Source organism: Candidatus Syntrophosphaera thermopropionivorans (assembly GCF_004353895.1).
Classification (GTDB): Bacteria; Cloacimonadota; Cloacimonadia; order Cloacimonadales; family Cloacimonadaceae; genus Syntrophosphaera; species Syntrophosphaera thermopropionivorans.
Map to the genome: position 1 here is coordinate 1 of NZ_SMOG01000006.1, position 57,671 is coordinate 57,671.

Here is a 57,671-nt window from a genome sequence, read left to right on the forward strand (position 1 = left end):
GGACTATAGTTCATAGATTATCTTGCTTTATTTAAATCTATTATATAATTATAACCAACTGTACTTATTTTTGAAGATTAATATTCTTCAAGCTCTCGATAGTTAGAAGAGATAAAAGTAACAACTTTATAATGTATATTGTTTAAATTTCTGCATAATTGTATAAACTCAGATAGTTCCCTATTATCCAATTTCCCCCTCTTCCTTAGCTCTCTCTTAGCTCTTCCCCATTACTGGAGCTAAGAAAAAGGTAAGAGATGGGCAATATAAAACAAAAGGGGGAATATAAATTAATTGCTAAAACGGGTAAATTGAAATATTTGATGAATGATTATTATATACTCAAGTGATAAAATTACAGAATATAAATTTATTTAAATATATGGTTGCACTGAATTAGTTCAATTAACCTCTTTCAATTGGAGTTCCCGCAGCCTTTTAATAATTCCCCTCTTAGATATGAATGTCTTAGAGAGGTAAAATATTACTTTCCAATAAATAGGACTAACCTGTCAGGATTTGTCTGACTCACTTTCAAAATAATGTTCCAATCATAAGATAAAGGATAGAGTAATATCAAACCCAGCAGGAAAGGTTAAAGATATGCTTCTGGGAGTAGGATTAAAACTGTATATTGCTTAAATTATAGTCATACCTTAATGCGAGAGCGAATCTTTTCCAGAGTTTTAGGTCCAATTCCTTTAACATTAAGGATATCCTCAACCGCATTAAATTTACCGTTCTGATTGCGATAATCAATTATAGCTTGAGCTTTAACTTCGCCAATACCGGGCAGGGTACAAAGTTCTTCTATTCCTGCAGTATTAATATTTACGATATTTGTTAGCTGATTTTTAGGAACTGAAGCAGAGGAGGTTTTCTTCTTGGCATCCGTTGCTTTCTGGTTAGTTGATGTTTTATCAGTATTTTTACCTTTATCAGATATGGCTATTTGAGAAGTATCCTGTCCAGAAGCAGGGATTTTTTCTGGAGTAAATTCTGGATTTCCAAAGATTAATAAAGAGGGCAACATTTTTGCTAAGGTCTTTTCACCAATACCCTTTATCTGAAGAAGGTCATCTGTGCTTTTAAAACCGTATTGGTTACGATAGTCAATTATATCCTGAGCACGTTTTTCACCTATTCCGGGCAAAAGCATCAATTCTTCTTTAGAAGCGGTTCGGATATCAATCTGTACTGGTTTATCTTCTTTGACAGCTTTCACCAGTTCTTCAGTTGTCTCAGGAGTTGCCGTTTTTTTAGCTAACAGATTATGAAAACCATCAAATTGTCCCAGGATAAAACCTAATAGAGCCAGACCACAAATAGCCAAAATTGCCTTTTGTTCCGTTCGGGTAAGAAATCTATCCACAAATTTCATATTTCCTTTCTCCCTATATAGTTAGCCTGATTTAAAGTTACTATTTAAGCAAGAGCATTTTTGCTAAAGATGCAGGTTGTTCCTTAAGTCTGTAAAAATAGATTCCATTAGGCAAATGGGACGGCACTTTCCAATCTATCTTATTCTCTCCCTGATAAATAGAGTGAGAATTAGTTTCTGCTACCAGCTCTCCTTTTAGATTAAAGATTTGAATAGTGGCATAACCTGCTTTATTTGCAGATATAGAAAAGGAAGTCATATTTTTAAAGGGATTAGGTGAGTTTGCTTTAAGAATCATCACAGCAGGAACCTGGATAATATCATCCTGTATAGGGTCACTGGTGTGACAGATAAAAGGAATGTTATAAGTGCCAAGATTAGGAGAAGTGAGTTCAAAATGGAAATGAGCAGTACCAGTAGAACCTACTATTAGATTGAGATGAAAACCTTTCACTTGTCCAGAACTCAGGTTTAAGGGCATAGAAATACCACCCGGATAGCAATTTCCTTCTTCATCGCAATAATTGAAATACCAGTTGGCTGGAGCATCATCCACCACTATTCTCATATTAAAAGTGTCCGCTGCCCCGAGATTGAATATCCATAACGGTTCCGAAAGAAAATTGGAATTGGGGTCAACAATGATATTATTTCCCTCCCAATCATAGGCACAACGCAGATAATACTCAGGCAATAAAAGAGTGGAAGTGCTTTGCAAAATAACCTGATTATCAACTTCTACCAAGGCTATTGCCCAGATATTATCAGGCTCTACAGAAGCATCATAGGAAAAATTATCGTTGATTGTTACTTCTTCGCCCGGTCCAGTTAAATTTATATTATGATAGAGATATTGCCTTGCCACATTATTATAGGTTCCCATAGAGTTCTGCGCTAAAATCAATATGAGCTTTTGATTAATTAAAGAAAGTTCAGGATCAAGCATTTTAACCGTAACTGAAATAGCACCCGTTTCAGTATTAAAGCTGGTAATATTCATTTTTAAGGGGGAAGCGGAGAATTTATAGTTATTAACTATATTATTGTAAATCCCAGTTCCTGGGACACCTGTGACAGAGCTTTCCCGATTAAAAAAGATAGTAGGCAGAATCTCAACTCCTAAATCGTTTATCCTCTCGTTCACACTCACATTGCCTAAATTATTATCATTTTGAAAAAGATGGGTAGCAATAAATTCTCCTCTATTGGTGTTATCCAGCACCTCATTTAATTGCATCATTGCTTCATTGCAATCAGAATTGTCTTGAATCAGACATAATTCTGCCAGAGAAGTGCGTGGAAAATAATTTGGATTAGCTGCAAGAAGTGCTACACTCATCAAGAGTATGAGAACAAGTGTCTTTTTCATAATAATCTCCTATTTAAAAACGGGTAGTCATTTCTAATTTTATGCCAGAAAATGGAGCTACATAACGACAGATTCCATTACGGCATACCTTCCCTCCAGCTTCTTTTCCCACCAATAACAGGATATCAGTTTCGGAAAAAAGAGGATATTTTACTTGCACAGAAGGCATATAACGACTTTGTGTCAGGTGCGAAAAATCTTTCCACCAACTCTGTAATGCCAGAGAACAGGAAAGTTTATTAAAACTGGTATCAAACTGGATTTTAGGTTCATAATGAGAAGTTTCCACATCATAAACCTGCTTTTCCACTACTTTAAACTCTCCAGATAGGGTAAAAGGATTTTTCTTTCCGGGAAATTGAAGATTGAAACCAGGATAGGATTCCTTTTGCCAGTGACTGAGAATTTCATCTATCTTCTCTACTTGACTGTAGGCAATAGATGCCATTTTTAAATCCTTATTCCAATCCAGACTAACAAAGAAATCATTCATTTTTACTTTATGATTGTGATTCCAGGCTTCCGCATAATCCAAATTGAAAGTCCAGTATTTTAAGAAGGCAAAGCTCATCCAGCCCTGCAAACCTTCTTCATCCAAGCCCGAGCTTTGATTATCTGCCAGAGTTTCATTATGATGATTAGCTAAAGGGATATCCTGCAGATGGTTAAAGTAATCAAAGCCATCATAGTATTTATAAGCACCACCAATCTGTAAAGGACCAAAATAAGTGCTGAGATTGCCATAAATAGCAGAGCCATTATCATTACTATATGCTTTTTGGCGTTGAGCCAGCTCTATGGAACCGTCTATCCAATCTTCTTGAAATGAAACTCTTCCTCCCAGAATATTATCTTCTTTATAGGAAGAGCCTATATATGATTGTAAAGAAAGGACGGTAACTCCAAGGGTCAAAGGTTTCAAAACAGGATATTGAAGGTCTGCTCCATAAGCTAAATCCAATTTTCCTCTATTTATAGGATTACTGTAAGCGGAATAAAGTGCCTTCACCCGCAGTTTATTATCATAGGAAAAGCGAAAACCATTCACTCTGTAGTCATCATCCATTTCCAAATCTTGGTAACTGCGAAAAATCAATCCACTGCCAAAGGTTTCTTCCATAATTCCAGCATAAACCTGATAGTTATTCCGGTTATAACTGGCATAAAGTTCCTTCCATCCAAGATTTAAACGGTCTGGATTAAGTTCTGCTAAAAGTTCACTTTGCTCAATGCTATATTTAGGCAATTCCGCAATAAACTTCATCCCGAAACTAAAATCCTTATAGCCCAGATTGAAGGCAAAGGAATCGTAAAAGTAGCAATTTAAAGAATCGGATGCAGCACGATAAACGAAACTGGCTTGATTTAAACCATTAACCGTCAAAGTAGTTTGAGCAGGGATAAAAGTTATTCCTGCCAGAAAAATAAGTAATAATAAAATTACTTTTCCTGGCAATCGGGACATTTTTCGGTGCAGGTGCATTCTTCTCCTTCTTCATTTGCCAGACCTAAAAGTTTACGAACCTTATGCTCATACTCTTTTTCTATTCCTGGTTCATAACCAAGATGAGAATAGACTATTTCTCCGGTCTTATCCAGAATAAAAGTATGAGGTGGATTTTCCACATTCAATTTTTTGGCTAAAGTCTTATCTGGATCAAATAGTGTAATAAAGCTATAGTTTTTACTTTTCAGATAAGCTTTTGCTTTGGGTTGAGCTTTGGGTGCATCCAGAGAAATTAAAACCACCGTCAAGCTATCATACTTATTAACCAGTTCTTGTAAAGCTGGCATAGCTTGTTTGCAGGGCTGACAATAATCTGCCCAAAAATCAATGATAATAGGTCCCTTTCCTAAAAGTTCACTTAAGCTCACATTCTTCCCACTTTCATCAGGCAAACGGAAATCTGGCATTTTTTCAGCCATTAATATGGCTACGAGAAGTAAGAGTAGAGTTAGAATTGTTAATTTTTTCATTTTTTTTGTTCCTCTTTTTATTTTTTAGATTTGATAATATGGTCAAGGGCAATCTCTATTCCACTATGAATCTTGGCATTGTTCTCAAACACAGGAGGTTTAGTTTGTGCAAAAATAACTATTGCCGCATCATTTGGAATAGTTATGGATGAGGTTAAAGAAAAACTTATTGGTCCCTCTAAATCAGAAGAAGTAAGAGTTTTACTTCCTTGAGCCAGCACCACATTCCGAACATAATCATAATTGGTGTTTTGAAAGGGAGAGACCTTATCAATTAACGCATAATTCAGGTAAAGATTGGTTAAATCCAGTTCAGGATTTAGCAGTTGTAAAGTGATAGAACCTGTAACCTGTTTGTTATTTATCCGGATAACCGGGTAAAGATACAGAATATCAGCATCTTTTTCCAGTAAACTCTGAATGGCAGTATCATATTCTGCAAGAATGGCTGGACTGTTTCCCATAAGAGCCATTTCTCCTTGAATTATAGAACTGGGAAAAGGAGGATAACCATAATATTGATAAACCTCATCTCCCGGAATTGCCAGTTGGTCGCTAATATGATGTTCCAGATAACTTATTCTTTGTGGATAAGCGTCCTGCCATTTATTTAACTTATTTTCTACCACGGGACAATTAGGACAAGTGAGGAAGGTGAAATATTCTATTATAATATGCTCTTTTGTAGAAGGATAAGAGCCAGAAAGTTGATTTCCTCTTAAGAGCCATTTTCCTTCACGCTGGGCAATATGTTCTGAATGAAAGAGGCTGTCCACCAACACAGTTGACTTTCTATCCGTCGTTATAAGCAATCTCCAATCAGCCAAAGCAGTAGTTTCAGAGAGCATTTCAGAACTTATAAGTGTGACCTGTGCTTGTGCTTCTGGTGCAACACTATAGATACTCTGTAACCAGTTTCGGATATCCTCTTTCTGCAATCCATAATATAGATAATCCTCAGCATAAAATTGCATCACATTATCTATCATATTTTCTGATTGAGAATTAAGAATATCTTCAAGAGGAGAAAACAATTCTGTTTCTAAATTCACTGTAACAGGTGGCTGAAAATTGTGAGTAAAACGGTCACAACTGGTAACAAATAATATGGTTACAAGACTTATAAGGAGAAATAGATTTCTTTTCATTGCTTCTCCTTTACTGGAATTTGCTCCAGAGCTTTCTTCAGGTCTGATTTACTAAATAATTCTGGCATTTTGATAGGTTCTTCCCCTGGAATAAAGAGCATATTAAAGGGCACTCCTATACTTCCATACTGCAACATAAAATCTTTTAAAACAGCATCTTCACGAGTGAAATCTCCTTTTAAACGAATGACTCCTCGTTTCTCAAATTCAGCTATAATATCTTCTTGATTGAGCACTTTCTTCTCATTGGTTTTGCAATTAGTGCACCAGGCAGCTCCGATTTCCACATAGACTGGCTTACCTTCTTCTTGCAACTTATAGAGAAGTTCAGGAGTGAATACATACCATCCCTCTTGTTCTGCTGGTTGCATTCCTTGCACTTGAACTTGTTCTTGTTTATTAGCTTCCTTTTCTGGTTCCCATTTAAGATAGTAAGAAGCACTCCAGATAATAATAGCAATTGCCACAAAGCCCAATAAAAATTGCACCCATTTCTTATATTGAGGACGGACAAATCTTCCATAAAGCCAAGCTGCAACACCCATCCAGAAAATAAAAAGCAGGGTATTTATCAAAAAAGGACCACTTTTAGTTAAACTCCAGATATTAGACACATATTTCCAGGTGAGCCACAAAAGCACAAAACCCATTGCTTCCTTAAAAATATTCATCCATTCACCAGGTTTAGGAAGCGCTTTAAGAGCTTTGGGGAAAAGACTTATAATTATAAAAGGCAAGGCAAAACCAAAACCAATCAAAAGGAAAAATAGCACCAGCATGGGAGAAGATAAACGAAATGCTACCTCCAATGCAGGTCCCATAAAGGGTCCCATACAGGAAAAACCCATTAAGAAAGCAAAAACTCCATTAAAGAAAGAACCGATATATCCCCCCTTGGAAGTAGCTTTTGCTGCCGCATTCATTCCGGGTAAAGTCATCTCCCAGACATTTAATAAAGATAAGCCAAAGAGGAAAAGAATACTCATCATTATAAGATTATAGGTTACACTTTGACTTAGAAATCCATAGGTAAGATTCACTCCCGAAGCCCTGGCAATCACAAAAACAGCTGCAATCGCACCAAAAGAGAGTAGCACTCCCAGTGTATAAAGCAGAGTATGTATCATCAGTTTAGTTATATCCTTTTGAGCTTGATTAATCATACTCATAGCTCTGATAGGTAAAATAGGAAGCACACAGGGAGTAAAGTTTAGAACTATACCTCCCAGAATGGCTAATAACATATAAATAAGGATATTTCCACTTTCTTCTTTTTGGACTGGAGCTGAAGGAATCTCTTCTTTGGTTGAAACAGAAGCGTTTGTAGCAAGGGTATCCTGCTCTTTTTCTATAAATTGTTCATTTTCTGATTCAGCTAAAGTTGCAGGAGGAAGGATTTCCAGTTGAACTGTTCCTTCCACAGTTTGAGGAGGATCACAAAATCCGCTACTTTTATGACAGAGTCCATACTGAAGTTCTACTTTAATGCTTAGCTTCCCTGGTTTGGCATCAGCTTTAACTACAAAAGGTTTCTTGAGTGTGAATTTGCCATAATATTCCCAGATACCATCAGTTATCTTATCGGGTTCAGGATATTTAGTTGATTCGAAATTCAATTGAGGATAGGAACCAATCACTTTCAGAGTTAGATAGCCATTTTCACCTTCCGAGGGGTCATAAGATTGCTTCTTATCACTATCTTGAATTATTAGAGTAGCTTGCAGAACACCTTTTTCCCCAGGTTGTAAATGAGCAGGACTGATATTAAATTGAACTTTCTGAGCAGAACATATTCCAGTTGCTACAATCAGCAGGACGATTAGCATTAAGATTCTATTTCTGTTTTGCATATTTTCTCTCGCTTTGATATTTCACTTTAGTTAAATATTAAAGCATTTTACCATCCAGCCTAAAACAAAATACCACTAAATTCCTTCTCATAAAGATAAATATTCCTTAAAGCAGGTTATCTTTATGCTTATGCTGAAGATATTCCACCACCTCTTTGACCTTCTCACTTTGCTCTTTAGAGGTGACCAATAGTGCATCATCTGTTTCTATAATACAAAGACCGTCCACTCCTATGAGGGCAACAAACTTATCGCTATAAACATAATCGTCTCTGGCATTAAGGGCAAAGCCATCCACTTTAAAGGTATTCTGATTTTCATCTTTAGGAGAGATATCCGCCAGAGCTTTCCAAGAACCGACATCACTCCAGCCAAAACTGACTGGGATGACTGCTCGGAATCTGGCTTTTTCCATTACGCCAATGTCTATAGGTATACGAGACATTTTGCGGTATACCGCAGCTATTGCTTCTTCTGAGGCAAAGGATTGTTTTAATTGCAAGACTTCCTCTGCCAAAGTAAGGGTTTCAGGAAGAAACTCTTTCAAAGCCTTATGAATAGAACTTAAGGTCCAGCAAAAGATTCCACTGTTCCAGAAAAAAGTTCCCTGCCTCAAAAATTCTTTGGCTGTATCCAGTTCTGGCTTTTCTTTAAATTGTTTCACAGAAAATATTCCTTCTTCCAGTTCTTCTCCTTTTTCAATATAGCCATAACCGGTAGCTGGATAATCAGGAACTATACCAAAAGTAATCAGCATTCCTTTTTGAGCAGCAGTTTCAGCTTTCTTTAAGGCAGCAATAAAGGCATCTGTATCTTTAATGATATGGTCTACCGGAAGCACTACCATAGTCTCCTTTTCATTATAAAGAGCACTTAAATATTCCACACTCAAGGCTATACAGGGAGCCGTATTCATCCCAAAAGGTTCTATGATTATATTTTCTGGTGGAAGCTCAGGAAGATGTTCTTTAACCAGAATAGCTTGAGAAGAAGAAGTCACCACATAGACCTTTTCTGGAGGAACTAAAGTTTCCATACGCTCAAAGGTTAGCTGCAACATTGATTTATCCCCAAGAATACGAAGATATTGTTTTGGTAAAGATGCACGACTAAGGGGCCAAAATCTGGTACCTGAACCTCCAGCCATAATCAATGCTATCATCTCATTCTCCTCAAGACTCTATTATTTGAACATTTTTAGGATAATCATATTTCCAAACAGAAGAAGATATACCTTGATTTAACTTTATAGAAGAAAAATTGTAAGTAACTGAATTTCCTGTTTTATCTTTATAACTTAGTTTATAGATTAAACCATTATTTTTATCCAAAGTGGCAGAAAGCGATTTAATAAAATCATCATTCTGGGGAACAAGCTCTATATTCACTCTATCCTTCGTTTCTGAGATTATGGATACCTTGGATTTATTCCAGTAGCTTTGCAGTATCTCAACTGGATTCAATTTCTCATATTCAGGTTGCATAAGGCTTCTAAACAGCGTGTTAGAAGAAGCATCATAAAGCTCTATTCTGCCATTCTCAATCTTCAATCTCTGAACGGTAGGTTCGTCAAAATGCATTAACATCCTTCCAGGAGTGAAATAAATGGTTCCTTTATAGGTGATAGTTTTTTTTAATTGAGTATAGTAATTAGTCTGTTGCACTTTAGCTTGAAAAGACCGGAGATTAGCATAGAATGAACTAACTTTGTTATAGACTTCACCAGTAGTGATACTTAGCAGCATCACACTCCAGATTAGCAAGAGAGAAACTACTATTGCTTTCTTCATTATAGCCTGGAAAACTCCTTATTAAAATGATATCTATAACTATAAACTTTATTACAAACTGACATAGGCTTAAAACTTATTCGTCGCGGATTATTCCTCTACGGATTAAATCTTCAGTTGTTGCCAGAACTTCTCTGGATTTAGAACCCATATGTGGTCCAATAATATGAGCTCGTTCCAGAAGGTCTATCAATCTTCCAGCTCTGGCATAACCTATTCTAAAGTGTCTTTGCAGCATTGAAACTGAAGCGGTATTCGCTCTAACCACCAATTTTGCCGCTTCAGGAAAGAGCTCATCATCATATTCAAAATTGCCCATCTCCTCACTGGATTGAATAGGTAAGACAAAATCATCTTCAGGTTTAGGCTGAGTTTTAAGAAACTCACAAACCCGAGCAATTTCTTTATCAGATACAAAAGCACCATGTATGCGTTCCGGTTGTGCTTTTCCTGGAGGTAAAAATAGCATATCTCCATTCCCTAAAAGTCGTTCTGCTCCAATTTGGTCTAAGATAACGCGAGAATCAACTTTGGAGGAAACCTGAAAAGCAATACGAGCAGAAAAATTAGCCTTAATAATTCCGGTTATAACCTTAATGGAAGGTCTTTGAGTAGCCAGAATCAAATGTATCCCTACGGCACGAGCCATTTGTGCTAATCTGGTGATAGGTAATTCAATATCTTTGCCACTGGTAAGAATCAAATCGGCAAATTCATCTATAATTATGACAATATAGGGTAGTTTCTTCAGTTCACCTTCTTGAGTTGCTTTTTCGTTGTAGGCATTGATATCACGCACACCTGCATCGTGAAGCAATTCATAACGTCTTTCCATTTCTTTAACTGCCCAATATAGATTCTCAAGAGCACTTTCTGAATCAGTAACCACGGAACCAAGAAGATGAGGCAAATCATTATATCCAGTAAGCTCTACTCTTTTGGGGTCAATCAGAATAAGCCTTAAATCTTCAGGAGTGGTGCGAAAGAGAAAACTCATAATAATGGTGTTTATACACACACTCTTACCACTTCCTGTTGCACCAGCAATCAAAAGATGCGGCATTTTCGCTAAGTCACTAACTACTGGTCTTCCAGCAATATCTTTCCCCAAGCCAAAAGCCAGCTTAGAATCAATTGCCTTCATTTCCTCAGAAAGAAGTAAATCCTTCAGATAAATCATATCGCGAGTCATATTAGGAATTTCAATTCCGATAAGCCCTCTTCCAGGAATAGGTGCTTGCACCCTAATAGATTTTGCCTTAATAGCTAAAGCAAGGTCATCTGCCAGAGAAGTGAAACGATTAACCTTCACACCCTTAGCAGGTTCTAATTCATACTGAGTGATTATAGGTCCAATATTAACATTACGAACCTCTGCTTCTATACCAAATTCTGCTAACTTATTTTTCAGTATTTGGCTGGTAGCTAAAATCTGATTTTCTATCTCCTTCCGATCTCTTTCTGATAGTTTAACTGGACTTTCCAAAAAATCTTCCACCGAAGGAATAACATAGGGTGGTTTATCCATACTGGAAGGGGGACCAAAAACTTCTATTATGGGTGAAATCAGTTCTGGTTCTGGAATTTCTTCCTTTTTAGGATAGGCTGTTTCTTCTTTAGGCATATTTGCTATATGATTCTGAATAACAGGTATAACCGGAGGATGAACTTCCTTTTCATTAATAGTCAGTTTATCTTTTTTCTTTTTTAAAGAGGCTTTCTTACGATTTTCCGAGATACTATCACGCACTTTGGAAAACCAGAGCTTTAATCGTTCGTATTCAAAAATAAGGATTAGGCATAAAACTATCCCCAAAATAATTAATAAAGAAGCACCAAAATTACTGAATATAGCGGATAAACCTGCCCAGATAGCACGAGGAAGAACACTATGAGAATAGTCTCTTAGACCTTTAACTAAAATCACCTGCAAAAGAAAGCTTGCAATAAGTATCAAATAAAACTTATGGTAGTTTCTTTTTTTGGCTGGTTCCAGAAAATTGAGTAAGGACATTATCGCGAGCAACACAAAGCCTATAAAAGAAAAATAATATCCCAGAAGATAGCTAAATGCATAGCCTACCGCAACTCCAAAGACACCAATGGGATTTTCCACCTGCACTTCTTTCTGAAAGGGCCAGGTAAAAACATTCCCGTGTAAGCTTAAGGCATCTACATCATTTAGAATGGAATCTAAGCCATAGATCAGACTGATAACTACTAAAACTGAAAAGATGAGCACCAGACCATCAATTAAACGTTTCTGCCAGGTTTTCATCTCCTTTTTATGATTGCGAGAGTTTTTCCTATTGTTATTCATAAAATAATCCCCCCTCTCTCAAACATTGAACCGGATGAAAAGAATATCTCCATCCTGAACAATATAATCCTTACCCTCCAGTCGGAAAAGCCCTTTTTCTCTCAAATGTTTTTCCGAACCATATTCCATCAGGTCATTATAGTTAAAGCATTCTGCTCTGATGAACCCTCGTGCTAAATCCGAATGTATCTTTCCTGCAGCAGTTACGGCATTGCTGCCTTTTTCTATAGTCCAAGCACGCACCTCATCTTCACCTACGGTAAAGAAACTGATATAACCTAACATAGAATAGCATAAACGGGTTAAACGGTCTTTTATACTTTCTTCAATACCTATATCTTCCATAAAAAGTTTTGCTTCTTCGTTATCCAGTTTACTCAATTCCTCTTCAAATCTTCCTGCAATAACTTCTGCCGTATATCCTTTAGCTTGGATTTCTGATTTTAAATTATCTAAATTATGATAATCTTCTTCGTTGCAATTTATAAGCACAATCATCGGTTTTTGCGTGAAGAATTTGAAACCTCGGATAACTTTTTCCTCTTCTGCATTGAGTTGCATTTCTCTTAAAGGTTTTCCTGCTTGAAGTTGAGCACAAACCTCTTCTAAAACTTTATCTTCAAATTGGAGAACGGGAGTTTTTACGCCTCTTTTATAGCCCAGTTCAATCTTTTCTCTCCTTTTTTCTGCTATCATCAAATCCATCAGGAGCATTTCTTCCTCAAAATTAGTCAATTGATGTAAGACCTCTCCCAGAGGATAGAGTTCTTCTAATTCTTCATCTACAAAAGCTCGCATTACCAGGACAAATCCATCGCAAGTTTTAATATCAGAAAACATCGCATTATCCGGATTTTCATTAGAAGCAGAAAAAATGCCAGGATAATCCCGGTACTCTATCTGAGCATAAATGGTCTTCTTAGGTTGATAAAGTTCACTTAATTTAGTTACTCTTTCATCCGGAACTTGAACTACAGCCACATTGGGTTCATTTGCTATTGGAGCATATTTATCAGTGGAAACAGAATTTCCTGTTAAGGCATTAAAGATGGTTGTTTTACCAGTTCTAGGTGGTCCAATAATAGCTATTTTCATCTTGAAGCTTTCTCCACAGAATCTTTTAAAGCTTTTATTTCGGCTCTGGTCAAGTATCTCCAGCGTCCTATAGGCAAATCTTTTAGCCTCAGATTGGCAAATTGAACTCTTCTCAGACTCAAAACTTTTGCACCTACAGCTTCCATCATCTGACGGATTTCCCGTTTTTTCCCTTCCGTTAATACTATTTTTAAAGTCATATCATTTTCGGAACTATTTTTTACAAAAACCCCGGCTGGCTGAGTCTTTCCGCCTTCAATAGGGACTCCCTGTCTTAGAATGTTCAGCTCTCTTTTAGTCAATTTTCTATTAATTCTAACCTTATAAACCTTTTCTGTCTTAGAAGAAGGATGTGTGAGTAAATTTAGCAGTTCTCCATCATTGGTTAATAACAGCAATCCTTCCGAATCCTTATCCAATCTTCCTGCATAACGAAGGTCTTGGGCATTATCTGGCAAGAGCTCATAGATGGTTTTTCTATTAAATTCATCAGAATGTGTAACCAGATAACCCTTCGGTTTATTGAGCATTACATAGACTTTATCTTTTTGTGGTTGAACTTTTTTACCTTTATAGATAATGATGTCTTTTATCGGGTCTATTTGACAGCCTAAATCAGTACAAATTTCTCCATTAACAGAGATTTGACCAGATTTTATTAGGTTGTCAGCTTCTCTCCGAGAACAGATGCCGGATTTTGCTAAAAAATGATTAAGACGAATAGTATCACCAGGTTTCAAGGCTGTTCTGGATGATGTTTCTGAAGAGCTTTGAGACGAGCTCATCTATTGCTTCCTCTTTACTTCTACATTTAGCCGTACTGGCAGGTGATACAGCATAGGGCTCTGTTATCACCAGACTTTTATTCTCATAGATAATCTGATTATTTATCAAATCTGTAAAGACTACACTACAAGTCAATCGTAACATATAGTCTTGAACATTATTCCAACTATCATAACTATAGACATCTTCTTCCAATTTTAAAATGGTTCCTTCTACCACACAATCTGGTTGTTGGGTAACCAGCTTCAATCTTCCATCTTTTTGAAATTCTTTAACTAATCCATTATAGACAATATCACCTAATTCAAATTCCGTAGATTTATTCTCAAAAGGACGAATAGCAACTTTTTTCAAATGCGGATAAGCATTTGAATATACGGAATATGAGCAGCCACAGAGGACTGCTGCAACCAGTCCCAAATAAATAAATTTCTTGACCATTATTCCTTTTTCAAAAATTGCTTTATACTTGTCAAGATAAACCTGGATTATATTATATAGTAAAAAATAAATACAATAAGGGAGGTTAGCCATGGCAAAACGATATATATCGCAAGCTGAAGCTGCCAAGAAATTGAAGGTCTCCGAAAAGGTAATACAGGAAATGATTAATAGTAAAACCTTTGAGACCAAGATGATAGGGAAAACCCTCAAGATTGATGAGGATTCTCTAAACGAATGGCTGGAAAATCTTAATGAATCAGAAGAAAAGATGCTGGCTCTAAAACGTGTTACCTGCCATTTTGAAGAGTATATGCGTCCTGAAAACATATTCCTGGATTTTGAAGCGGAAAACAAATATGACGCTATCCGAATCCTGAGTGAAAAAGCTAAGGAACTGAAACTCGTGCGTGATGCACGCTGGCTTTATGAGGTTGTAGTAGCAAGAGAAGAGCTGATTTCTACTGCTATTGGACATGGTGTCGCCTTACTTCATCCCCGTCATCTGCATCCTTCCAAGATTAAAACTCCCAGTATCCTGTTTGGCAGATCAAAGAATCCTGTAGATTTTGATGCTCCTGATAATCAACCTGTAAACCTATTCTTTATGTTACTTCTGCATAATGATAAACAGCATCTATTCAGCCTTTCCTATATCTCCAAATTAATAATGAATCCTGAAATCTTGGAAGCTTTATCCACTGCTACTACTCCTGAGGAAATACATCGCTGCTTAACTGTTTTACCAGAAGAAAAGAATAAATAATTATGCCACAAATTCGGATAATTCTGGGTAGTAAAAGCGATGTAGAACAATGCGAGGCTATGCAGCAAATTCTGAAGGATTTCGGTGTGGATTATGATTTTCACATTTCTTCCGCCCATAGAAATCCTGAAAAAACGGCTCAGCTGGCTAAAAATGCCGAAGCAGAAGGTGTGCAGGTCATTATTGCAGCAGCAGGAATGGCAGCTCATTTGCCCGGTGTAATTGCTTCACATACCATTCTTCCGGTGATAGGAGTCCCCTTAGTTAGTGGTAATTTGGGTGGTATAGATGCATTACTTTCCATTGTTCAAATGCCAACAGGTGTTCCTGTAGCGACAGTTGCGATTGGTGGAGTAAAAAATGCAGCCTTGCTGGCAATTCAGATTCTGGCATTAAACAATCCTGAACTTAAGGAAAAGCTGAGAATCTATAGAAATCAGCTTGCTCTGCAGTAAGATTAATCCCTTCATTTTTAATATTTAAGATAGAGTCAGAAAGTAAGTATTCTTCAAGAGGATTAATCTTTCTGAAAAAGCGGCATTGGATTACTTTATTACAGGATTATTGGCTATCTACTGAATAATATAGCAAAAAAAAACCTATCTTTATCTACATTAAATGACAGATAATAGGAGATTAAATTGAATCAGGAAGAGATACAATTTCATCCCTATTCACCTTTTATTCCTGAAACTACCAGAAGATTGATTCTGGGAAGTGCACCACCTTCTCGCTTTTGTTCTCCTAATAAAACCGAACTTAAAGATAAAGATATAGACTACTATTACGGAAGTTACAGTCGGGGATATAATCTGCTCTGGGATTTACTTTTTCATATTTTTGAACCTGAATCTCTATCTGAACTTAAAAACATCCGTAATCTGCAAATTCCGAGAGAAGAACGAACCTGCACTCAACAAAAATTCTTCCAGAACTTTTTACAGCGGTATTATTTAGGTATAGCCGACATTCTTTATCAATTTATCCGCCGTGACCAGAGTTCTGCAGACAGTAATATCCGTCCTTTGAAATTCCTAAATTTGACAGAATATCTATATCATTCAGCCGAACTTCAAACTATCTTTTGCACCAGTCATTATAAGGTTTTCATCTGGTTAAAACAATATCTTCACACCCAAGACATTAATCTCCTAAAAGATGCAGAAGATTTTTATTTTCTTCTACCTGCCAAAAATAATCAATCTCTACCCTCAAGAAAAATATCAGTTAAAATTCTTCCTTCTCCTTCACCTATTGGAAGACTTCGTTTTCCCGATCATAAGTCCTTTTTTGATAATCTGCTTAAACTATATACAGAGCTGTTTAAGGAGAATGTTTGACTTATTAGAATTCTACTAAATTGACAAAAAAAATGTTAGGTTACCAAAGTGATATGAACTCTTAAAAAGGGCACATATATTTACGCGGCTTTAGGTGTAATTTATTTAAAATCTTTATAATTATTCTAATTTCATAAGTTGATAAAAACATTAAATAATGATAAAATGATAAAAGATTAATGCCTATTTAAAGAATTAGCTTAAATGATATAAAAGCTATTCAGTATTTAATCTCTCAATTTCATTTCTAATTTCTTCAATTACTTCCGGATTCTGAATTATTTTCTTTTTACCTTCTGTAACGGATATTATGTAGAAAACTTTACCTCCATATTTTGCGGTAAATTTAGCATGAGTCCTTTTTTGGAATTCCATTTCATTTAATATTTGAGGAATATATGCATAGCCAGCCGGTTTTATTTGTAATCCTATATATTTATCTTTAACTTTAATAAAGAAATCTACATTATATCCTCTATCCCATTCATCAGGTGCAGGTTCTATTTTAACCCCCAGAGCGTTTTCTAACTGACCATAAATAGTCTGAATTTCAGATTGATATCCATCATAGGTCCTATTAATTACTAAATTGATTATAAAATTAATGCAATCTTGTTCTGTTATACTTTCAATTTCTGCAGCGCAAACTTCACTAATCTTAATATAAAGACGCTTACCCAGTTCTTCCAAATGTTGTTTTGGATATGCATTTTCATAATAATAGTTTTCCCATTCTTGCAATGATTTAGGAGAACATTTTCTTATCAATTCTGATACAGCTCCGACCTTATTTTTCCTAGTAAGACCCCATCTCATATTTGCTTGATTTAAAATCCATTCTTTAGGCATCAACCTTCCCCTTTATAAGATAAAAATCTTGTTTTATATTTATATTCATTTTCAGTATCAACATCAGCCAGACCATTTTTAATCAGATGAGCATTTATAAAAGTCTTATTCCATAAGTAAAGATAACAAAGTAAGTTATTATCGTCATCATATTTTAAATTATCAAAGGTTAAAAATACCTTTTGTCCAAGTGTTTTGTCTTTTAGATACTTAATTGCTTCTTGTTTCTTTTGGGGAAGTTCTTTAATCCCTAATAATCTAATTTTTATTTTATTATTCAGTATTAAAATCTCTGGAGAAATTATATCCTCAACGCTATAGTAGTTATCTTTTCTAAAATTAGAATTATCTATCTTTGAACCAAAATTCAGTTTTCTCGGATCTAGCTTCTTATCAAATTTTATCGGATCCTTGAAAATATAAGGTAATTTACTAATTTCTTGCTCTAAATTAAGATTAGCTTCATTCTGTCTGATAATTTCATAAGACTCATCTTGAAAAATAGTCTGTTCATTTAATCCGAGCTTTTCTTGGATTACCGAAAGATAATCTTCATTAATTTCATATCCTATAGAATTCCGGTTTAAATTTCTGGCTGCTAAAGAAGTAGTGCCACTTCCTAAAAATGGATCCAGAACAGTATCACCAACAAAACTAAACATTTTAATAAGACGTTTAGGCAATTCTTCTGGAAACATAGCCAAATGTTTATCTTGCTTTTCACCTGAAAAATTCCAGTGCCCAGCAAAATATTGATTCCATTCTTCCAGGGTTAGTTTTGATTGCTCCTTAATTTCACGGCTTACAGGAGGAGCTGTTCCATATTTTTTAAAAATTAAGATATACTCATAGTCCAGTTTGATAATTCCATTTCTTGGATAAGGAAAAGAGCCCATAATTGTTGCTCCACCCGTGGTGTGACAAGTTGTAACTTTTTGCCAGATGATAGCTCCCATATAATCAAAACCATCACTTTCGCAAAATTTTATTATTTCAGTTCTGATAGGTATTACTTTATACCGACCATAGTAAACTGAACGAGCAAATTGATCTCCAATATTAATACATAAACGGCACCCATTATGTAAAACCCTATTACATTCATGCCAGACCAGATTTAGATTATTAATATATTCTTCATAGGTATCGTTAAAACCAATCTGATTATGATTCCCATAATCTTTTAATTGCCAGTAAGGAGGTGAAGTTACAATTAGATGAACTGATTCATCATTTAATTCCTTCATCCTTCTGGAATCACCAATGATTATCTTATGTGATGTTTTCATATCGTCTTTATCTTTATGATATTCGAAAATAATTATTGTAATTTTATATTAAAGAGTAGGATACAATATTGTTTTTTTACACTTTTTGTGCAACCTAAAAACATTTCTTCATCAGATTTAAATAAATTATATACACTCACTCTCACTCCTTTTTTCCTGATTATTAATAAATTACCTTTTAACTTTCATCATAACAGATAAACTTAAAGTAATCCAACTGTCAAGAGAAGATTTTTAAATTTAATCTCTTCCCTCTTAGCAAAAAATAAATCTATGGATTTGCTTTTGTCATTTATAAATCACTTAATACCTGAATTTTAATTAATAAAAATAATTATTATACTAAATATAAATAATCTTTAACTATATTGAATTATACTCTATAACTCTCTGATAATCATATCATTATCCAGATAAATTGTTTCTTGTCTCCTATCTGTCTCTCTCTTAAGACTTTACGTAATAAAGAGCTAAGGGAGAGGCAGGATGTTTATTAATTTCAACCAGAGATATTAATAGATTTGAATGAAAGGACAATAATGTGATTTAGTAATATAAAATATATAGCATAATATAAATTCCTATCAATTCTATATATTTTAGCTGAATAAATAAATCAAAGTAAAGGCTCAGATTAATAAGGTGTATTATAAACAATAAATATAGAACAATATTATTTGTAGAAAGAATTGAATAATAAAAATTCTTTAATTATTCTTAATATTTTTTAAAAGAATTTAGAGCTTGACATCAAACAATATATAAAAGATAGTGTTTTTATGCATAATACAATGCAATAAGAATGAGAGGTTTACCATGAAAAAGTTAACATTATGGATTTTACCTGTAATGGCTTTATTGCTTATTACGGGTTGTGATTCCGGAGGTGCTTTTAGGGTAATAAATCAATCCTCCTATCCTCTTTATGTTAAAGTGGATGAACAAGATGAAGTGACCATTCCAGGTAATTCTAACTATACCTTTGAGATAGAAACCAAGAAAGAAAGTATTTTTAACCCGGATGTAGAAAAGAAGGTTCCTGTCTGGATGATAGGTGAGACCTATCAGATATATGATGATTATACACAATCTTATACTGATTCAACGACTGTAACCATCAAGGTTAATAAGACTATCAATGCTTACATTCAACCCAATCGTGCAAGCATTAAAGTAGTAAATAATAGTGACTTATGGATAGCTAAAATAGATATTTATAAGCACAACTTTATTGGTGTTGTAAATCACTATACTATTGACCCTATCGCACCACATAGTTTTAATTTCAAAAATGTAGATTATATAACTCCTAATAATAATTTCTACTACTTGGTTCTGATAGAACTTGAAGATGGAACGCGTTATCAATATGGTGGTGAGAATGCAATACTTCAGAAGGACCAGCAATTTTTGGTTACCGTAGAAAATCCCCAATAAATGATAAAGGAATACTATTCTAAATGAACTTGAAGAAATTAATCTTCATAAGTGTGCTATTTTGTGCACTTTTTACTATCCTCCCAGCACTACCTAATGAACTTTTAGAACAACCTCTACAACAGGATCCTGCAATTCTTTCAGGACAGTTGCCAAACGGTTTTACTTATTACATACAGCATAATCCCAATCCTTCTCATCTGGCAGAGCTCCGTCTTTATGTTGATGCAGGTTCAGTAGATGAAGATGATGACCAGCGTGGTTTAGCTCATTTTACTGAACATATGGTTTTTAATGGCACGAAAAATTTTGCTAAATCAGAACTGGTAAATTATCTTTCTTCCATCGGAATGGGATACGCTAATGGTCTAAATGCTATGACCAGTTATGATTATACGATATATACATTTAAAATCCCCACTGATGATAAAGAAAAATTGAATAAGGGATTGATGATACTATCGGATATGGCATATCAGGCTACTTTTGATCCGGAAGAAATTGAAAAGGAACGAGGAGTAATAATTGAAGAATGGCGTATGGGACAAGATGCTGAAAGTAGAATCAGGGATAAACAAAATTCAGTTATTCTTGCTGGTTCACGCTATGCAGAACGCTCACCAATTGGCACTTTTGAAGTTATTAGTAGTTTCACCCGAGATACTCTATTAAGATTTTATACAGATTGGTATCGTCCCGATTTACAAAAACTTGTTATAGTGGGAGATTTTGACCCGCAGGAAATTTTAGCTCTGGTAACTCAGTATTTTGGTGTCATTCCGAAACCGGTAAATCCACGACCTAAACAGGAGTTCAAAGTTCCTGAAAACCTCACACCTGTGGCAGTAGTGGCAACTGACCCAGAATATCCCTATAATATATTGAATGTAATGTGGAAAAAGGAACCCAGTCCAGTCCAAACTTACGGGAGCTATCTAAATTATTTAAAGAACAGTCTGTTTTACACGATGTTAAATTCCCGTTTAGATGAATTTAGCAAGAGTCCTAATCCACCTTATTCATTTGCCGCGGCTTATGAATATCCTATGCTAAGGACAATGTCTACCGCAGCAATTATGTCTATGTTTTTGCCTAACAAAGCAGAAACAGCATTAACCACAATGCTTACTGAAGCAGAAAGGGTACAAAGATATGGATTTTTAGACAGTGAATTTGAAAGAGCTAAATCTCAAATATTAAGAGAACTACAACAAGCTGTAGACCAAAAAGAAACTCGTGAATCCAGTCAGATTGCTTGGGAACTGGTTTTTGATTTATCTTATAATGATGTTACTTTAAGTGCTGAGCAAGATTTAGAACTTACGAAATCTTTCTTAACAGAGTTAACTTTACCAGAAATCAATGCTATAGTTACTCAACTGATTCAGGAAAAGAATATGTGCATCTCCATTGGTGCTCCAGAGAAAGAAGGTTTAACCTACCCTTCTGAGGAAAGATTACTGGAAATTGCTCAACATATAAGCACCCAGGAACTTGAAGCCTATGAGGATAAAGCTTTATCCGCTCCCCTTATGTCTCATCTACCCAAACCTGTGAAAATCAAAAAGGAAAGCTACGATCCTGAAACAGGTATCTATTACTGGCAGTTGAAAAATGGTATAAAAATCTATGCAAAAAAGACAGATTTTAAGAACGATGAAGTACTGCTTTCTGCCATCAGTCCTGGAGGTTATACTCGCTATAATAAAGAAGATATTCCTGCAGCAGAACTTGTTTCCAGCTATCTAAAAGAAAGTGGATTTGGTTCTTTTGATGCCGTATCACTTTCTAAGGCAACCGCTGATAAAGTAGTGCGTGTTTCTCTGGATGTGGGTCCCTACACCGAAACCCTGGATGCTTCCTGCTCACCAAAAGATATGGAACTGATGTTTCAAATGATATATCAATATACCACTAATCCCAGGTTTAATGCCCAGGATTTTCAATCTTTTATCCAGCGTACTAAGACCTATTATGAAAACAGGAACTTAGATCCGTTAAATGTCTTTATGGATAAAATTGATAAGGAACTTTATAATAACCATCCCTATCGGGTTAATCTTGCAGAAGTTGATCTGGATAAGATTGAAATGAGCACGGTAGAACGCATTTTCCGTGACCGCTTTGCCGATTTTTCGGATTTTTCCTTCATAATTGTAGGAAACTTTGATGAAATACTCATAAAACAATACTGCCAGATTTATCTGGGGAATTTACCCACTAAAAAAAGAAAAGAGCAGATTAAAGATGTAAATATCTATCCTATAAGCGGACAAAAAGAAGTGCGATTTTCAAAAGGTGCGACTGATCGTGCTTTTGTGTCTCATATCACCAACGGTTCATATAAACCTAACATTGAGAACGATGTGCTGATGGATGGTCTGCTATATGTTATGAATGAAAAGTTAAGAGAAAATATAAGAGAAGAAAGAAGTGGTGTCTATTTAATCCAAGCGTGGTCTGATATGACTCCCTATCCTAAACCTTACTATCTTTTGAATATTGTTATGGCATGTGCACCTGTGAGAGTAGATGAACTTAATAATGCTATTTTTGCCACTTTAGATAGTTTACAAAGCAATTTTATAGATGAGCGTTATATTATTTCTGCGCGAGAAACACTCAAACAGCAATTTAAACAAAATATAAGGTCTAATAGATACTGGATTAATCAATTAAGGACCAATATCTGGCTGGGGAAGCCATTAACAGAATTTACCAATAGACCCCAATATATAGACCGTTTAACCCCAGAAAGTATTGTCTCTGCTGCAAATAGCTATTTGAGATTCAATGATAATAAGCTAAGTGTGATAATGCTTCCGGAGAATGGAAAGAAAGATTCAAAGAACTAAGAATTACAATTAGATAGCTTTTAAATTAGTTCAAATCAATTGACAGTATAGTCCATTCAAGAACTAAGGTTAAAAAAACTTTGATTTTAATAGTAAAATAGATATATAAGGAGTTATCTTATGGCTGATGCAAAAAAAGCCACAATGGATGGCAATACTGCTGCGGCACATATCGCTTATGCTTTTGCTGAAGTAGCTGCTATCTATCCTATTACCCCTTCTTCTCCCATTGGAGAGCTTGTAGATGCCTGGGCAGCAAGTGGAAAAAAGAATCTCAACGGAACCACAGTAGATGTAATAGAAATGCAATCTGAAGCTGGAGCTGCAGGAGCAGTTCACGGTGCTCTCTCTGCTGGAGCAGTAACAACCACTTTCACAGCTTCTCAGGGTTTGATGTTGATGATTCCAAATATGCATAAGATTGCTGGAGAAATGCTTCCCACCGTATTTTATGTAACTGCTCGCTCTCTGGCTGCTCAATCCTTATCCATTTTCGGTGACCATTCTGATGTGATGAGCGCTCGCAATACTGGTTTTGCTTTCCTGGCATGTAATAGCGTTCAAGAAGTGATGGACCTGGGGTTAGTTGCACAACTTGCCACAATGAAAACATCTATACCTTTTGTAGTTTTCTTTGATGGATTCCGCACTTCACATGAACTTCAAAAGATAGAAGTGATAGATTATGATACGATAGCTGAATTGAATGATCCCAAATTGGTAGAAGCTTTTCGTCAACGTGCACTTAATCCAGACCATCCACGGATAAAAGTAGGTCAAGAAAACCCCGATGTCTATTTCCAGGGTAGAGAAACCGTGAATGGGCACTATTTAGCTGCTCCTGACATAGTGGCAGAAACAATGAAACAAGTGGGAGATAAAATAGGGCGCTATTATCAACCCTTTGAATATGTTGGACATCCAGAAGCTGAATATATTACTATCGCAATGGGTAGTGGCTGTGAAACCATAGAAGAAACCATCACCTTTCTGAATAAAGAACGAAATATGAAGCTGGGACTGATTAAAGTTCATCTTTATCGTCCTTTCAGTATTGACTATTTCCTGTCAGTTCTCCCTTCCACTGTAAAAGGGATAGCTGTTCTGGACCGCACTAAAGAACCAGGGTCCATTGGAGAGCCTCTTTATTTAGATGTGGTATCTGCATTAAAGAATCGCTCTGAACTTTATATTATTGGAGGTCGTTATGGTTTATCCAGTAAGGAATTTACTCCTCCGATGGTATTGGCTGTCTATAAGCACTTAATGGAAAAGGGATTTCATAGTTTCACTGTAGGTATAGAAGATGATTTGACCCATAAAAGTTTGCCTTTTGATGAACCTCTTGACCCCAGTCCAAAGGACACTATTAACTGTAAATTCTGGGGCTTAGGTTCAGATGGCACAGTTGGTGCTAATAAAAACAGTATAAAAATCATTGGAGACCACACAGACCTTTATGTTCAAGGTTATTTCCAGTATGATTCTAAAAAGAGTGGTGGTATCACACGAAGCCATCTTCGTTTTGGTAAATCTCCCATAAAGAGTCAATATCTTGTTTATCAGGAAGATTTTGTTGCCTGCCATAATCCTGCCTTTATTGGTCGTTTTGACCTTTTAGAAGGAATCAAAGAGAATGGAGTGTTCTTGCTAAATTCTCACTGGAATAGAGAAGAGGTCTTTGAAAACTTGACTCGTAAAATGCAGGAAGTTATCATCAATCGCAAGATTCAATTCTATAATATAAATGCTTTGCAAATTGCAGAAGATGTGGGATTAGGTGGAAGAATAAACACTGTGATGCAAACTGCTTTCTTCCTTATTTCTGGTATTCTGGAAAGAAATGAAGCCATTGCTCTCATCAAGGACTCTATTCGTAAGACCTATGGCAGAAAGGGTGAAGATGTAGTAAATATGAATCTTCTGGCAGTAGATAGAGTTAATGAAGCACTGGTTAAAATTGATATCCCCGATAGTCTTCCGGAGAAGTTTGCACCTGATAAAAAGCTTGTTCCTGATGATGCTTCTGACTTTGTAAAGAGAGTGATAGAACCCGTTATGAGAGAAAAAGGTGACCAGATAAAGGTTTCCGATATGCCATTGGATGGGGTTATTGAAACAGGAACTGCTAAACTGGAAAAAAGAAGAGTTGCACCTTTAGTTCCTCACTGGATTGCAGATAAGTGTATTCAGTGTAATCAGTGTTCCTTTGTATGTCCTCATGCCGCTATCCGTTCAAAACTTATCAAAGAGGATGATTTAAAAGATGCCCCTGCCTCCTTTAATACCCTTAAGGCTATTGGTGCTGAAGGTTATCAATACAAGATTCAAGTTTATATTGATGATTGTCAGAGCTGCAAAGTCTGTGTCAATGAATGCCCTAAGGCAGCTTTAGAGATGTCTCCCATTGAAGATGAAAGAGCTGCGGGAGAACAAGAAAACTATGAATTCTTTGAAAAACTTCCCTATGACTATACTGGTTCTTTTAAAGAAACCACCGTCAAGGGCTCACAGTTCAAGCAACCCTTACTGGAATTCTCTGGTGCCTGTGCAGGTTGTGGAGAGACACCTTATGTGAAATTACTCACTCAACTTTTTGGTGATAGAATGATTATCGCCAATGCTACAGGTTGTTCTTCCATCTGGGGTGGAACTTTCCCTACAATTCCTTATACCAAGAATCAATCAGGAAAAGGACCTGCATGGGCAAATTCGCTGTTTGAAGATAACGCAGAATATGGATTTGGTATGCGTCTGGCAGTAAATTCTAATCGTAAGTTATTGCAAATCTACTTAGAGAAACTTTTAGAAAAAGAGCTAAAACCAGAGCTGAAAGAAGCTATTAACTATGCTTTAGAACACTGGGAAGCAGTAGATAAGCAAGCGAAAGAAAATGCTGCCCTTATTAAGAAACTACTTCCCGAAGCTTTGAATAGTGCTGAGGGAGATAATAAAGCTCTCTTGCAAAAAGTGATAGAACTTCAGGATAATCTTATAGACCGCTCTATCTGGGCAATTGGAGGAGATGGTTGGGCTTATGATATTGGTTATGGCGGTTTAGACCATGTTATGGCATCAAATCGGAATGTAAATATCCTCGTGCTGGATACGGAAGTCTATTCTAATACCGGCGGACAAGCATCAAAATCTACTCCGTTAGGAGCTATTGCTCGCTTTGCAGAAGCTGGCAAGAATACCAATAAAAAAGACCTGGGTATGATGATGATGACCTATGGCTATGTGTATGTTGCCTCTATTGCTATGGGAGCAAATAAAGTGCAAGCAATAAACGCTATCTTGGAAGCCGAAGCCTATCCTGGTCCTTCCATAATCATAGCCTATGCTCCTTGCATCAATCATGGTATTGATATGTCTTATTCACAAAAAAGACAGAAAACCGCAGTAGATGCAGGTTATTGGTTACTGTATCGCTATAATCCACTTAATGCACTTCAGGGTAAAAATCCTTTAACTCTGGATAGCAGAGAACCAACTTTGAGTGTGAAAGAGTTTCTGAAAAGTGAAAGACGTTATGCTGCATTAAAAGATATTGCACCCGAACGTTCTGAAATGATACAAAATGAGGCAGAAGAATTCTTCAAAGAGCGATATCTTCAGTATAAGAAATTAGCTCAGAGTTAAAACCACATTCTGGAAATAAACTACAATAATAGATAAATAATTAGGGCTTGGCAAGAACAAAGTCAAGCCCTAATTTGATTATTTATAATAAGATAACATAACCTAAATAATATCTACTGAAGAATAAGGGAAAACAGGACAAGAATCGTATAAACGGGCTAAATTCTTTTAAATTGACAAGAAAATCAATCTACATTTTTCTTGAATTAAAAATATAATGGGAATACATTAACAAAAAATGAGACTATTTGAGACTCACGCTCATCTTGATTTACCCGACTTTGACTCAGACCGCGAGTCATTGATTCAGGAATGCTTCAATAGCGGTATTGAATATATCATCAATGTAGGTTTTAATAATGAAACCTCACTGAACGCTTTGGAATTAGCAAAGAAGCACCTTCATATCTTTTCAACGGTAGGATTTCATCCTCATGAGGCAACCGATTTTGATGCTGAAGTAGTAAAGTATCTTGCGAGAGAAAAGAAAGTTTTAGCTGTTGGAGAAATTGGACTGGATTTTTTTCGTAATCTTGCCCCTTATTCCGTTCAAAGAGAAGTCTTCTCCAATCAAGTTCTTTTAGCAGTGGATTACGATTTACCTATCATCGTTCACGACCGGGATGCTCATCAAGAATGCTTTAAAATTCTGAAACAAGCAAATGCGAAGGATGTGGTTTTTCATTGCTTTTCTGGTGACTTAATCTTTGCTCAACAGGTGCTTGATGAAGGCTGGATGATATCTTTTACTGGTTCTATAACCTATCCCAATTCCAGGTTAGACGATGTAATTAGAATGATGCCTTTAGACCAGTTTATGATTGAAACAGATTGTCCTTACCTTACTCCATATCCTCATAGAGGACAGCGAAATAGTCCTCTTTACCTGCATCTTGTAGCAGAAAAGATTGCTGATATTAGAGGAATCACACCTAATGAAGTGGCAGAACATTCCTATAACAATGCTTTTCGCTTTTTCAGAATTCCACCTGATCCTATAAAACCTCCAAGGGGAAAGAGCAGTCATAAAACGAGTGTTACAGCAAAAATCGCTAAGTCCCGTAAGAACTTTATGGCTCCTTCCACAGGAAAGACTTTAACTAAGATTAAAAAAGGACAAAATAAAAAGTGAAGAAAATCATCTTTCTTATATCAGCATTAGGCATTTTAACTTTTACCTTAAGTGCTGGTAATTCCATTTTCTCCTATGATGGATATCCTGTGCAATACTATGGCACCGATATTTATAGCCTGGGAATGGGTGATACAGGTGCCAGCGATATCTTCCGGGTAAACAATGGCTTTGCCAACCCGGCTATGAATAATCCGGATAATCGCTGCTTCTTTTCAACTGGAATTATACCAGGCTACAATTCTTATCGCTCTAAAGATGAACAAGGCAATACAAAAAGCTTCCTGGATAACTCGTTGGATTTCCCTCTTTTTAGCTTAAGTTTCCCCCTTAAACTTCATCGGTTTGGTTTCCAGTTTAATCCTTATGTTTCAGGATTGGTTTCCAATGAACATACTTTTTTATTGGAAGACGGCACTGAAGTAGTAGAAAAACAATCCATAGACCGTTATATCTATCGGGCAGACCTAATTTATAGTTATAGATGGAAGAATAATAGCTTTGGAGTAAGCGGAAATTACTTTTTTGGGCATGATATTAGAGATTTTAAGCAAGAAGGTAATTTCGGATTATTTAATACCCGAGAAAAGCTCAGTAGAGACTTTAAGAATCCCACTTTTACGCTCGGTTATCTCTGGCATAATGATAAACTTGCTCTTGGCGCTCATTATACTATGACTACAAAATTGAAAGGAGAAGAGGTTCGTTCCTCTATCCATCAAACTGAAGAACCTATATCTTATACCTTACAGATTCCTTCTCAATACTCTTTGAGTGTGACAGCACTTCCCTTGTCTCAGTTTAAAGTTGCCTGTGATTTACATTATGAGACTTGGGAAGCTATAGATGAAAACAAATATACCGATAGCTGGAAAGCTGGATTGGGTTTTGCTTATGAGCCCTCTGCTTCAGATGAACATAAAGGAATGTTGAAGTTTCCTATGCGAACAGGTGTCTCTTATCGTCATCTCCCATTTCAGGTTAATGAAGCAGATGTCAATGAACTTGCTCTATCTTTAGGAATATCTCTACCTCTACCAGTTAGTGTAAATCGCATTGACTTGGGATTTCAATATAACCAGCGAGGTAATCTGGAGAAAAATAGACTCCTGGACAATTCATTTCTTCTGATGATTGGCTTTACTGGTTTTGATATTTTCTCCAAACCTATAGACCGAACGATGCCAAGAGATATTCCTGAAAAGGAAGAAACGACTTTATGGTAGAAAATTTATCCGAGGGAAAAACCCCAAGTTTATTAGAGAAAATTATTCAAAAAAGAGGGCTATCTTTAGAAAGTTTGGAAGCTGGTTTAGAAGCTCTTCCTGATGAAGCACTGCTGGCTAACATAGAAAAGTGTGCCGCCCGAATCAAAAAAGCTATGTACGAGAACGAGCCTCTGGTTATCTTCGGACATGACGATCCCGATGGCATTACCAGCACTTATATACTCTACCAATTCTTCAATACTTGCGGTTTTCAGAATCATAGATATTTCATTCCCAATCGTAATGTTGAACCTTATGGGATTCAAGATAGTCTTGTAAATTTTGTAAAGGAAGGTAATTATCATCTGGTCATTACAGTTGATAATGGCATCGCCAGTTTTGAAGGAGTTGAAAAGCTAAACCAGATTGGTTGTGAAACACTTATTACTGACCATCATCTCATCCAACCGGATAAAATTCCCAATGCCTACAGCATCGTCAATCCACATTTGCCCTCAAGTACATATCCCTATAAAATGCTTGCTGGAGTAGGAGTAGTACTAATGCTGATTCGTTATTTAGGTAGAGAATTGGAATATGAAATAACTCCAGACTACTATTTTTGGACAGCTGTAGGTTCTATTGCAGATAGAGTGCCTATGACCGAAGTAAATCGTATAATTGTCCGCTATGCATTCCAACACTGGCAAGAGCTAAAGGACTCTACTTTTGAATTTCTAATACCCTATTATGGTCCCATGGAAACTTATACAGATATCTATGACCTGATTCAATATCTGGTAAGACTCCTTTCCAATGGTAGAGAGGAAAATGGTGAAAATGCTGCCTTACGCTTTTTGCTTGAAACCAATGGTGAGAAAGAAAAACTGTTCTACCATTTAGATTCCTTAAAGAATCAGTCGGAAACAGAACTGGCAAAAGTTTACAACTTTCTGGATACGCTCACCACTGGTTTTGAAGGTTCTGCTTTTATATATTTTGACGATGAAGGTATTATCCCTTATCATCTTCTCGGTGCTGCTGCTTCCTACATTACGGGAAAGTTTGGTGTTCCAACCCTTATTATGAAGTTACATAATTCAGAAATTGTATGCGAAGGTAGATGTAATGAAGGATTTAACCTGGTAGAAGCCTTTACTTTCTGTAAAGAACATTTGAAACAATATGGAGGACATGCTAAAGCAGCTGGCTTTTCTCTTGAACCTGAAAAATATGACTCTTTTTTGGAATGTTTCCACCAGTATTTAGATGAAAATTGCCCAGAACCAGTTACTAATCTAAAGATTGAACCTGATGCAGTGGTAAGTTTAGAGGAGCTAAATGAGCAAAATTGGTTATCCTTAGAATTATTACTCCCCTATGGGCAGGACCATCCTGAACCCTGTTTTTTCATTAAAGATACCACTTTAATGGAGTTGCAGAGTAAATTTCAAGTGGATATTAATGGTTTTAACTTCCCTGATAACATAAAGGGAGATGTTTTAGTTAGTTGGATTTCTCCAAGGGTCTTAAAGGTACTATCATTTACCGAAACATCTTCCATTGCTTAAGGATTCTATCGGATTAACGAACGATGAAATTCAAGGAATCATTACGCAAGACCATCCATCTCAGTTCACTTATTATTCCTTTGGGGTATCGTTATGTACTGAATTACAATCGCAATCTTATGTTTTCCATTATGCTGGTTGTATTCATTCTAATGCTGGTCATAGAGTTTTATCGTTTATGGCAAAAGAGTTTCCGAAAAACTTTCTGGCTGATTTTCGGTATGGTATTAAGACATAAAGAACTGTATGATTTCACTGGGGCAACTTATCTTTTCTTTTCTTCCGTAATTTGTATCGCTTTCTTTCCTCCAGAAGTCACTTTTTTTGCTCTATGTTTTCTTTCACTGGGTGATACTTCAGCTGCACTGGTAGGACTGAACTTTGGCAAGAGAAAATATAAAAATAGTAATAAAACCTTAGAAGGAAGCCTTGCTTGTTTTATTGTATGTTTTGTCTTTGCTCTTTGCTTTAAAGCAGACCCTGTAATTGCCCTTATTGGTGCTTTAGGTGCTACTCTGGCAGAGGCAAGTAGGATTCGTATTGATGACAATATAAAAATTCCCTTTTTATCAGCTATACTTATGACTTTAGCCGGTATTTTTATTTAAGAAGGACAAATATGCTTTTATCTTTCGTGATTCCAGTATACAATGAGCAAGATTCTTTAAAACAGTTAACCGATGAAATCATAGCTAATTGTGCTCCTCATAACTATGAAATAATCTTCATAGATGACGGAAGTCAAGACCATAGCTTTGCCATTATGGAAGAGCTGGCTTGTCAAGACCCGAACATTAAAGTAGTTAAGTTTCGTCGTAACTTCGGAAAAGCTGCCGCTTTACAGTATGGATTTAATCTGGCGCAAGGTGAGATAGTTTTTACTCTGGATGCGGACCTGCAGGACAACCCTAAAGAGATTCCAAAGTTTCTGGATAAAATAGCTGAGGGTTGGGACCTTGTTTCTGGCTGGAAACAAAAAAGAAATGATCCCTGGCATAAGGTGTTACCTTCACGATTTTTCAATTTTGTCACTGCTCGCGCTTTCCATCTTAAACTTAAGGACTTTAATTGTGGTTTTAAGGCTTACCGTAAAGAAGTAGTTAAAGAACTTAGCCTCTATGGAGAAATGCATCGCTATATTCCTGCTCTGGCACATTCTCTGGGTTACAAAATAACTGAGATCCCAGTTGAACATCGTAAACGAATTTATGGACACTCTAAATATGGAATGGAACGTTATTTACGTGGTTTTTTTGACCTTCTAACGGTTAAGATGGTAACTCAATATGCTAAAAGTCCGCTTTATTTATTCGGAAGAGTCGGTTTGATAGCAACCCTAATCGGTACAATTATAGCAATCTACCTGACTGTTCTGAAAATTTTCTATAATCAACCTCTAAGCAATAGACCCTTACTTTTCCTTGCTATCACCCTGATACTTGGAGGCTTACAATTTGTTTCTCTGGGACTAATCTCAGAACTTATCGTAAATCGAAGTGTCCCTTTGCGTCCTTTACCCGTATCGGTAGAAAAAACTGTCAATATCCAGAAGAAAGAGGAATTAGACCTTGAATCCAGCTGAAAAGTTATTCCTTGAACGCTATATTCAAGCTCCCAAAAAACATCTATGGCGTTTTAGCTTTCTGTTTATGGTGCTGGGTATAGTTATCTCTGTAGGAATTCTGTCTACTGCCTTGAACCTATTTGAAGGCTATGAACATGGTCTCAAATCTGTGCTTCTGGATTCATTTGCTCATATCCGAATTGAACACATAAATGGCAAATTATTACCTGATACCCTAATTTCATCTACCTTACAAGAACTAAATAGCAGACCAGAAATTGACTCGGCAACACCACTTTTAACTACAAATCTGATGGCAAGCAATGGCACAAAAGCAAGAGGAACTATATTTAATGCCTATGATGTAAATATTGGCAGTAAGGTTAATTATGCTAAATATGTGAAGGAAGGAACTGCGCAATTAGATAAAGGAAATATCATTGTAGGAACCTATCTGGCAAAAGAACTTGGACTTTCTCTGGGTGATACTCTCAAAGTTTTCTATCCTCGTCTGGATAAGATAACTCCTTTGGGAATGTATCCTGTGGAAACTCCTCTAATAATCACGGGCATTTACCATTCTGGCTTTTATGAATATGATAGGACACTCATTATTGGAACCTTGGAGGATGCAAGAATTCTTTCTGGAGCTAAGGATGGGTTCAGTTGTCTGGAAATCAGATTAAAAAATAATTATGCCGATGACATTAATCTCTATGCAGAAGAATATGATAAAATAATAGATAGTAATTTGGTAGCATTACCAACAACAAACACGACACTTTTACGTCTGGTCAAGATGCAAAAATGGCTAATCTTTATCGTCTTTTTCTTTCTGGTGATTATCGCAGGAATTAATATTATTAGCGGAATCTCCACCCAGATTTATGATAAAAAGAATGAAATTGCTGTTCTCAAAGCTCTGGGAGCTCCAAAATCTACTATCCGTCATATCTTAGGATATCAAGTTACTCTACTTTGTCTTATCTCAATTATATTGGGGCTAATTCTCGGATTTATTGCCTCCTGGCTAATAGTTCATCAAAATATCTATCAGCTTAAGGGTGAAGTTTATTTTATTGATAAATTAGCTCTATATATAGCTCCTTTAAATCAGATTTTAATCTTCATCTTAGCCTTTATTCTGGTATTTCTTTGTGTGCAAATACCTTTAAGAAAGATAGATAAGATGCAAGTTATAGACCTTTTACGTAATCCTTAAGGAGAATAACATTTGCTTTGCTTAGCTGGATATTCATTACACAAGACCTACACTGATATCGGAAATGATATTCGGGTGCTAAGGGGAACTAACCTGGAGGTAGAATGTGGAGATTTTGTGTGTATCACCGGTAAATCCGGTTGCGGAAAAAGCACCCTTTTGCACATTCTTGGTTTGTTAGATGAGCCGGATAGCGGAAAAGTATTCATCAAAGGTGTGGAAGTTTCCACTCATCATCCTCAGGCTAATCAAATCCGAAATCAGCAAATTGGATTTGTTTTTCAATTTCATTATCTGATTGATGACCTTAATGCCCGGGAAAATGTGGTCTTGCCTATGTTAATTGCTGGAGCTAATAAATCCGTAGCTTTTCAAAAAGCTGATGAACTGCTTCGTTTGCTGGAGTTATCAGACCGAGCTTGGCATTATCCCAATCAATTGAGTGGTGGAGAACAACAAAGATTAGCTCTCGCCCGAGCTTTAATCAATCAGCCGCATATAGTTTTGGCTGATGAACCAACAGGCAATCTGGATCCTCAACATAGCACCGAAATATGGAATCTATTTCAGAGATTAAACCGTGAATTGGGACAAACTTTCGTGATTGTCACCCATGACCCAGAATTGGCAAAATTGGCTCATAAGTCCTATGAATTAAGAGACGGTCAGCTTTTTTAGAACAATGAAACATTCCCGTGTATTTTTGACACTTATCCTGATTTTATTGTTAATCAATGTCCTGTTTTTTGTTTCCTGGTATCTTTTAGATGTGCAAGGAAAAGTAAAAAACCTCATTGAACATGAAGTAGGTAAGGCTCTTAAAGGTCAAATGCAGATAGGAAATCTCTCTATCGGTGAGCGACAAATCTTTGCTCAAAACATAAAATTTGCTTCCACTGATGGCACTTTTAAATTCACTGTAGATAATGCTCATTGTAGATATAATCTTCTTAAATTCATCTTTTCGGGATTTAAAATACGCAATATCCTGGACAAAGTTGAGGTAGATGGCGCAGAAGTTAGCTATTCTTATCCTCCATTAGTCAAGAAACCAAAAAAGAAACTGGTCATTCCAGACCTTTGCCTCTATTTTAATCAAGCAACCGTAAATAATGCCCGCTTCCTTCTCGCTTTAGATTATCCGCTTAAAATAGGAACTGATAGCACCTTAAGCATAAGAGAACAATTTGACCATATTAGCTTGAATATGGTAAACACTGATGTCTCTAACTTTAAACTTTCTGCTCAAAGCGCAAAAGATGGCACTATCCGTGCTAATGGCGTTCTGGATAAAGGTAGCTTAAGCTCTTTACAAACTGAATTGAGAAATTACCATCCCCAGTATATTAATCATCCTCAATTTACCAATCTTGATACTGAAATAGACCTCACTCTTAAAGCTTCGCAGAAGAACAAAGATGCAAAACTGGAATTTGAAACAAAAACTTTTTTGCACCAAACTGAAGTGTTGTTAGCTTCCAGGTATCCATTGTACATTCCATCACTTCATATTCTGGGAAACCAGGATAGATTAGTGGTAGAACTTTCACCCAGCACGGTTGGAACCAGCGCCATAGGTGGAAGAATAGTTGTTACAGGGATAACAGATAAAATTGGTCTGGAGCCCAGTGAATTAAAACTAAAATTAGACCTGGCGATGCTAACTCCCGAACTACAGGGGATTGTGGATGCATCTTTATCTGCAGATGGATATTTCACTGAACCTCAATTAACTTTGAATGCCGCATCGGAAAAAGTTTCTTATGCTAATCAGGACTTCCAAAACCTCCACCTCCAAGCATTCTATCTTGACCAGATAGCATCATTTACTCTAAATAATCTTATCTGGCAAAACCAAAATATCAATCTATATGGAGATTATTCTTTAGAAAACCGTCAATTAACTGGCTTTTTGAACACTACTCCCATAAATCATCATCCCCAAGAAATGAAAATAACTGCTGATGCGGATTTTGAACTCAATTTTGCAACTTCTGTGCCTGAAGTAAAAGCTCAAATAAATAATCTATCCTATGCTCAAAACGAAATAAAACTGGATGCAATAAATGGTTATGCCAATTTTCTTCCCCTATTCTCTGAATCTCAGAAAAACTATTATATTGATGTAGCTCTTATCAGTCCTCAAGGTTTTAACCTTTCTCTTATCGGTGATATTCAAGACAAAAATTTTCTTCTGGATGCCAAATGTAAGGATTTAGATATCTCCCGTCTTTATGCTAATAAAGCTATTACCGATATTGCACCTGAAATTACTGGCGATATTCAAGCTTTCCTTACAGGAAACAAACTTGTCCTTGCCTCCAAACTTGAACTTGAACTGAAATCCAATGTAGACCTTCAATCCAATATAGATTTGATTGCCTCCTACGACCTGAAAAATAATGAAGGAACAATAATTTTGGACGCACCTTCAGTACTGGACAATAATACAGTTAATCTGGAACTTAATGCTAATCTTAAAAACACAGTTATTGATATTCAACGCTTACTAATAAACGACCAGATTTATGCTCGGGGACAGGTAGATGTTAAAAATGTGAAAAATCCCTATCTGCAACTTGAAGTGCAGAATGTGGATTATCAAGATATTAAAAACTATTTCCCAGCACTTAATCTTCCTGAATTCCAGAATCTTAACCTATCGCTTGAATATGATTCAGATAAAGAAAAACCTCTTAATGCAAACTTGAAATTTAATGATTTAATTATACCAGGTCTCCAACCAGTATCAAGTAATTTAAACTTTCAAGGACCCTTACAGCAAGTTCAATTAAATGGCACTATTAATAATCCTTCCAAAGCTTTAGCTTCTCTTTCAGGTTCACTAAATATTGTTGATAATCTGGATATACGTCTTCAGGCTATAATTCCAGATTTGAATATGAGAGATTTGATGTATTCTCCTCCAGTGGAAGGGAATGTCTACGGAAATGTGGGTTTATTTATCATAGATACGCTATCACCCGACCGAGAAATCATTCTGGATGTTAATGTTAAATCCAATCAACTTGCAGTCCCTGATATTGCTCAATTGGATGATATACAGGTTATGCTATCTCAGACTAAAAATGTGCTGATTGTGGACACTTTATATGTGGCATGCAACGAGTTAGGAACCGTCTCTGGTTCAGGTGCTATAGATTACAATCTCCTCACTAATACCTATTTTGAAGGTAACCACACCTTACAGCTTAAAGTGGATGGCTTATTATTTGAATGGCTGGATAAAAATGTACCGCTGGTTAAAAATGCCCGCGGCAAAGCTCATTTAGATTGCAGTTTACAAACCTTTGAAGACCAACTTATGGTCAAAAATGGAAATTTCTCTATTAACGATGGCTCTATATTACTTCAAGACCAGGCAGAACCTATTCGTAATATAAACATATCAGCCAAAATTCAGGATAATCTGATTTTCCTGGAGAATTTTACCTGCTATATGGGTGAAGGTAAATTGACGGTAAAAAATAGCTTTGATTCCGATGAAAGTATTCATCTAAATGTCGGATTTCTGGACCTGGGAACTCTGGCTTTAAAAATAGATGAACCCGGAGCTCTTATTTATATCCCTGAAATAACTACACCTTTGAGTCTTAGTAAAGTTATTATTCGTGGACAAAATACTGAATATGCTACCATCTATGGACCCTTTGAAGATATGACCATTTCCGGCGAAATCCTGGTCTATAATGCAAATATTGTCTTTCCACCAAATACTAATAACCTGTTAAACCTTATCTACAATATCCGTAGCTCTATCATTAAAGATGAAGAAAAAACTAAGGAACCTGTTCCTTTACCTTTCACACTTGATCTTATGATTCGTCTGGGCGAAAATAATAAATATGCCACCTATCCAACTAACTTTTACCTCCAGCCAGGCAGCTTTCTGCATCTAATTTACGATGGACATAAATGGAAAGTAGCAGAAGCAAGTATTGCCTCTGAGCAGGGTACACTGGATTTCTTCGGCACTATCTTCCAAACTGAAACAATTACCCTGGAAATCCTGGAATCGCAAAATAAAATTGATATTAAAGGAAGATTTAATTATCGTTCTCCTGATGGAACTATCGTTACTCTGGATGTGGGAATGGACCCGGATGTTTCAAAACCAATCTTACAAAGACTAATCTTCGCTCTTAGCAGTGACAATGAAAATGACATTACTATCGCCAGCATTATCCAGAGAGAAACTATGCTAAGGGGAAAAACAAGCCAGAATACACCTGAAGAACAAAACATCTTGCGTCAAGAAGCAGTTAGTATGATTTCCGAAAACTTATATTATTCATTTATTTCGCCAGTTATCTATCCATTAGAAAATAATCTCCGAAGATGGCTTAAATTGGATAACTTTAGCATTAAAATCGGTTTTATCCAAAATCTCTTTAATGAATATACCACCAGCCCTTATCCCTTGGCAGAATACACTGATATGAACCAGTTTATGAATGATATCGTCCAGTTCAGCTCATCAATACTGCTCAATAACCTCTCTATATCTATGAGTAAATACCTCGGATTAAGAATGTTCTTGGACTATCAATTCACCCTGCAAGAAGCTACTGACCTCCAATCAACTAAGTTTTTAATTTATCATGATACCTCCTTACGTTGGATTCTTCCCAGGCAATATCGCCTAACTTATACTTTCAAATATGAACCTATTACGCCTAAAATGACGCATGAAATTATGGCTCATAAATCTTTACGCTTCTGGAGCATCTAAATAAATATCTACAGTTTATAGCTACACTTTCTGCTTCCCCACCTATTTTAGCAAAATTAACTCAATATACCTCATTACAAAATGATATTATTGACCGCTGAATAATCGTTATCTTTTTGTTCTCTATCAGCTATGAATTAACTTTTTTGACTATATCCTCTTATTTGATTATATGAAATTGTTTTATCTTATTAATAAATAAATAATTATCCTTTATTTTTGTCCCGTTTAATCATCTCTATCTTTTAACTACTATTTTTCCTTTAAATCCCCTGCCTCTCCCTTAGCTCTTTTATATGTAAATAGCTAAGAGACAGGCAATTAAGAGATAAGTGTATGAATAGTTTGCTAATACTTACTGTTTAAGTTAGTTACACGAAATAATTTTCATTACTTTTAATTTTTAATATTTGCCTTAATAATATTATATTAATTTACTATCATTATTATTTATGGGGCACTATATTTAGGTGAAATAAGATATAATAAATAATGTAATATACTGAGATTAAATATATTATAAATGGAGGCAAACGCTACAAATTATACTGGAATAAGACAAAAAAAGGATTAACTCTTTATAATAGGGTCAGATAAGAGTTTTAACTCATTTTATAAATTAATATTTAGAAGTTGACAAATAAAATCCCTTTATAATTTTGTACTCGGAGAATTAAAAATGGAGAAAGCAAAGAAACATAATAATATATTCATATTAGAGGAAATGCCTATATTTCAAGCCATACTTAGCTTAGCTCTACCCAGTATGTTAAGTATGCTGATAAATATATTATATAATCTAACAGACACCTTTTTTATAGGCCAATTAAAAGATCCTAATGCTATGGCAGGAGTTTCTATAGCTCTGCCTTTATTTACTATGCAAGCTGCTATTGCTGGTATATTTGGAGTCGGGGGTGCAAGTTATCTTTCCCGGCTTTTAGGCAAAAAAGATTATTATCAGGCAAAGGAAACTGCCACCATCTCAATATTTAGTACCTTCATTATATCTATTATAGTGACTATAGTTGGGATATTAACTATGCCTTATACCTTAAAGGCTGTAGGAGCCAGTGCTGCAACCATAGTTCCAGCCAGTAAATATATGTTTTGGATGTTTTTAGGTAGCCCTATAGTCTTTGTAAAATTTACTATGGTTCAGATGATACGAGGTGAAGGTGGAGCTAAATATTCTATGTATGGACTATTTATTGGGACCGGTGCTAATATTATTTTGGACCCTATATTTATCTTTGTATTAAATATGGGTGTATCAGGAGCAGCTATTGCCACGGTTATTGGACAGGGTCTGGCAATGTTGTATTATATCTGGTATTATCATTCCACCCATGCAGTTGCAATTCCTGGGAAAAAATATCTACACTTCAAATGGAATATATTTAAGGAAATACTCTATATTGGTATTCCTGCCTCTTTAAGTCAGATAATGATGAGTGTAGGAAATGCTATAACTTACAGACTTGCTTCCTCTTATGGAGATGCATCTGTAGCATCTCTTGGTGTCGCTTCCAGAGTGTTTTCAATCCCCCTATTTATCTTTATTGGGATGGCTATGGGTGTTCAATCACTGATTGGGTTTAACTATGGAGCAGGTAATTATTCCAGAATGAAAAAAGCATTACGCAGTGCTGTTATCATAAATCTGGGATTAAGTGCTATCTTTACTTTAATCTTTATTCTTTTTCCGCGTGGCTTAATTGGGATATTTATCCATAATGAGGAGATTATGGACATAGGTAAAAAGGTCTTAGAAGCATATGTCTGGGCTATTCCTTTTGCCAGTGTGGGTATGATTTTTATGAATAGCCTTCAAGCTATGGGAAAAGCACTTCCTGCTCTTATTGTTTCTCTGTCACGCCAGGGATTAATCTATATCCCTGCAGTGTTAATAATGAATAAATTCTTCGGATTTAATGGACTGGTCTATGCTATGCCTATGGGTGATGCTTTTACCACTATTCTATCCTTTATCTTTGTCTACCATATTATCCAAAAGCTGAAAACGGCACCTGCAGCGCCCATATCTCAAGAATATATACCTTTCCCCGCTGATGAAGCTTAATATTTGTTATCCATTAAATTGTTTACTGTAGCTATTATTATTTATTGATAATTAATAGTAACTTAAGAGTATCTCCTTTATATACCCTGTTCTTTATTATAGAAAGTTAAATAGCAAGGTCAGATAAAGCTTGACAGAACAAGTTTATCCAAAATATTATACATTCTTAAATTTTATAAAGGAGACACTCGTCAATGATTGAAGTTTCACTTGCCCCTGACGGAACAGGATATCCTTTACCCACAGAAGTAGATAATGCCAAGGAACGCGAAACCCTGTTAAAAATAACAGAAGAACAGCGGAAACTTGGTAGAAAAATAGTGGTAGTTCAGGGTTTAGGTTTTGTAGGTTGCGTTATGGCTGCAGTAGTAGCCGATGCCACAGATGAAGATGGGAATCCCTATTATTATGTGCATGGACATCAACGTCCCTCTAAACGCTCTTATTGGAAAGTTCCGATGATAAACTCAGGCGTTCCTCCGGTTAATTCTTCTGACCCGGAAATTCCTCAGATATTCAAAAGGACAGTGATTGAAAAGAAGAATTTCCGAGCTACGAGTGAAGAATTCGTTTATTCTTTAGCAGATATTGTAGTGGTAGATATTCAATTAGATGCCACTAAACCATCATTTGGTGAAGCAGAAAAAGGGTATTGTGACCTTTTAGCTTTTCGTGAAGGTATTCGCACTTTAGGGGAACGTATTCGTCCAAATTGTCTGGTTATGGTAGAAACCACAGTTCCCCCAGGAACCTGTGAAAAAGTGGTAAAACCTATTCTGGAAGAGGAATTTACTAAGCGCGGAATAGACATTGCTCTTCATCCACCCTTAATTGCTCATTCTTATGAAAGAGTTATGCCTGGTGCAAATTATGTGGCATCAATCCGTGATTTCTGGAGAGTTTATTCTGGGGTCAATCCTGAAAGTGCGGAACTCTGTCGTGAATTTCTCTCCAATGTCCTCAATGTTAAAGAATATCCTTTAACTCAACTGGACAACACTAATGCCTCAGAATTGGCAAAAACGATGGAGAATACTTATCGTGCAGTCAATATTGCTTTAACTCTGGAATGGGCACGCTATGCAGAACAGATTGGAGTAGATTTGTTCAAGGTTAGAGAAGCTATTCGCAAGCGTAAAGGTACGCACGATAATATGTGCCGTCCCAGTCTTGGTGTTGGTGGATACTGTTTAACTAAGGACCCAGTTCTGGCTAATTGGGCTATGCAAACTCTTTTTGAGATTAATGACTTTTTGGAAATGGCAATTAGAAGTGTCAATATTAACGATACTATGCCACTACATACCATAGACATTATTAAAAAAGAAATTCCCGCTCTCCGAGATGTGAAAGTAGCAGTGCTGGGTGTGTCCTATCTGGAAAATGTAGCTGATACTCGCCATTCACCCTCTAAAACACTGGTAGAATTTCTTCGGAAGGAGTTTGCTTTAGTTTACACTCATGATCCCTATGTGGAAGTTTGGCCCGAATTGGAAGATGCCAAGGTGGAAAAAGACCTGAACTCTGTCTTGCCTCAAGCTGATGTAGTAATTTTTGCTGTGGGACACAATCAGTATAAACATTTAGACCCGGCAGAAGTTGTTGCTATGTGTCAGGGAACCAAACCACTGATTGTTGATTGTTCTAATTTTCTAAACGATGAGGTTATTAATAAATATAAACAATTAGGTTGTAAAGTTCGTGGAGTTGGCAAAGGTCACATAATTTAAACTAATAGGAACATAATGAAAAAGGTGGGAGTATTTCCCACCTTTTTTGTTATCAGTTCAGATATTAGAATCAAAAATAAAAAAACGGGCATCAGATTTTATGCCCGTTTTTTTAAGGACTGCGCTATTAGTAACGCTGATTTATATTCAGGGTTACTGAACTTGCGGATTTGTTATAGGTTCTTGCATTCCTGTAGTGTCTGGCACTTGAACCTGAGTTGTATCTACACCAGTAGTATCAGGAAGTTGCTCCTGGGTTTCTTTGCTCTTGCATGCAGAGAAAACCAGCATGCCGATTAACATTGTAGCGATAAGAGCTATTACGACGATTTTTTTCATTTTGATTCCTCCATTTAGTGAAATCTTATTTTTAGGATTAAATTTTTTACTTAATTGGCAAATTAAAGCCTTGCCTGGCTCAATAAAATAGAAAGGCTCAAAGCCTAAAACTCTTTACTAACCTTTCTCACAGTCCTTAAGCACTTCTATATACTGACCTATTAATATCACACAATAAAATATAGTTTATTTTGTCAAGATTTTTCTAAAAACTTGTTTCTATGCCAGCATGAACCATTCCAGAAGCAAGTGAGGGAAATCCATCCTCTCTATAACCTAAACCATATTCCATCCTTAGAATTCCTAAACGAGTTCTAACCCTCAAACCCAATCCTGGAGCAAATAATTTTGCATTAATAGAAGTTTGGGTTCTTGCATATATCCCATAATCAAAAAAACAGTATAACATAGCATCTGGATTTATTAAATAATGTATTTCCAGATTGGACCAAGCTAAACGCCAGCTGATAAATTCATCTTCTTGATATCCTCTTAAAGAATTAAATCCACCCATAGGATACCATAGATATTCGGCAGAAGTGCTATCATCCAAACTGCATAGATGAAACCCCATAGAGGCATTAAAACGTCTGGATATATTTAAATATTGACTATAGTATGTTTCCAGTGAGTTTATCCATTGCCTTTCTGAAGTTAGGTATTTAAGTGTGTAATTTATACCTATCTCAATTCCCCGAGTTGGATTAAATATTTGATTTCTGGTATCTAACTGCCAAAAAGCTCCAATGCTATTCGCGGAAGATTTTTCTACTAAAATAGGTCTTCTGCTACCAGGAGATATCTCTTCCGAGGCTAATTCAATTCCATACTTTTGCTTAGCATGGTAGGAATAAATATCGGTCTGTACAGATGATTTTATCCAGGTGGAGTCTTGCACCATACGTGAAAGAGCAAGGTCTCCTGATAAAGGTATATTAATTGGTCCAGATTCATGATAAGCGAATTCTAAATTGCTGGAACTGGGATTTTGACCCCAGTTAAGAGCGATAGAACGGTCACTTCCCCAGAGATTCAGAAATTTCAAGTTTAGATAGCCCGTCAGTTCTGTTTTTTCGTTCCTATTATTTAAGCCCATTATCCCTTCCAGATAAGTCATCTTTCCTTCTTCCACTTTGATAAGTATGCTACCTGGATCAAGGGGTTCTATATGACAGGATTGGATATAACTTTTGGACAGGATATTTTTTTGGGCAGTTTCAATTGCTTCAGGAGTAATCACTTTTAGCTCATTTAATCCCGAGAGTTTTATTAAGGTTTTATCTTTAGTATATTTATTACCCTGAATAAAATAATTTTCAGGTTTAAACGGTTTTCCTTCTTGAATGCTGATGTATGCTTCTAAATGGTTATTTAACACTAAAGAATCCAACTGCACTACCGCAAAAAGGAAGCCACGCTGATGATATTCCCTTAAGATATTTTCCATCAATCGGGATAGCTCATTTACACTCACTTCCTTTTTATCTGAAATAAGCAATAAATCTCGTAATTTTGCTTCAGAAAAATACCTTAACCCAGAAAAGTGTAACAAGCAATGCTCCGCTGGAATAACTTCTTCTATGTGAAAGGATAATTCCATACCTGTATCAGAAAGTGGTATCAAATCTGGATAGGACACCTGGACAAATGGATGCCCTTGATTTTGCAGCCAGGTTTGCAAAGAGATTGTAGCACTATTGATTTCTTCGGGTACAAATTCCGAGCCAATCTTCAAACCTGAAGCCTGCAACAGCTTATCTTCATCAATGGAGAAGTTTGTATGAAAGCTTATCTTCTCTACCATAATAGCCCAATTAAAGCTAAATACACCTAAAGCGAGAAAGATAAGCAAGAACTTTTTCATAAACCAAAAACTAATCTCTGTCAGCTTTAAGAACTGCCAGGAATGCTTCTTGTGGAACCGAAACAGAGCCTATCTCTTTCATTTTCTTCTTCCCCTCTTTCTGTTTTTCCAGCAGTTTACGCTTCCTGGTCACATCTCCACCATAACATTTTGCTAATACATCCTTGCGCAAAGGATTAATAGTGCTCCGGGCAATAATTGTGCCACCAATTGCTGCTTGAAGTGCAATCTTGAAAAGATGACGCGGTATTACTTCCGCCAGAGTATCTGTTACACTCTTTCCCCAGCTATGTGCCTTATCTCTATGACAGATAAAGCTCATTGCATCTACCTTCTCTCCATTAATCAAGATATCCACTTTAACTACCTCAGAAGGACGATATTCCAGAAAAGTATAATCCAGAGATGCATAACCCCTACTAACCGTCTTAAGTTTATCATAAAAATCAAAGATTATCTCTATTAAAGGCATCTCATAATGCAGAGCAACTCTCTTTTCATCCAGATATTGGATATCTTTTTGAATACCTCGTCGTTCCTGAGCCAATTTCATAACATTCCCAATATATTCAGTAGGCACTATGATTTCAGTTTCCATATAGGGTTCTTTAATAGTTTCAATGAGAGTCGGATCAGGAAAATCAGCGGGATTATTAATCAAGACTTCTTGACCATTTTTTAGTTTAATTAGAAATCCAACACTTGGAGTAGTGGCAATAATAGGCACATTATACTCTCGTAATAGACGTTCTTTGACTATTTCCAGATGTAACATTCCTAAAAAACCACAGCGAAACCCATAACCAAGTGCGGCAGAATTTTCTTTTTCATAAACCAGGGAAGCATCATTTAATTTAAGCTTTGCCATTGCTTCTACCAGATTTTCATAATCTTCGCTATTGATAGGAAAAATGCTGGAGTAGACCATCGGTTTAGGTTCTTTAAAACCAGGTAATGGTTCTTCACAACCACCTTTAGCCAGAGTTAAAGTATCTCCCACCCGAGCATCTGCTACTTCTTTGATATTGGCAATAATATAACCCACTTCTCCTGCAGTTAACTCCTCTTGGGGAGACAATTTCAAACCCAGATATCCAATTTCTTCTATATCATATTCATGCTCTGTGGCAAAAAGCTTAATCCGTTCTCCTTTCCTAAGTCTTCCATCAAATAAACGAACTAAGACCACTACCCCCCGAAACATATCAAAGAAAGAATCAAATATCAGCGCTTTGGGTGGAGCATCAATATTTCCCTGGGGTGCAGGAAGTTTTGCACAGATAGCATCCAGTAAATCTTTGACCCCTTCTCCATTTTTTGCACTTACCTTCATAATCTCTTCTGGTAAACATCCTAACAGGTCAGACAAGTCTTGGATAGTGCCTTCTACATCAGCTTTGGGCAAATCTATCTTATTAACCACTGGTAAAATTTCTAAATCATTATCCAACGCCAAATAGAGATTGCTTAATGTCTGCGCTTCTATACCCTGAGAAGCATCCACCAGAAGTATGGCACCTTCACATGATGCCAGTGCCCGTGAAACTTCATAAGAAAAATCTACATGACCGGGTGTATCTATTAAATTTAACACATATTCCTGACTATTATAGCTGTGTATCATACGAACACAATGACTCTTGATAGTTATCCCTTTTTCTCTTTCCAAGTCCATACTATCCAGCACCTGGTCTACATCCACTTTATTCACTAAATGCGTGTATTCCAAAAAGCGGTCTGCCAGAGTAGATTTTCCATGGTCAATATGCGCAATTATGCAGAAATTGCGGATAAATTCTTGTTTCATTCTTTTCCTTTATAGTCTTAAAATTTATTTCCTTACCCAACTTTTTATGTTATCCCCACAAATCCTATCATCAGTTTTGTCAATGTTTTTACACAACCGTTAAATTCCAGCTATGTATATTCCTGCATTATTTAATGAAATCTCTCTTATTGATAGATTCCTTTTTTAGACTTATAAACCAAGTAAGACGATATAAGATAGCTATTATAAACTTTCACAACCTGATTATACTTAGAAATTGCTTTTTATGCTTGACATCTAAAAGCGGATTAAAATTAAGGAAAATAAGTAAAATTGTTTTATACATAAGGAGTTATATAAATGAAAAGGACTTATCAGCCCTCAAATCGCTCCAGAAAGAGCACTCATGGTTTTCGTAGCCGGATGGCAACTCGAAATGGTCGTAAAGTTCTTGCTCGTCGTCGTGCTAAAGGGAGAAAGACCCTTTGTGTGTAAATTATGCTTCGGTTAATAACGAAGCATAAGGAATATTTGGAGTTTCGCAATCCAGACCTCTTTCTGCGAACTTCTCATTTTAATGTTCCGGTTATTGTTTCGCCATTTGAATTTGCAGTTGGCATCACGATTGGGAAAAAGATAGGAAAAGCCCATATTCGGAATAAACTTAAACGGAGAATTAAAGCCTGGTTTCACCAGCACAAAAATGAACTACCATCAGGATTTAAACTTAATCTTATTGCTCTTCCAGGTGCAGGTGAATTGAATTGGACTCAATTATGCGAAGAACTGAACGAACTAACTCAACGACTTTCTTAGAAGTATTAATCCCTATTCTCCGTTTACCTAATCTGGTTATAATAGGTCTAATACACATCTATCAAAAGATGATATCACCCCTCTTGCCTAAGGTTTGCCGTTTTGAACCTTCCTGCAGTAGTTATAGTCTTCAAGCTTTCCATAAGTATAACTTTTTTAAAGCTTTAGGACTAACTATCTGGAGGTTAATACGCTGTAATCCCTTTTGCAAAGGAGGTTACGATCCCCTACCCTGAGGAGTATTAATGGATAAACGCACTCTCATATCTCTTTTAATTGTATTAATCCTGTTCACTATTTTACAGGTCTATGTTTTTAAACCTCCCACACCTCCTGCGGAAAGTGAACAAGTTCAAGATAGTCTGGCAAAAACTGTCCCCGATACCATAAACACTCCTGTGGCTGTTCCTGCCACTATTGCTAAATGGGATAGCCTTGCCTCTTATCCTGATAGCATAAAAACTCTCACTTTAGAAAATGACAATTTCACAGTAAAGTTTAGTAGTTTAGGTGCAAGCATAAGCTCTGTATCTTTAAAGAAATATCTCTGGGCAGATAAACCTGTTCCAGTAGATTTAGTTCCAGAACAAGGTAGATTAGCCGGAATTTCTCTTCTGGGATTAAATGTAGACCAGAATAAAGATTTAAAGCTCCTAAACTGGTATTATACCCAGCTTGATTCCAGTGTTGTGTTCTGGTTAGGAGATGAGGCTAATCCTCTGGTCAAAAAGGTTTACACCTTAGATGATAAATACGGTATTTTAATGGATGTAGCGGTTAGTAGTTCTTTCCCAGTATATGGCATAGAATATGATTATTCAGATGGAATAGCAGATACGGAAAAGATTAAATCCAATCTCAAAGATACCGATTACAAATTGCTTCTTTTTTATGAGAACGAATTACAGAAATATAGTCTTTCCAAAGTACGTAAGAAACAACCTCAAGGTCCAGTAAGTGCATTTAAATGGGCAGCTTTAAGGACCAAATATTTTACCATAGCTATAAATGAGACAGGAAATCCCTTAACCTCCAATTATTTTGCCCAGGTTTCACCGACTACGGGTAATCCAGCTATAGTTCTCAATTCTTTTGACCGTAGTCCCTCACAGAATTGGGAACAGCATTTTCTCATCTATGCTGGTCCCGCAGACTATAATCTTATGAAAAGCTATACAGATACCAAGATGGAATTGATTCCTGAAAGAGGTCCAGGATGGCTGCGCTGGCTTTCCAATCCTATTGCCTGGTTGCTCCAATTTCTTCATAGCTTTATTCCTAATTATGGTATAGTAATCATAATCTTTAGTATCCTGCTCAAGATTATACTTCAACCTTTGACCAATAAGAGCACTAAGGCAAATCTGAAGATGCAAAGCATTCAACCTCAAGTGCAGGAATTACAAAAGAAATATAAAAATGACCCCCAGAGAATGCAGCAGGAACTTTCCAAACTGTATAAAGAAGCAGGTGCTAATCCTTTCTCTGGCTGTTTTCCCTTACTACTGCAAATGCCCATCTTTATTGCTCTTTACAATGTGCTTCGCTATACTATAGATATGCGTAATGCCAGATTTTTCGGATGGTTGAACGATCTTTCTGAACCTGATCCCTACCTGATTCTTCCGCTTATTATGGCAGGGTTTATGGTTCTACAAAGTCTAATGTCTCAACCTTCCAAGGAAACTTTAGACAAAATGGATGACCAACAAAAGGCTATGCAACGAAGCACTAAAATGATGACCTGGTTAATGCCCATTATTATGTTCTTCATATTTAGGAGTCTACCTTCTGGTTTGGTGCTCTATTACACAGTCTTCAATATCCTCAGTGTGATTCAAATGTATTATATGAAGAAAAATATGAAAAAGAAGGAATTACTTAAATGATTACCATTGAGAAAAGTGGTGCAAAAGTAGAAGAACTCATTGCTGAATTTCGTAAAGAATATGGACTGAAAGATTGGGAATTTAAATATGAAATCATAAAAAATCCTTCTTCTGGTTTATTTGGACTCCTTCCCAGAAAAAATGCTATGGTGCGTTTTTACTTGCCTGATATAGAAGAAAGAGTTGCTTCTTTTTTAAAAGAATTACTCATCAAAATGGATATTTCTTATAAGGAAATTAAGACCCATAAGGAAGGAAAATCCATCTATCTGGAAATCATTAGCGAAGAAGAATCAGGCAGACTTATCGGAAAAAACGGAAAGATGCTGGATGCAATGCAGTATCTACTGAATAAAGTATTTGAGGAAAATAGTGCAATTGACCACATTTATCTGGATGTTGATGGTTACAGACAAAGACAACAAGCCCAATTTCTAAGACCTTTTCTTTCTATCTTCCAGAAAGTGCGTTCCGAAGGAAAACCCTATACCTTAGAACCATTGAATGCATCAGAACGAAGGATAATTCACAAATATATAGAAAAACAAAAAGACTTGAGCACTCTAACTATCGGTGAAGGGACTAAAAAGAGGATGGTTATATTTCCTGCTCATCAATCTGCTTCGGAGGCTCTTATTCATAGTAGACAACAACGACAGCAAGGTCAGCATAACCCGAAAAAAAGTAATTTGAGATAAAAGCTTTATGGATATAATCGTCAATCGTATTGACGCTGGAAAATACTGGACAGATAGTGGAGCCAGCTTTGGTGTTCTACCGCGTGCTATATGGGGCAAAGAAGTCCAGACAGATGAACTACATAGAAGAATGCTGGCACTAAACCTATTACTTATTTGTTTACCAGAACGAGTCATTCTGGTGGATACTGGCTTAGGGAATCGTCTTTCGGAGAAGCAAATTTCTATCTATAATCCTTCTCCTTTTATGCTACCTGTTTCTCTCGCCGAATTAGGTGTGCGAGATATAGATGTTACTGATGTGATTCTAACTCATCTTCATTTTGACCATTGTGGTGGAGTTATCACTAACTTTGGAGATAAGGAAAGACTAACTTTCCCCCGAGCAAAATACTGGATTCAAAAATCTGAATGGGAAATGGCAAAACATCCGGATGACTTAAATAAAGCCTCCTATGATTTTGAACATCAATTATATCTACTGGAACAAAGCAACCAATATGAACTGATTGAAGGTAATCTGGATATAGCGGAAGGTGTAACTTTGATTAAAACTGGAGGTCATACTGTTGGCAGTCAGATTGTAGAAATTGATACTTCATCCGAATTTTATATATATCCAGCTGATATTATCCCTACTTTCTTTCATATTTCTCTTGCGGTAACCTCTGCTTACGACCTTTCTCGCACGGAAACTTATAAAGCAAAACTATATATTTACTCTCGCTTAAAAGAAAAGAAGGGAACCTTACTTTTAAATCATGACCCCCAACGCTGGGAAGTAAATTTCTCCGAAATAAAATATTGTAAATAGAAGAGATTTAAATTATACTCTCTCTCCTTGCTTTTGTTTAGTATTATTTGGAAGACAATCTATTCATATCTACAATAATAAGCAGTCTGCTCTGAAACCTTAACTTTATATTTTTTGTCTGCAGGAACTAAAAATGATTCGCCCTTACCATAAGTTTTCCAATCTTTTGAACCCGGTAAGAGTACCGTTAAAATACCGGATACTACCATCATATATTCAACTGTAGAAGTAACAAATTCAAATTCACCCTTATCCATTACTCCCACTGTAGCCATACCTTGTGAATTTTCAAAAGCAATAGACTTTACTTTACCTTCAAAATATTCAAATACTTTCAGCATCTAATTCTCCTTTTTATTTACTATTTAATCCTAAACTACCGTTTAAATTATTCTCTTATTCTGTAAAGCTATTTTTCAAACAATAATCAAACAAAGAAAGTCCCATTTACTTTGATTGAGAGATAGTTAAATAAATATTCTTCTTTTATGCTATAACCTGATTAGCCTGCAAAAGATGAAACTATAGCAAGTTTTATGGGTATTGAATATACCTAACAATCTGTATCCAGCATTCATAAGAAGAATATCTATATATAAGCAATATGACTTCAACTCTTTATCCTGACTGGTAGACTCATACAATTTTCTTGACGCATCTACACTTTGCAAAGGAAGGTTATTATTAAAGAAAAAATAATAGGAATGAGGCAAATGCGACAGTTAATCATTGCAGGAAATTGGAAAATGCACAAGGATGCCCAAAGCACGGAGGATTTTTGTAATGCTCTTGCTCAATATCTGGTAACTCATAAACAGATGAGAGTGTTACCCCTCATAGCTCCAGCCTATCCTTTTTTAGAAAAAGCTTTAAAAATTCTAAATGGATTACCCGTGGAAGTAGCAGCACAAGATGTGAGCTATCATCTTGAAGGTGCCTATACTGGCGAAGTTTCTGCTAATCAACTCAGTTCTCTTGGATTACATTATTGCATTGTAGGACATTCAGAACGCAGACAATATCATTCTGAAACTGATGCTATGGTGCGTGATAAGCAACTTCGCTTGAGAGAACAGAGTATGATACCCATTGTTTGTCTGGGTGAAACTCTCAGTCAAAGGCAAGCTGGTAAAACGCAAGAAGTAATCTTATCGCAATTAAATGGCTGTTTTGAGGGCATTGAATTGCAAACAGGCAAAGATGTGATTATCGCATATGAACCCGTATGGGCTATAGGAACTGGTCTTACAGCTACTGCTAATCAGGCTCAGGAAGCTCATCTTTTAATTCGTAATTGGTTGAAAGAACATTATTCGGAAGAAATAGCTCAAAATGTGCATATACTCTATGGAGGCAGTATCAAACCAGAAAATATTTACGGACTTATCTCTGAACCAGATATTGATGGTGGTCTGATTGGTGGAGCCTCCTTGAAAATAGAGGATTTTTGTAAAATGATAGATATTGCCGTAGATTTGATTAATAGTGGGAGCAAATAAATGATTGATTTGAAATATATTCGCACTCATCCTCAAGAGGTGCGAAATGCTATCCTTAATAAAAATGAAAAAGCTAATCTGGATGCTATTCTTGCCTTAGATGAGAACAGACGAAAACTGCAATATGAATATGACCAGTTGAGAAGTAAACAACATCAGGTTTCCCAGATTATAGTATTGAAAAAGAGAAACGGTGAAGATGTTAGTGAACTCCTGTCAGAAATGAGTGAAGTGGCAGAGCAAATCAGAGCTTTAAACGCTCAACTTACTGAAACCAATACTCAGTTAGAAAATTTGCTGTTAACCATACCAAATATCCCTCATCCAGATGTTCCCATTGGAAAAGATGAATCTGCCAATCGGGTCATAAAGTTGTGGGGTGAAAAGCCAAACTTCACTTTTACACCTTTAGACCATTTAGAATTGGCTGAGAAAAATAGGCTTCTGGACCTTCCCCGAGGAGCAAAAATCAGCGGTTCCGGATTCCCTGTTTATACAGGAATAGGCGCAATTTGGGAAAGAGCATTGATTAATTTTATGTTAAACTTCCATATACAGAAACATAATTACACTGAACTGGCAGTTCCAGTGCTGGTTACACGTAAAACTATGACGGGAACAGGACAATTGCCTAAACTGGAAGATGATATGTACCGAATTGAAGCAGATGACCTTTTCCTCATCCCTACTGCAGAAGTTCCCGTTACTAATTTTTTTGCCGATGAGATATTGCCACAAGATAGACTTCCCATAAAATTCGTATCCTACACTCCTTGTTTCCGTCGTGAAGCTGGCTCTTATGGTAAAGAAACCAAAGGCTTACAACGCTTACATCAATTCAATAAAGTAGAGTTAGTTCATTTCGTAGAACCTTCTACTTCCTATCAAGCTTTAGAAGAGATTAGAGAAGACGCAGAAGAAATTTTGCAAGCTTTGAATCTTCATTATAGAGTGGTAGAACTATGTACCGGTGATTTGAGTTTTGCTTCAGCCAAAACTTACGATATAGAAGTCTGGGCTCCAGGTCTGGGAAAATATTTGGAAGTATCGTCAATTAGCAATTTTGAGGATTTCCAGGCTCGTAGAGCTAATATACGCTATAAGGACACACAAGGTAAACTTGGCTACCTTCATACTCTCAATGGTTCCGGAGTAGCCACACCTCGTTTAATGATAGCATTGTGGGAAACCTATCAAACGAAAGAAGGAACTATCAATGCTCCAGAGGTTTTAAAAGAATATAATGTGCCTGAGATTACTGAATCAAGTAAAAGATGGTAATATATGGGCGGAAATAGATTAAATGAAAACCAAAGCTTACGAGGCTAAGAGATTATGGAAAAACGGGAATTTGACTTCTTTGAACTAATAAGGTTGATTATCCGCAACCGAAAATTCATTATTATATTTGTTGCAGTGGTTAGTGTAGCTGCAGTTATTTACAGTTTGGTCACACCTCAAATCTGGAGGTCAACTGCTACTTTCTATGTTATAGGAGACCAGACCTCCTCTTTTCCTTTCAACATAGAAGGTTTGAGTGGTCTAACTGCTGGTCTTATGGGAACAACAAATTCGCAAAATGCGATAAATGCCGTAATAGCTATGAACTCCCGACAATTTTCGGAAAAGGTGATTCGCCATTTCAATCTTATAGATTATTACAAAATAACCACCAAGGATTCACTTAAAGCTATGGATAGTGCTCTGAAGATGCTGCATACTAAGACTATGAAAATAGGTAGTGACCCAGAAACTGGTTTGGTGACTGTTAGCGCTGATACGAAGGATAAGAAACTCTCCCGTGATATAGTAAATTATTATCTGCAACAACTGGATATCTATAATAGAGAAGAAAAAATTACCCGTGGCAAAATGAATCGTGAGTTCTTGGAAGCAAGAGTTAATGAAACTCGCGCCGAAATTGATTCCCTCCTGCTGGCATTAAAGGACTTTCAGCAGAGGCATAATGCTGTTGATATTGAAGCTCAAACTTCCTCTTTAATTAAATCCTATTCTGATATTATAGCTACCAAAATGAGTACTGATATAGAACTGGAACTGGCAAGAAAGAACTATGCTGAAAATTCTCCTATTGTTTTGGAACTAAAAGACCGAAGTGAGGCTTTGGCAAAACAGATAAAGCAATTGGAAGCAGGAAAAGAACCTCTAAAACCAAGATATCTGATTGATATTGGCTCTCTTCCTGATCTGGCAACTCAATATGCTCAATTGAAAATGAACCTGGAAATCAAATCCAAAGTATATGAATTTCTCTATCCGCAATATGAAGCAGCTAAACTGGAAGAATTGAAAGACCTACCAACTCTGGATATACTGGATACACCAAGAGAAGCAGGGTTAAGAGTTAGACCAAAAAGAGCAGTAATGTGTATCATTGCTTTTGCGCTGGCTGTTGTGGTGTCTATCATCATAGTTCTGATAAAAAACGCTCTGGAACTGAATAAAGAACGCTGGCAGGAGATTAAAAAAGAATTATAAGTGGGTGTAATGAATATGCTAAAGTTAGTGGCTGAGAAATCTATTTATCTCCTTGCCGCTTTAGCTGTTCTGGCAGTAGCAAATTTTCTCCAGACACTGCAGATAGTCCAAATAGGTTTTATTGGCGTTGTCTTTCTGGCTTGGGCAGTTTTCTCTCTAATTTTTGGGATCAGTGTAAGAAATAGCCTAATCTTCTGCTCGCTTTTCTTTATAAAACCTATACCAACCAGTTTCTATTGCGTATTGTTTATCCTGTTAATTACATTTGTCTTTGAATATCAGCGTTCCCATCCTTTAGTTATACCCTATCCGGTAGCCTTGATTGTCCTTTTATTAACTTCTTGCTACGGATTGATAAGAGCACGGGAATTTTATTATTCCACCCAATATTTTGCTGCTACTGCTATAGTTCCTTTAATACTTTTCATTTTATTAGGCAATACCAAACTTCAAAAAGAAGATTTTATACTCTGGATAAAATCTATTGTAATAATAGGAATATTTCTTAGTATAATTGGTGTGTTTATGGCATTAGCCCATCCAGAACAGCGTCTGGGTTCTTTGTGGATAACTGCAATGACCATTAATGGATACTACACTTTAGCCTTTTTCTTCTCTATTGCCTTAGGCATGGAAGCAGAAAATAGTAATAATAAATATTTCTGGTTTATTGGAGCAATCATTATCCTTTTGGGTATGTTATATACCTACACTCGTATGGCACTTTTAGCCGTATTATTTGGTCTTATACTTATTATTATAATGGTTAAAAAACTGCGATATATAGGAATGCTTGTGCTTTTGCTCATTCCTTTAATTATTCCCTCTTCTATGGTTTCAAGAATAAAATTGGGCTTAACTTTTGATTATTCTATTGTTATCAGAGTGATAGCCTGGTTTTATGCTATAAGACAGATTAAATTGGCACCCTGGTTTGGTATGGGAATTGATGTCTGGAGACATTGGTATGCTGCAATTATTCCTCTTGATTTTCTATATGCTGAACATCCTCATAATATCTTTCTCAAGATTTGGGTAGAGCTTGGAATATTCGGCTTCTTAAGCTATTTTTATATCATCGGTGCCACCGTCAGAAAATACTACCTGCATTTAGTTAAAAGACAAAAAGATTATTTCAGTACTATAATTTTCATCGGAGTTTTAGCATTACTATTTGCTTGTTTAACCGATATATTTATCCAGCAGTTTTCAGTTAGTATGCTGTTCTGGATAACCTTAGCTTTTATGTATAGATTAGCCAAAAATAAAACGCAAGGTGAACTACAATGAAAGAGTTCCAAAAATTTGTGGATATTATTGCTCAACTTAGAGATCCCGTTTCAGGTTGTCCCTGGGATATTAAACAAACGCCACAAAGCTTAATCCCAAATATGGTTGAAGAATTGTATGAAGTTGTAGAAGCCATAGAAGATGGAGATAATGTCGCCTTAATGGAAGAATTGGGAGACCTCTTATTGCACATTGTTATGCAGGCACAACTTGCTTCGGAATCAGGAGCATTTAATATTATAGATGTCTTAAATCATATAAATGACAAACTGGTGCGTCGTCATCCTCATGTCTTTGGTGAACTGGAACTAAAAGATGCTGATACCGTGAAGAAAAATTGGGAACGACTAAAGAAAGCAGAAAAGCAGGAACGGAAAAGTGTTCTGGAAGGCATACCACGAGCCTTACCTGCTTTAATATATGCTCAAAGAATGCAGGAAAAAGCTGCATCGGTTGGTTTTGATTGGGATGATGTACCACCTATTCTGGAAAAGATTGACGAAGAAACCAAAGAACTAAAATCTGCTTTAGAGACTGAAGACCAGACACGTATTAAAGAAGAAGTGGGAGATTTACTCTTTACCATAGTGAATCTTGCCCGTAAATTGCATCTTGATGCAGAAAGTGCCTTAAAAGAAACAGCAAGGAAGTTCTCTAAACGATTCCAGTATATAGAAGAGCAATATCGTCAAAACGGAGAAAATATCAATGAAGCATCGCTCGAAGAACTCAACTCTTTCTGGGAACTCTCCAAGAAAGAGGAATAATTTCCAGTATCTAAGATTATATTTAATCTTTAGCACTCTCGTTCTCTTTGTTGTTATTGCCATCTATAGTCAGGTTCTAATTCGTAATGCTAAAAGAGAGCAAGAATATGTACCTCGTATCTTTGCTAAATATATAGCCTATACCAATAACTACTTGCGCCAATCAGAAAAATATGCCTTAATGCTGGCAGAAATAACTTCCAAGACCTTTGATGCTTTGAATAGAGAAGATTTTCAGGAAGCTATCAGTAATTATATGCTATTTGAATTCCCTCAAAAAAATCCTATTCCTGTCATCATTACCGATATAGATTCAGTGCCACAACTCTGGAATCAAGTAGGAGTTTCACCAGATAGCACCTACGATAGTCTCTCTGAGCAGTCCAGACAAATTTTGCGAGATAAGATGAAATCTATGGACCGTATAGAAATTAAATCAGGCAACCGAGTAGTTAATTATGTCTATATTGCTCGTCCTCTATCTTTACAAGAATTTATTAAGAACATTGATTATTCTGTGGTAGTGACCGACAGGGATAAAAGACCACTCTACTGGCGAAATGTTGAAATTCCCGAGGATAAAAGCTGGGATGAGATAACACCGGAGGAAAAATCACAACTGCATAAAACTATGAATGATATGTATGAAGTTTATTTGGGTGATACTTCCGACCAATTAGGTTATATCTATTTCTCCACTCCTAAATATCTACCCAGAATTAGATATCTTGTCTTTCTGGAACTGGCTCTGGCTTTATTATTAGTAGGTTTTAGTAGCTATGGATTATTCCTCGTAAATAGAACCGAAAAAGATACTCTGTGGATTGGCTTAGCCAAAGAAACAGCTCATCAATTTGGAACTCCGATAACTTCTCTTATGGGATGGATAGACTTGTTAAGAGAAGCTCCAGAAGAAGGAATTTCCGGTCCAGAATTGAGTAAGATGGTGGATTATATGACTACGGATTTAAATCAGTTAAAAAATATCGCCTCTCGTTTCGGGAAGGTAGGTTCTCAAACCAAACTGGTCCCGACAGAATTACATACCGTCTTGCAACAAACCGTTTCTTATTTTAAGGAACGTCTTCCACATCTGGGTTCAAAAATGGATATTCATCTGATATCCAAAATCCAGGGAATAAAGGTGATGCTGGATACCGAACTTTTTACCTGGGCTATGGAAAACCTGATAAAAAATTGTATTGACGCAATGTCATATAAAGGTGGAAATATATTTATCACCGCAACACATAATAATAAATATGTATATATTCATATCCGGGATGAAGGAAAGGGAATCCCACACTCTCAATGGAAAAAAATCTTTGAACCAGGGATAACTACTAAAACTCGCGGCTGGGGTCTGGGATTAAGTTTGGCAAAACGTATCATTGAAGAATATCATCAAGGAGTGATTAAAGTGCTTACCAGCACTATCAATGAAGGAACAACTATAGAAATCAGATTAAATATCCCCGAACAGGAGGAGGAGAAAAAATGAAATATTTACTCTCTACCGAACAAATGAGAGAATTGGATAGAAGAACCATTAAAGAGTGCAATCTATCTTCAAGAATACTTATGGAAACTGCAGGTAAAGGTTGTGCAGATTTATTAGTCCGGGAATTTCCTGCTCAAATGGAAAATGGAATCCTTATTCTTTGCGGAAATGGAAATAATGGGGGTGATGGAGCAGTACTTGCTCGCTGGCTACATCATTATGGTTATGTAGTAACCCTGGTGAATATCCAGCTGGGCAATCTTAGCTCTGAAACAAAGACAAATTTTGCTATATGCCAATCACTGGGAATAAAAGTGCACAAAGTTAAA

At 36.3% G+C, this 57,671-nt stretch carries 47 protein-coding genes (1 of these 47 running past the window's edge); 29 read left to right on the top strand and 18 right to left on the bottom strand.

Going from position 1 to position 57,671, the window contains the following annotated elements:
• Positions 1 to 649 precede the first annotated feature (649 nt).
• The 12 genes from E0946_RS03130 to lptE all read right to left on the bottom strand — a co-directional run bounded on the left by E0946_RS03130 (position 650) and on the right by lptE (position 14,070).
• Positions 650 to 1,381 (bottom strand): ComEA family DNA-binding protein, encoded by a 732-nt coding sequence (locus E0946_RS03130; RefSeq protein WP_133201014.1) that lies wholly within the window; start codon positions 1,379 to 1,381, stop codon positions 650 to 652.
• 40 nt (positions 1,382 to 1,421) lie between these two features.
• Positions 1,422 to 2,750: a T9SS type A sorting domain-containing protein gene (locus E0946_RS03135; RefSeq protein ID WP_133201015.1), complete on the bottom strand. Its 1,329-nt coding sequence runs from the start codon at positions 2,748 to 2,750 to the stop codon at positions 1,422 to 1,424.
• A gap of 13 nt (positions 2,751 to 2,763) precedes the next feature.
• Positions 2,764 to 4,215, bottom strand: a complete 1,452-nt coding sequence (locus tag E0946_RS03140) for a DUF6029 family protein (protein ID WP_207930817.1) — start codon at positions 4,213 to 4,215, stop codon at positions 2,764 to 2,766.
• The gene (locus E0946_RS03145; RefSeq protein ID WP_207930818.1) at positions 4,191 to 4,727 is read right to left on the bottom strand and encodes a TlpA family protein disulfide reductase; all 537 of its coding nucleotides are present in this window, start codon (positions 4,725 to 4,727) and stop codon (positions 4,191 to 4,193) included. Before E0946_RS03145 ends, E0946_RS03140 begins: the two co-directional genes overlap by 25 nt.
• A gap of 17 nt (positions 4,728 to 4,744) precedes the next feature.
• Positions 4,745 to 5,875, bottom strand: a complete 1,131-nt coding sequence (locus tag E0946_RS03150) for a hypothetical protein (protein ID WP_133201017.1) — start codon at positions 5,873 to 5,875, stop codon at positions 4,745 to 4,747.
• Positions 5,872 to 7,725 carry a protein-disulfide reductase DsbD family protein gene (locus tag E0946_RS03155; protein WP_133201018.1) on the bottom strand — a complete coding sequence of 618 codons (1,854 nt, stop codon included), beginning with the start codon at positions 7,723 to 7,725 and terminating at the stop codon, positions 5,872 to 5,874. Before E0946_RS03155 ends, E0946_RS03150 begins: the two co-directional genes overlap by 4 nt.
• Positions 7,726 to 7,831: 106 nt before the next feature.
• Positions 7,832 to 8,887, bottom strand: a complete 1,056-nt coding sequence (locus E0946_RS03160) for a mannose-1-phosphate guanylyltransferase (RefSeq protein ID WP_133201019.1) — start codon at positions 8,885 to 8,887, stop codon at positions 7,832 to 7,834.
• 10 nt (positions 8,888 to 8,897) lie between these two features.
• On the bottom strand, positions 8,898 to 9,515 hold the full coding sequence (locus E0946_RS03165) for a LolA family protein (protein WP_133201020.1): 618 nt from the start codon (positions 9,513 to 9,515) through the stop codon (positions 8,898 to 8,900).
• A 76-nt stretch (positions 9,516 to 9,591) separates the two neighbouring features.
• Complete coding sequence (locus E0946_RS03170) at positions 9,592 to 11,835, bottom strand: DNA translocase FtsK (protein ID WP_133201021.1); 2,244 nt, start codon at positions 11,833 to 11,835, stop codon at positions 9,592 to 9,594.
• Positions 11,836 to 11,853: 18 nt separating this feature from the next.
• On the bottom strand, positions 11,854 to 12,930 hold the full coding sequence (locus tag E0946_RS03175) for a DUF933 domain-containing protein (protein ID WP_133201022.1): 1,077 nt from the start codon (positions 12,928 to 12,930) through the stop codon (positions 11,854 to 11,856).
• Positions 12,927 to 13,670: a pseudouridine synthase gene (locus E0946_RS03180; RefSeq protein WP_133201065.1), complete on the bottom strand. Its 744-nt coding sequence runs from the start codon at positions 13,668 to 13,670 to the stop codon at positions 12,927 to 12,929. The genes E0946_RS03175 and E0946_RS03180 overlap by 4 nt, the downstream gene beginning before the upstream one ends.
• Entirely contained in the window at positions 13,657 to 14,070 is a 414-nt protein-coding gene (gene lptE / locus E0946_RS03185; RefSeq protein WP_243713733.1) for an LPS assembly lipoprotein LptE, read from the bottom strand. Before lptE ends, E0946_RS03180 begins: the two co-directional genes overlap by 14 nt.
• A 178-nt stretch (positions 14,071 to 14,248) precedes the next feature.
• On the opposite strand from lptE, the gene E0946_RS03190 reads away from it, so the two are divergent.
• The 3 genes from E0946_RS03190 to E0946_RS03200 all read left to right on the top strand — a co-directional run bounded on the left by E0946_RS03190 (position 14,249) and on the right by E0946_RS03200 (position 16,263).
• Positions 14,249 to 14,923 (top strand): PTS sugar transporter subunit IIA, encoded by a 675-nt coding sequence (locus tag E0946_RS03190; protein WP_133201024.1) that lies wholly within the window; start codon positions 14,249 to 14,251, stop codon positions 14,921 to 14,923.
• 2 nt (positions 14,924 to 14,925) lie between these two features.
• Positions 14,926 to 15,378: a 5-(carboxyamino)imidazole ribonucleotide mutase gene (gene purE, locus E0946_RS03195; protein ID WP_133201025.1), complete on the top strand. Its 453-nt coding sequence runs from the start codon at positions 14,926 to 14,928 to the stop codon at positions 15,376 to 15,378.
• Positions 15,379 to 15,564: 186 nt separating this feature from the next.
• A complete protein-coding gene (locus E0946_RS03200; RefSeq protein ID WP_133201026.1) occupies positions 15,565 to 16,263 on the top strand; it encodes a uracil-DNA glycosylase family protein in 699 nt (232 codons plus the stop codon).
• 216 nt (positions 16,264 to 16,479) lie between these two features.
• On the opposite strand, the gene E0946_RS03205 is transcribed toward E0946_RS03200, so the two are convergent.
• Both E0946_RS03205 and E0946_RS03210 read right to left on the bottom strand, forming a co-directional pair.
• Positions 16,480 to 17,112, bottom strand: coding sequence for an MjaI family restriction endonuclease (locus E0946_RS03205; RefSeq protein ID WP_133201027.1), 633 nt, complete (start codon positions 17,110 to 17,112; stop codon positions 16,480 to 16,482).
• On the bottom strand, positions 17,112 to 18,401 hold the full coding sequence (locus E0946_RS03210) for a DNA methyltransferase (protein WP_133201028.1): 1,290 nt from the start codon (positions 18,399 to 18,401) through the stop codon (positions 17,112 to 17,114). Before E0946_RS03210 ends, E0946_RS03205 begins: the two co-directional genes overlap by 1 nt.
• 816 nt (positions 18,402 to 19,217) lie before the next feature.
• Between E0946_RS03210 and E0946_RS03215 the strand changes: the two genes are divergently transcribed.
• The 13 genes from E0946_RS03215 (at position 19,218) to E0946_RS03275 (ending at position 41,598) form a co-directional block, all read left to right on the top strand.
• Complete coding sequence (locus E0946_RS03215) at positions 19,218 to 19,838, top strand: hypothetical protein (protein WP_133201029.1); 621 nt, start codon at positions 19,218 to 19,220, stop codon at positions 19,836 to 19,838.
• Positions 19,839 to 19,861: 23 nt separating this feature from the next.
• A complete protein-coding gene (locus E0946_RS03220) occupies positions 19,862 to 22,693 on the top strand; it encodes a M16 family metallopeptidase (RefSeq protein ID WP_133201030.1) in 2,832 nt (943 codons plus the stop codon).
• A 120-nt stretch (positions 22,694 to 22,813) separates the two neighbouring features.
• Positions 22,814 to 26,335: a pyruvate:ferredoxin (flavodoxin) oxidoreductase gene (gene nifJ / locus E0946_RS03225; RefSeq protein WP_133201031.1), complete on the top strand. Its 3,522-nt coding sequence runs from the start codon at positions 22,814 to 22,816 to the stop codon at positions 26,333 to 26,335.
• Between the two features lie 238 nt (positions 26,336 to 26,573).
• Positions 26,574 to 27,467 carry a TatD family hydrolase gene (locus E0946_RS03230; RefSeq protein ID WP_133201032.1) on the top strand — a complete coding sequence of 298 codons (894 nt, stop codon included), beginning with the start codon at positions 26,574 to 26,576 and terminating at the stop codon, positions 27,465 to 27,467.
• The gene (locus E0946_RS03235) at positions 27,464 to 28,693 is read left to right on the top strand and encodes a hypothetical protein (RefSeq protein WP_133201033.1); all 1,230 of its coding nucleotides are present in this window, start codon (positions 27,464 to 27,466) and stop codon (positions 28,691 to 28,693) included. Before E0946_RS03230 ends, E0946_RS03235 begins: the two co-directional genes overlap by 4 nt.
• Positions 28,687 to 30,246, top strand: a complete 1,560-nt coding sequence (locus E0946_RS03240) for a single-stranded-DNA-specific exonuclease RecJ (RefSeq protein ID WP_133201034.1) — start codon at positions 28,687 to 28,689, stop codon at positions 30,244 to 30,246. The genes E0946_RS03235 and E0946_RS03240 overlap by 7 nt, the downstream gene beginning before the upstream one ends.
• A gap of 23 nt (positions 30,247 to 30,269) precedes the next feature.
• Entirely contained in the window at positions 30,270 to 30,854 is a 585-nt protein-coding gene (locus E0946_RS03245; RefSeq protein ID WP_133201035.1) for a diacylglycerol/polyprenol kinase family protein, read from the top strand.
• A gap of 11 nt (positions 30,855 to 30,865) precedes the next feature.
• Positions 30,866 to 31,828: a glycosyltransferase family 2 protein gene (locus E0946_RS03250; RefSeq protein WP_133201036.1), complete on the top strand. Its 963-nt coding sequence runs from the start codon at positions 30,866 to 30,868 to the stop codon at positions 31,826 to 31,828.
• A complete protein-coding gene (locus E0946_RS03255; protein ID WP_243713735.1) occupies positions 31,815 to 33,032 on the top strand; it encodes an ABC transporter permease in 1,218 nt (405 codons plus the stop codon). The genes E0946_RS03250 and E0946_RS03255 overlap by 14 nt, the downstream gene beginning before the upstream one ends.
• A gap of 12 nt (positions 33,033 to 33,044) precedes the next feature.
• Complete coding sequence (locus E0946_RS03260) at positions 33,045 to 33,710, top strand: ABC transporter ATP-binding protein (protein ID WP_133201037.1); 666 nt, start codon at positions 33,045 to 33,047, stop codon at positions 33,708 to 33,710.
• A gap of 4 nt (positions 33,711 to 33,714) precedes the next feature.
• Positions 33,715 to 37,785, top strand: coding sequence for a translocation/assembly module TamB domain-containing protein (locus E0946_RS03265; protein ID WP_133201038.1), 4,071 nt, complete (start codon positions 33,715 to 33,717; stop codon positions 37,783 to 37,785).
• Positions 37,786 to 38,464: 679 nt separating this feature from the next.
• Positions 38,465 to 39,868, top strand: coding sequence for an MATE family efflux transporter (locus E0946_RS03270; protein WP_133201039.1), 1,404 nt, complete (start codon positions 38,465 to 38,467; stop codon positions 39,866 to 39,868).
• A 194-nt stretch (positions 39,869 to 40,062) separates the two neighbouring features.
• Positions 40,063 to 41,598 carry a nucleotide sugar dehydrogenase gene (locus tag E0946_RS03275; RefSeq protein WP_133201040.1) on the top strand — a complete coding sequence of 512 codons (1,536 nt, stop codon included), beginning with the start codon at positions 40,063 to 40,065 and terminating at the stop codon, positions 41,596 to 41,598.
• 153 nt (positions 41,599 to 41,751) lie between these two features.
• Here E0946_RS03275 and E0946_RS03280 read toward each other — a convergent pair whose 3' ends face one another.
• The 3 genes from E0946_RS03280 to lepA all read right to left on the bottom strand — a co-directional run bounded on the left by E0946_RS03280 (position 41,752) and on the right by lepA (position 45,608).
• Entirely contained in the window at positions 41,752 to 41,937 is a 186-nt protein-coding gene (locus E0946_RS03280; RefSeq protein WP_133201041.1) for a hypothetical protein, read from the bottom strand.
• Positions 41,938 to 42,142: 205 nt separating this feature from the next.
• Positions 42,143 to 43,801 (bottom strand): POTRA domain-containing protein, encoded by a 1,659-nt coding sequence (locus tag E0946_RS03285; RefSeq protein WP_133201042.1) that lies wholly within the window; start codon positions 43,799 to 43,801, stop codon positions 42,143 to 42,145.
• Positions 43,802 to 43,811: 10 nt separating this feature from the next.
• The gene (lepA, locus tag E0946_RS03290) at positions 43,812 to 45,608 is read right to left on the bottom strand and encodes a translation elongation factor 4 (protein ID WP_133201043.1); all 1,797 of its coding nucleotides are present in this window, start codon (positions 45,606 to 45,608) and stop codon (positions 43,812 to 43,814) included.
• A 321-nt stretch (positions 45,609 to 45,929) separates the two neighbouring features.
• On the opposite strand from lepA, the gene rpmH reads away from it, so the two are divergent.
• Genes rpmH through E0946_RS03320 form a run of 6 tightly spaced genes read left to right on the top strand, consistent with a single transcriptional unit; the run spans position 45,930 to position 49,786 of the window.
• Positions 45,930 to 46,064, top strand: coding sequence for a 50S ribosomal protein L34 (gene rpmH / locus E0946_RS03295; RefSeq protein ID WP_133201044.1), 135 nt, complete (start codon positions 45,930 to 45,932; stop codon positions 46,062 to 46,064).
• A gap of 3 nt (positions 46,065 to 46,067) precedes the next feature.
• Positions 46,068 to 46,385, top strand: coding sequence for a ribonuclease P protein component (gene rnpA, locus E0946_RS03300; protein WP_133201045.1), 318 nt, complete (start codon positions 46,068 to 46,070; stop codon positions 46,383 to 46,385).
• Entirely contained in the window at positions 46,346 to 46,621 is a 276-nt protein-coding gene (gene yidD / locus E0946_RS07445; RefSeq protein WP_133201046.1) for a membrane protein insertion efficiency factor YidD, read from the top strand. The genes rnpA and yidD overlap by 40 nt, the downstream gene beginning before the upstream one ends.
• A gap of 9 nt (positions 46,622 to 46,630) precedes the next feature.
• Entirely contained in the window at positions 46,631 to 48,274 is a 1,644-nt protein-coding gene (gene yidC / locus E0946_RS03310; protein WP_133201047.1) for a membrane protein insertase YidC, read from the top strand.
• Positions 48,271 to 48,972: a R3H domain-containing nucleic acid-binding protein gene (locus E0946_RS03315; RefSeq protein ID WP_133201048.1), complete on the top strand. Its 702-nt coding sequence runs from the start codon at positions 48,271 to 48,273 to the stop codon at positions 48,970 to 48,972. The genes yidC and E0946_RS03315 overlap by 4 nt, the downstream gene beginning before the upstream one ends.
• Positions 48,973 to 48,979: 7 nt before the next feature.
• The gene (locus tag E0946_RS03320; RefSeq protein ID WP_133201049.1) at positions 48,980 to 49,786 is read left to right on the top strand and encodes an MBL fold metallo-hydrolase; all 807 of its coding nucleotides are present in this window, start codon (positions 48,980 to 48,982) and stop codon (positions 49,784 to 49,786) included.
• A 59-nt stretch (positions 49,787 to 49,845) separates the two neighbouring features.
• On the opposite strand, the gene ppnP is transcribed toward E0946_RS03320, so the two are convergent.
• Positions 49,846 to 50,127 carry a pyrimidine/purine nucleoside phosphorylase gene (ppnP, locus tag E0946_RS03325; RefSeq protein WP_133201050.1) on the bottom strand — a complete coding sequence of 94 codons (282 nt, stop codon included), beginning with the start codon at positions 50,125 to 50,127 and terminating at the stop codon, positions 49,846 to 49,848.
• Between the two features lie 372 nt (positions 50,128 to 50,499).
• Between ppnP and tpiA the strand changes: the two genes are divergently transcribed.
• The 7 genes in view from tpiA to E0946_RS03360 are tightly spaced (at most 54 nt apart) and all read left to right on the top strand, a layout consistent with a single transcriptional unit that may run on beyond the window.
• Positions 50,500 to 51,285, top strand: coding sequence for a triose-phosphate isomerase (tpiA, locus tag E0946_RS03330; protein ID WP_133201051.1), 786 nt, complete (start codon positions 50,500 to 50,502; stop codon positions 51,283 to 51,285).
• Positions 51,286 to 52,566 carry a serine--tRNA ligase gene (gene serS, locus E0946_RS03335; protein WP_133201052.1) on the top strand — a complete coding sequence of 427 codons (1,281 nt, stop codon included), beginning with the start codon at positions 51,286 to 51,288 and terminating at the stop codon, positions 52,564 to 52,566.
• A gap of 54 nt (positions 52,567 to 52,620) precedes the next feature.
• The gene (locus E0946_RS03340; protein ID WP_133201053.1) at positions 52,621 to 53,784 is read left to right on the top strand and encodes a GumC family protein; all 1,164 of its coding nucleotides are present in this window, start codon (positions 52,621 to 52,623) and stop codon (positions 53,782 to 53,784) included.
• A gap of 15 nt (positions 53,785 to 53,799) precedes the next feature.
• On the top strand, positions 53,800 to 55,074 hold the full coding sequence (locus tag E0946_RS03345; protein WP_165942066.1) for an O-antigen ligase family protein: 1,275 nt from the start codon (positions 53,800 to 53,802) through the stop codon (positions 55,072 to 55,074).
• On the top strand, positions 55,071 to 55,841 hold the full coding sequence (mazG, locus tag E0946_RS03350) for a nucleoside triphosphate pyrophosphohydrolase (RefSeq protein ID WP_133201055.1): 771 nt from the start codon (positions 55,071 to 55,073) through the stop codon (positions 55,839 to 55,841). The genes E0946_RS03345 and mazG overlap by 4 nt, the downstream gene beginning before the upstream one ends.
• Positions 55,783 to 57,342, top strand: a complete 1,560-nt coding sequence (locus E0946_RS03355) for a sensor histidine kinase (RefSeq protein ID WP_133201056.1) — start codon at positions 55,783 to 55,785, stop codon at positions 57,340 to 57,342. The genes mazG and E0946_RS03355 overlap by 59 nt, the downstream gene beginning before the upstream one ends.
• Positions 57,339 to 57,671 carry the start of an NAD(P)H-hydrate dehydratase gene (locus tag E0946_RS03360; RefSeq protein ID WP_133201057.1) on the top strand. Its footprint extends 1,191 nt past the window's final position, so the window shows 333 of its 1,524 coding nt (coding positions 1–333); its start codon is at positions 57,339 to 57,341; its stop codon lies beyond the right edge, outside the window. The genes E0946_RS03355 and E0946_RS03360 overlap by 4 nt, the downstream gene beginning before the upstream one ends.

Coding starts and splice junctions, on each gene's coding strand:
- yidD (WP_133201046.1), top strand. CDS start 46,346: ATGCGAAGAACTGAACGAACTAACTCAACGACTTTCTTAGAAGTATTA.
- purE (WP_133201025.1), top strand. CDS start 14,926: ATGCCACAAATTCGGATAATTCTGGGTAGTAAAAGCGATGTAGAACAA.
- E0946_RS03165 (WP_133201020.1), bottom strand. CDS start 9,515: ATGAAGAAAGCAATAGTAGTTTCTCTCTTGCTAATCTGGAGTGTGATG.
- E0946_RS03340 (WP_133201053.1), top strand. CDS start 52,621: ATGGAAAAACGGGAATTTGACTTCTTTGAACTAATAAGGTTGATTATC.
- serS (WP_133201052.1), top strand. CDS start 51,286: ATGATTGATTTGAAATATATTCGCACTCATCCTCAAGAGGTGCGAAAT.
- E0946_RS03175 (WP_133201022.1), bottom strand. CDS start 12,930: ATGAAAATAGCTATTATTGGACCACCTAGAACTGGTAAAACAACCATC.
- E0946_RS03265 (WP_133201038.1), top strand. CDS start 33,715: ATGAAACATTCCCGTGTATTTTTGACACTTATCCTGATTTTATTGTTA.
- E0946_RS03220 (WP_133201030.1), top strand. CDS start 19,862: ATGAACTTGAAGAAATTAATCTTCATAAGTGTGCTATTTTGTGCACTT.
- E0946_RS03270 (WP_133201039.1), top strand. CDS start 38,465: ATGGAGAAAGCAAAGAAACATAATAATATATTCATATTAGAGGAAATG.
- E0946_RS03135 (WP_133201015.1), bottom strand. CDS start 2,750: ATGAAAAAGACACTTGTTCTCATACTCTTGATGAGTGTAGCACTTCTT.
- E0946_RS03190 (WP_133201024.1), top strand. CDS start 14,249: ATGGCAAAACGATATATATCGCAAGCTGAAGCTGCCAAGAAATTGAAG.
- E0946_RS03230 (WP_133201032.1), top strand. CDS start 26,574: ATGAGACTATTTGAGACTCACGCTCATCTTGATTTACCCGACTTTGAC.
- lepA (WP_133201043.1), bottom strand. CDS start 45,608: ATGAAACAAGAATTTATCCGCAATTTCTGCATAATTGCGCATATTGAC.
- E0946_RS03215 (WP_133201029.1), top strand. CDS start 19,218: ATGAAAAAGTTAACATTATGGATTTTACCTGTAATGGCTTTATTGCTT.
- E0946_RS03210 (WP_133201028.1), bottom strand. CDS start 18,401: ATGAAAACATCACATAAGATAATCATTGGTGATTCCAGAAGGATGAAG.
- E0946_RS03245 (WP_133201035.1), top strand. CDS start 30,270: ATGAAATTCAAGGAATCATTACGCAAGACCATCCATCTCAGTTCACTT.
- E0946_RS03155 (WP_133201018.1), bottom strand. CDS start 7,725: ATGCAAAACAGAAATAGAATCTTAATGCTAATCGTCCTGCTGATTGTA.
- rpmH (WP_133201044.1), top strand. CDS start 45,930: ATGAAAAGGACTTATCAGCCCTCAAATCGCTCCAGAAAGAGCACTCAT.
- E0946_RS03240 (WP_133201034.1), top strand. CDS start 28,687: ATGGTAGAAAATTTATCCGAGGGAAAAACCCCAAGTTTATTAGAGAAA.
- mazG (WP_133201055.1), top strand. CDS start 55,071: ATGAAAGAGTTCCAAAAATTTGTGGATATTATTGCTCAACTTAGAGAT.
- E0946_RS03345 (WP_165942066.1), top strand. CDS start 53,800: ATGCTAAAGTTAGTGGCTGAGAAATCTATTTATCTCCTTGCCGCTTTA.
- E0946_RS03150 (WP_133201017.1), bottom strand. CDS start 5,875: ATGAAAAGAAATCTATTTCTCCTTATAAGTCTTGTAACCATATTATTT.
- E0946_RS03170 (WP_133201021.1), bottom strand. CDS start 11,835: ATGAATAACAATAGGAAAAACTCTCGCAATCATAAAAAGGAGATGAAA.
- E0946_RS03145 (WP_207930818.1), bottom strand. CDS start 4,727: ATGAAAAAATTAACAATTCTAACTCTACTCTTACTTCTCGTAGCCATA.
- nifJ (WP_133201031.1), top strand. CDS start 22,814: ATGGCTGATGCAAAAAAAGCCACAATGGATGGCAATACTGCTGCGGCA.
- E0946_RS03140 (WP_207930817.1), bottom strand. CDS start 4,215: ATGTCCCGATTGCCAGGAAAAGTAATTTTATTATTACTTATTTTTCTG.
- E0946_RS03285 (WP_133201042.1), bottom strand. CDS start 43,801: ATGAAAAAGTTCTTGCTTATCTTTCTCGCTTTAGGTGTATTTAGCTTT.
- tpiA (WP_133201051.1), top strand. CDS start 50,500: ATGCGACAGTTAATCATTGCAGGAAATTGGAAAATGCACAAGGATGCC.
- E0946_RS03320 (WP_133201049.1), top strand. CDS start 48,980: ATGGATATAATCGTCAATCGTATTGACGCTGGAAAATACTGGACAGAT.
- E0946_RS03275 (WP_133201040.1), top strand. CDS start 40,063: ATGATTGAAGTTTCACTTGCCCCTGACGGAACAGGATATCCTTTACCC.
- E0946_RS03280 (WP_133201041.1), bottom strand. CDS start 41,937: ATGAAAAAAATCGTCGTAATAGCTCTTATCGCTACAATGTTAATCGGC.
- E0946_RS03205 (WP_133201027.1), bottom strand. CDS start 17,112: ATGCCTAAAGAATGGATTTTAAATCAAGCAAATATGAGATGGGGTCTT.
- ppnP (WP_133201050.1), bottom strand. CDS start 50,127: ATGCTGAAAGTATTTGAATATTTTGAAGGTAAAGTAAAGTCTATTGCT.
- E0946_RS03355 (WP_133201056.1), top strand. CDS start 55,783: ATGAAGCATCGCTCGAAGAACTCAACTCTTTCTGGGAACTCTCCAAGA.
- E0946_RS03315 (WP_133201048.1), top strand. CDS start 48,271: ATGATTACCATTGAGAAAAGTGGTGCAAAAGTAGAAGAACTCATTGCT.
- E0946_RS03130 (WP_133201014.1), bottom strand. CDS start 1,381: ATGAAATTTGTGGATAGATTTCTTACCCGAACGGAACAAAAGGCAATT.
- E0946_RS03160 (WP_133201019.1), bottom strand. CDS start 8,887: ATGATAGCATTGATTATGGCTGGAGGTTCAGGTACCAGATTTTGGCCC.
- rnpA (WP_133201045.1), top strand. CDS start 46,068: ATGCTTCGGTTAATAACGAAGCATAAGGAATATTTGGAGTTTCGCAAT.
- E0946_RS03250 (WP_133201036.1), top strand. CDS start 30,866: ATGCTTTTATCTTTCGTGATTCCAGTATACAATGAGCAAGATTCTTTA.
- yidC (WP_133201047.1), top strand. CDS start 46,631: ATGGATAAACGCACTCTCATATCTCTTTTAATTGTATTAATCCTGTTC.